General features: G+C 53.2%; 49 protein-coding genes, 1 tRNA gene, 1 other RNA gene and 1 pseudogene (2 of these 52 running past the window's edge). 17 read left to right on the forward strand and 35 right to left on the reverse strand.

The features are described from left to right. Together pgaB and pgaA are read right to left on the reverse strand one after the other, a co-directional pair. Positions 1-1,509 carry the 5' portion of a poly-beta-1,6-N-acetyl-D-glucosamine N-deacetylase PgaB gene (gene pgaB / locus OGY04_RS15930; protein WP_286585617.1) on the reverse strand. It extends 513 nt beyond the left edge of the window, so the window shows 1,509 of its 2,022 coding nt (coding positions 1-1,509); the start codon lies at positions 1,507-1,509; its stop codon lies beyond the left edge, outside the window. A 9-nt stretch (positions 1,510-1,518) separates the two neighbouring features. Beyond that, positions 1,519-3,981, reverse strand: a complete 2,463-nt coding sequence (gene pgaA, locus OGY04_RS15935; RefSeq protein WP_286585619.1) for a poly-beta-1,6 N-acetyl-D-glucosamine export porin PgaA — start codon at positions 3,979-3,981, stop codon at positions 1,519-1,521. 816 nt (positions 3,982-4,797) lie between these two features. On the opposite strand from pgaA, the gene OGY04_RS15940 reads away from it, so the two are divergent. Continuing rightward, positions 4,798-5,334 (forward strand): GNAT family N-acetyltransferase, encoded by a 537-nt coding sequence (locus OGY04_RS15940; protein ID WP_125363286.1) that lies wholly within the window; start codon positions 4,798-4,800, stop codon positions 5,332-5,334. Between the two features lie 33 nt (positions 5,335-5,367). Here OGY04_RS15940 and OGY04_RS15945 read toward each other — a convergent pair. Together OGY04_RS15945 and actS are read right to left on the reverse strand one after the other, a co-directional pair. After that, positions 5,368-5,441, reverse strand: a tRNA-Gly gene (locus tag OGY04_RS15945). 79 nt (positions 5,442-5,520) lie between these two features. After that, complete coding sequence (gene actS / locus OGY04_RS15950) at positions 5,521-6,279, reverse strand: amidase activator ActS (protein WP_020996306.1); 759 nt, start codon at positions 6,277-6,279, stop codon at positions 5,521-5,523. Between the two features lie 166 nt (positions 6,280-6,445). Between actS and idi the strand changes: the two genes are divergently transcribed. Next, positions 6,446-7,000 carry an isopentenyl-diphosphate Delta-isomerase gene (idi, locus tag OGY04_RS15955; RefSeq protein ID WP_267454128.1) on the forward strand — a complete coding sequence of 185 codons (555 nt, stop codon included), beginning with the start codon at positions 6,446-6,448 and terminating at the stop codon, positions 6,998-7,000. Positions 7,001-7,077: 77 nt separating this feature from the next. On the opposite strand, the gene lysS is transcribed toward idi, so the two are convergent. The 5 genes from lysS to xerD form a co-directional block, all read right to left on the reverse strand. Beyond that, positions 7,078-8,595 (reverse strand): lysine--tRNA ligase, encoded by a 1,518-nt coding sequence (lysS, locus tag OGY04_RS15960; protein ID WP_003026911.1) that lies wholly within the window; start codon positions 8,593-8,595, stop codon positions 7,078-7,080. Between the two features lie 9 nt (positions 8,596-8,604). Then, positions 8,605-9,703, reverse strand: a protein-coding gene (prfB, locus tag OGY04_RS15965) for a peptide chain release factor 2 (protein WP_100194817.1) whose coding sequence is annotated in 2 segments (ribosomal slippage) — positions 8,605-9,627 and positions 9,629-9,703 — 1,098 coding nt in all. Because the reading frame shifts where the segments join, the coding sequence is not laid out codon by codon here. A gap of 91 nt (positions 9,704-9,794) precedes the next feature. After that, on the reverse strand, positions 9,795-11,528 hold the full coding sequence (gene recJ, locus OGY04_RS15970; protein ID WP_286585620.1) for a single-stranded-DNA-specific exonuclease RecJ: 1,734 nt from the start codon (positions 11,526-11,528) through the stop codon (positions 9,795-9,797). 5 nt (positions 11,529-11,533) lie between these two features. Then, positions 11,534-12,247, reverse strand: coding sequence for a bifunctional protein-disulfide isomerase/oxidoreductase DsbC (gene dsbC, locus OGY04_RS15975; protein WP_003825520.1), 714 nt, complete (start codon positions 12,245-12,247; stop codon positions 11,534-11,536). A gap of 23 nt (positions 12,248-12,270) precedes the next feature. After that, positions 12,271-13,167 carry a site-specific tyrosine recombinase XerD gene (xerD, locus tag OGY04_RS15980; protein WP_003825519.1) on the reverse strand — a complete coding sequence of 299 codons (897 nt, stop codon included), beginning with the start codon at positions 13,165-13,167 and terminating at the stop codon, positions 12,271-12,273. 113 nt (positions 13,168-13,280) lie between these two features. On the opposite strand from xerD, the gene fldB reads away from it, so the two are divergent. Then, a complete protein-coding gene (gene fldB, locus OGY04_RS15985) occupies positions 13,281-13,802 on the forward strand; it encodes a flavodoxin FldB (protein WP_003026933.1) in 522 nt (173 codons plus the stop codon). A gap of 101 nt (positions 13,803-13,903) precedes the next feature. On the opposite strand, the gene OGY04_RS15990 is transcribed toward fldB, so the two are convergent. Beyond that, positions 13,904-14,311 (reverse strand): protein YgfX, encoded by a 408-nt coding sequence (locus OGY04_RS15990; protein ID WP_003825515.1) that lies wholly within the window; start codon positions 14,309-14,311, stop codon positions 13,904-13,906. Beyond that, entirely contained in the window at positions 14,292-14,558 is a 267-nt protein-coding gene (gene sdhE / locus OGY04_RS15995) for an FAD assembly factor SdhE (RefSeq protein ID WP_003825514.1), read from the reverse strand. Before sdhE ends, OGY04_RS15990 begins: the two co-directional genes overlap by 20 nt. A gap of 257 nt (positions 14,559-14,815) precedes the next feature. Between sdhE and ygfZ the strand changes: the two genes are divergently transcribed. Next, positions 14,816-15,799, forward strand: coding sequence for a tRNA-modifying protein YgfZ (gene ygfZ / locus OGY04_RS16000; RefSeq protein ID WP_008785741.1), 984 nt, complete (start codon positions 14,816-14,818; stop codon positions 15,797-15,799). Positions 15,800-15,930: 131 nt separating this feature from the next. On the opposite strand, the gene trhA is transcribed toward ygfZ, so the two are convergent. Together trhA and yqfB are read right to left on the reverse strand one after the other, a co-directional pair. Next, entirely contained in the window at positions 15,931-16,593 is a 663-nt protein-coding gene (gene trhA / locus OGY04_RS16005) for a PAQR family membrane homeostasis protein TrhA (RefSeq protein WP_048236722.1), read from the reverse strand. 163 nt (positions 16,594-16,756) lie between these two features. Then, complete coding sequence (yqfB, locus tag OGY04_RS16010; protein WP_048225466.1) at positions 16,757-17,068, reverse strand: N(4)-acetylcytidine aminohydrolase; 312 nt, start codon at positions 17,066-17,068, stop codon at positions 16,757-16,759. Between the two features lie 52 nt (positions 17,069-17,120). On the opposite strand from yqfB, the gene OGY04_RS16015 reads away from it, so the two are divergent. Both OGY04_RS16015 and bglA read left to right on the forward strand, forming a co-directional pair. Further along, positions 17,121-17,849, forward strand: coding sequence for a MurR/RpiR family transcriptional regulator (locus OGY04_RS16015; RefSeq protein WP_008785744.1), 729 nt, complete (start codon positions 17,121-17,123; stop codon positions 17,847-17,849). 120 nt (positions 17,850-17,969) lie between these two features. Beyond that, positions 17,970-19,403 (forward strand): 6-phospho-beta-glucosidase BglA, encoded by a 1,434-nt coding sequence (bglA, locus tag OGY04_RS16020; RefSeq protein ID WP_286585623.1) that lies wholly within the window; start codon positions 17,970-17,972, stop codon positions 19,401-19,403. 93 nt (positions 19,404-19,496) lie between these two features. On the opposite strand, the gene OGY04_RS16025 is transcribed toward bglA, so the two are convergent. The 8 genes from OGY04_RS16025 to OGY04_RS16060 form a co-directional block, all read right to left on the reverse strand. Next, a complete protein-coding gene (locus OGY04_RS16025; protein ID WP_149334914.1) occupies positions 19,497-20,240 on the reverse strand; it encodes an SDR family oxidoreductase in 744 nt (247 codons plus the stop codon). 77 nt (positions 20,241-20,317) lie between these two features. Further along, the gene (gcvP, locus tag OGY04_RS16030) at positions 20,318-23,191 is read right to left on the reverse strand and encodes an aminomethyl-transferring glycine dehydrogenase (RefSeq protein WP_003825499.1); all 2,874 of its coding nucleotides are present in this window, start codon (positions 23,189-23,191) and stop codon (positions 20,318-20,320) included. 127 nt (positions 23,192-23,318) lie between these two features. Continuing rightward, a complete protein-coding gene (gene gcvH / locus OGY04_RS16035; RefSeq protein WP_003026965.1) occupies positions 23,319-23,708 on the reverse strand; it encodes a glycine cleavage system protein GcvH in 390 nt (129 codons plus the stop codon). A 25-nt stretch (positions 23,709-23,733) separates the two neighbouring features. Beyond that, positions 23,734-24,828, reverse strand: a complete 1,095-nt coding sequence (gcvT, locus tag OGY04_RS16040; RefSeq protein ID WP_048215585.1) for a glycine cleavage system aminomethyltransferase GcvT — start codon at positions 24,826-24,828, stop codon at positions 23,734-23,736. Positions 24,829-25,280: 452 nt separating this feature from the next. Beyond that, the gene (ubiI, locus tag OGY04_RS16045) at positions 25,281-26,483 is read right to left on the reverse strand and encodes an FAD-dependent 2-octaprenylphenol hydroxylase (protein ID WP_071445581.1); all 1,203 of its coding nucleotides are present in this window, start codon (positions 26,481-26,483) and stop codon (positions 25,281-25,283) included. Between the two features lie 115 nt (positions 26,484-26,598). After that, a complete protein-coding gene (ubiH, locus tag OGY04_RS16050) occupies positions 26,599-27,777 on the reverse strand; it encodes a 2-octaprenyl-6-methoxyphenyl hydroxylase (protein ID WP_286585628.1) in 1,179 nt (392 codons plus the stop codon). Beyond that, positions 27,774-29,099 (reverse strand): Xaa-Pro aminopeptidase, encoded by a 1,326-nt coding sequence (gene pepP, locus OGY04_RS16055; RefSeq protein ID WP_060683272.1) that lies wholly within the window; start codon positions 29,097-29,099, stop codon positions 27,774-27,776. The genes ubiH and pepP overlap by 4 nt, the downstream gene beginning before the upstream one ends. A gap of 24 nt (positions 29,100-29,123) precedes the next feature. Then, positions 29,124-29,702: a YecA/YgfB family protein gene (locus OGY04_RS16060; protein WP_003026978.1), complete on the reverse strand. Its 579-nt coding sequence runs from the start codon at positions 29,700-29,702 to the stop codon at positions 29,124-29,126. 167 nt (positions 29,703-29,869) lie between these two features. On the opposite strand from OGY04_RS16060, the gene zapA reads away from it, so the two are divergent. The 3 genes from zapA to OGY04_RS16075 all read left to right on the forward strand — a co-directional run bounded on the left by zapA (position 29,870) and on the right by OGY04_RS16075 (position 31,040). After that, positions 29,870-30,199 carry a cell division protein ZapA gene (gene zapA / locus OGY04_RS16065; RefSeq protein WP_003026980.1) on the forward strand — a complete coding sequence of 110 codons (330 nt, stop codon included), beginning with the start codon at positions 29,870-29,872 and terminating at the stop codon, positions 30,197-30,199. A gap of 41 nt (positions 30,200-30,240) precedes the next feature. Continuing rightward, positions 30,241-30,424: non-coding RNA, 6S RNA (ssrS, locus tag OGY04_RS16070), on the forward strand. Positions 30,425-30,443: 19 nt separating this feature from the next. After that, complete coding sequence (locus tag OGY04_RS16075; protein WP_195995453.1) at positions 30,444-31,040, forward strand: 5-formyltetrahydrofolate cyclo-ligase; 597 nt, start codon at positions 30,444-30,446, stop codon at positions 31,038-31,040. A gap of 119 nt (positions 31,041-31,159) precedes the next feature. On the opposite strand, the gene serA is transcribed toward OGY04_RS16075, so the two are convergent. Both serA and rpiA read right to left on the reverse strand, forming a co-directional pair. Then, a complete protein-coding gene (gene serA / locus OGY04_RS16080) occupies positions 31,160-32,392 on the reverse strand; it encodes a phosphoglycerate dehydrogenase (RefSeq protein ID WP_003825480.1) in 1,233 nt (410 codons plus the stop codon). Positions 32,393-32,663: 271 nt separating this feature from the next. Further along, on the reverse strand, positions 32,664-33,323 hold the full coding sequence (gene rpiA / locus OGY04_RS16085; RefSeq protein WP_003825479.1) for a ribose-5-phosphate isomerase RpiA: 660 nt from the start codon (positions 33,321-33,323) through the stop codon (positions 32,664-32,666). 170 nt (positions 33,324-33,493) lie between these two features. Between rpiA and argP the strand changes: the two genes are divergently transcribed. The 5 genes from argP (at position 33,494) to scpC (ending at position 40,040) form a co-directional block, all read left to right on the forward strand. Then, on the forward strand, positions 33,494-34,387 hold the full coding sequence (argP, locus tag OGY04_RS16090; RefSeq protein WP_003825477.1) for a DNA-binding transcriptional regulator ArgP: 894 nt from the start codon (positions 33,494-33,496) through the stop codon (positions 34,385-34,387). A 233-nt stretch (positions 34,388-34,620) separates the two neighbouring features. Continuing rightward, complete coding sequence (scpA, locus tag OGY04_RS16095) at positions 34,621-36,765, forward strand: methylmalonyl-CoA mutase (RefSeq protein ID WP_267448543.1); 2,145 nt, start codon at positions 34,621-34,623, stop codon at positions 36,763-36,765. Continuing rightward, positions 36,758-37,753: a methylmalonyl Co-A mutase-associated GTPase MeaB gene (gene meaB, locus OGY04_RS16100; protein ID WP_125363294.1), complete on the forward strand. Its 996-nt coding sequence runs from the start codon at positions 36,758-36,760 to the stop codon at positions 37,751-37,753. Before scpA ends, meaB begins: the two co-directional genes overlap by 8 nt. 10 nt (positions 37,754-37,763) lie before the next feature. Beyond that, positions 37,764-38,549 carry a methylmalonyl-CoA decarboxylase gene (gene scpB / locus OGY04_RS16105; RefSeq protein WP_008785757.1) on the forward strand — a complete coding sequence of 262 codons (786 nt, stop codon included), beginning with the start codon at positions 37,764-37,766 and terminating at the stop codon, positions 38,547-38,549. 24 nt (positions 38,550-38,573) lie between these two features. Next, positions 38,574-40,040: a succinyl-CoA:acetate CoA-transferase ScpC gene (scpC, locus tag OGY04_RS16110; RefSeq protein WP_048225482.1), complete on the forward strand. Its 1,467-nt coding sequence runs from the start codon at positions 38,574-38,576 to the stop codon at positions 40,038-40,040. On the opposite strand, the gene srsR is transcribed toward scpC, so the two are convergent. The 8 genes from srsR to tkt form a co-directional block, all read right to left on the reverse strand. Continuing rightward, complete coding sequence (gene srsR, locus OGY04_RS16115; protein ID WP_003026999.1) at positions 40,037-40,933, reverse strand: LysR family transcriptional regulator SrsR; 897 nt, start codon at positions 40,931-40,933, stop codon at positions 40,037-40,039. The genes scpC and srsR overlap by 4 nt on opposite strands. Positions 40,934-41,056: 123 nt before the next feature. Beyond that, positions 41,057-41,803 (reverse strand): oxidative stress defense protein, encoded by a 747-nt coding sequence (locus OGY04_RS16120; RefSeq protein WP_003825465.1) that lies wholly within the window; start codon positions 41,801-41,803, stop codon positions 41,057-41,059. Between the two features lie 93 nt (positions 41,804-41,896). Continuing rightward, positions 41,897-42,532 carry an arginine exporter ArgO gene (argO, locus tag OGY04_RS16125; RefSeq protein WP_003027005.1) on the reverse strand — a complete coding sequence of 212 codons (636 nt, stop codon included), beginning with the start codon at positions 42,530-42,532 and terminating at the stop codon, positions 41,897-41,899. A gap of 192 nt (positions 42,533-42,724) precedes the next feature. Continuing rightward, the gene (locus OGY04_RS16130; RefSeq protein WP_003825461.1) at positions 42,725-43,585 is read right to left on the reverse strand and encodes a small-conductance mechanosensitive channel MscS; all 861 of its coding nucleotides are present in this window, start codon (positions 43,583-43,585) and stop codon (positions 42,725-42,727) included. Positions 43,586-43,776: 191 nt separating this feature from the next. Beyond that, positions 43,777-44,856 carry a class II fructose-bisphosphate aldolase gene (gene fbaA, locus OGY04_RS16135; protein WP_003027029.1) on the reverse strand — a complete coding sequence of 360 codons (1,080 nt, stop codon included), beginning with the start codon at positions 44,854-44,856 and terminating at the stop codon, positions 43,777-43,779. 88 nt (positions 44,857-44,944) lie between these two features. Continuing rightward, positions 44,945-46,108 (reverse strand): phosphoglycerate kinase, encoded by a 1,164-nt coding sequence (gene pgk, locus OGY04_RS16140; protein WP_003027032.1) that lies wholly within the window; start codon positions 46,106-46,108, stop codon positions 44,945-44,947. 39 nt (positions 46,109-46,147) lie between these two features. Beyond that, positions 46,148-47,176: an erythrose-4-phosphate dehydrogenase gene (epd, locus tag OGY04_RS16145; protein WP_241176416.1), complete on the reverse strand. Its 1,029-nt coding sequence runs from the start codon at positions 47,174-47,176 to the stop codon at positions 46,148-46,150. A 492-nt stretch (positions 47,177-47,668) separates the two neighbouring features. Next, positions 47,669-49,660 carry a transketolase gene (tkt, locus tag OGY04_RS16150; RefSeq protein WP_003825453.1) on the reverse strand — a complete coding sequence of 664 codons (1,992 nt, stop codon included), beginning with the start codon at positions 49,658-49,660 and terminating at the stop codon, positions 47,669-47,671. Positions 49,661-49,939: 279 nt separating this feature from the next. Between tkt and loiP the strand changes: the two genes are divergently transcribed. Continuing rightward, positions 49,940-50,698, forward strand: coding sequence for a metalloprotease LoiP (gene loiP / locus OGY04_RS16155; RefSeq protein ID WP_286585634.1), 759 nt, complete (start codon positions 49,940-49,942; stop codon positions 50,696-50,698). A gap of 99 nt (positions 50,699-50,797) precedes the next feature. Here loiP and speB read toward each other — a convergent pair whose 3' ends face one another. From speB to yqgG, 4 genes and pseudogenes are all read right to left on the reverse strand, one after another. Beyond that, entirely contained in the window at positions 50,798-51,718 is a 921-nt protein-coding gene (gene speB / locus OGY04_RS16160) for an agmatinase (protein ID WP_111464971.1), read from the reverse strand. A gap of 207 nt (positions 51,719-51,925) precedes the next feature. Continuing rightward, a complete protein-coding gene (gene speA / locus OGY04_RS16165) occupies positions 51,926-53,902 on the reverse strand; it encodes a biosynthetic arginine decarboxylase (protein ID WP_020996310.1) in 1,977 nt (658 codons plus the stop codon). Next, a complete protein-coding gene (yqgB, locus tag OGY04_RS16170) occupies positions 53,895-54,041 on the reverse strand; it encodes an acid stress response protein YqgB (protein WP_071692618.1) in 147 nt (48 codons plus the stop codon). The genes speA and yqgB overlap by 8 nt, the downstream gene beginning before the upstream one ends. A gap of 258 nt (positions 54,042-54,299) precedes the next feature. Next, positions 54,300-54,401 (reverse strand): annotated as a pseudogene (gene yqgG / locus OGY04_RS16175) (small protein YqgG); the annotation flags it as partial. A gap of 418 nt (positions 54,402-54,819) precedes the next feature. Here yqgG and metK point away from each other — a divergent pair. Together metK and galP are read left to right on the forward strand one after the other, a co-directional pair. Beyond that, positions 54,820-55,974, forward strand: a complete 1,155-nt coding sequence (gene metK, locus OGY04_RS16180; protein ID WP_020996311.1) for a methionine adenosyltransferase — start codon at positions 54,820-54,822, stop codon at positions 55,972-55,974. A gap of 398 nt (positions 55,975-56,372) precedes the next feature. Beyond that, positions 56,373-57,671: the 5' portion of a galactose/proton symporter gene (gene galP, locus OGY04_RS16185; RefSeq protein ID WP_008785766.1), read on the forward strand. Its footprint extends 96 nt past the window's final position; only the first 1,299 of its 1,395 coding nucleotides appear in the window; the start codon lies at positions 56,373-56,375; its stop codon lies off the right edge, out of view.

The following is a 57,671-nucleotide window of genomic DNA, read 5'->3' on the forward strand; positions in this document are numbered from 1 at the left end:
CTGAGGATTATTACGTATTTGCTCGATACTGTCCGGAAGCCCTGCGGCACGGTAGGCGGCTAACGCCTCCGGTGACGCATCTTCAAAATCCGTCAGGAAAGCATCGTCATGGAACAAAATACCTTTGAAGCTGGCGTGCTTCGCCAGGTCTTCATAGATTTCAGTGATGCGTTTGCGCGCTTCGCTGTCCCAGGGCGAGAGACGAACATAGTTCTCATGATTGATAGCAGTGCGTCCCGTTTTCGGATCCCATGCGGTTACGCGTGGAATGGACGCGTCGAGATCGAAAGCCAGAACCGGCATCCAGGCGTACACCGTCACCCCTGCCCGCGTTTGTAACTGCCAGGAGATATAGTTAAAGAGATCGGCACGCATCGGCAGCCAGCGGTTGGGGAAATAGAGTTCGCGAATATTCCCGTCGCCCTGCGGATCGGCGTACGCCTGCAGGAAGACATGAGAAATACGCATGTCATAAACGCGCTGGATCAGCTTATCGATATTTCGCTTCTGCTGAGCAGGGTCTTTGTCATACACGTAATCCAGATCGACATGCATCACGCGCATCGTCTGTGGTTCACGGACCTGAGCGACCTGACTGGCAAAGCGCTTAAGGGATGGGTTATCAGAGATCAGCACGCGCGGAATATCATCGAGAAACGCGGCATTCGCCAACCCTTCATTAAGCGTAAAGGCCATCTTATAGCCATGCTCTTTGGCCAGGTTTAACGTTGTACCGTTGGCTGCGCCGTAAGGCCATACCCACGCGCGCGGCGATTTGCCGGTCACCGCTTTGATCTTGTTAGTGATCAGAGAGATATCCGTGTTTATACGTCGCGTGTACTGTTCGTCCGTTTCGTAAGTGCCGGTTTTCTTATCATACAGGCGGTTCGCCACAGCGGGCTCTTTACTCCCCTGCGGGTTGGCCTCAGCGCCAAAGTGCGAGTTCCAGGTGTGCGCACCGACTTCTACCAACGGCGACTTGCCCATTTCTTCGACCATTTTCCAGGTGGCGAATTTGTCTCGCGCGGTCATTAAGCCGCCAAAATCGACTTTTTTGTTGGCTGGCGCATCAACCCAACTGCCTACTGGTGCCCAGAGCGCAGGCCAGTTGTAGGCTTTCAGCAATGGCCAGACGCGGGTATAAAAACTGCTATATCCATCGTCAAAGGTGAGTAATACCGCTTTTTCCGGCAGTACAATTTTACCGTCATGGGCGTCCAGAATTTGCTGCACGCTGATCGGCTGATAGCCATTATCACGCAGCCAGGCCATTTGGTCGCTCAACGCGCTGGTACGCACAGAGAGGTAGCGCTGGTCGGCTGCACCATCCTCCACATCATGGTAGCCGAGCACCAGAAAGCTATTTTTCGGCCACGGATGATCCGCCGTCAGCGGTGTTCTCTCTGCGGGAGGAACATAGCGAGGCGTTGTATTGTGCGCGCTGCTGCACGCGGTAATCATCAACCAGCCAGCGATTAATGCGCTAAGCCACAGGCATCTTTTCAGCATGAACAATCCTTAAAACCTGACATTTAAATCGAAAGCGAGGGAGATATTCCGCTCACGTTTACCGTCATAGGGGCGTTTATCCCAAATCAGCATCACCCCGCCATCTACGACGTTGTTCCATTTAAGCCGTTGGCCGTATCCCACCTGGACGATAGCACCTGCATCTTCGCCTTGCTGCCAGTAGCCACCTACGCCTGCCAGGCCTTGCTGCGTCCAGACGGTATCATAGTGGCGGTAAAGAACCTGCTCCGCGCTCAAGCCAGGGACAACGGAAAAATCACTCTTCGGGTTGTAATACGGCACATTCTCTTTGGTGTTGGTGCTCCCGCCGATACCCGGCGTAAAGTCCAGCGTGAAGCGCGGCGTGGTCCACATGCGCTCTTTTCCGCTGAGTCCATATTCGATGCGATCGTTACCGTCCGAGAAATGTGATGCGGCAAACGACAGTTGATATTCACGTCGTTCGTTTTGATACCAGCGAACAAACATATCGCCGCCGTTGGCATACACGCCACTACGCAGCGCGCGCAACGGGGTATTGCGAGAGAGGCGTTCGGCCGACCCACCAACGCGCCAGTTGTCATTAAAGTCATGCCAGCCGGATAGACGCCCGCCAATCTTCTGACCATCGCCATAATTTCGGCCTGACACTTCCATTTCCGCCCAGTAATCACGGGAAGTCCATTCTGCCCCCGCCGCCAGATCGCGGCTGATGCCCTTCCCTTCCTCAAATTCACCGGTTGCAAAGTTGAATCCGGTAAACAGTCGCCAGTTGTCATTAATCGGCGGACTGTAAATAGCCGTGTTGATGTTGAAGTCATTCTTACCGCTGACCGGGCTATCGGACGAGATCCCCTGCGTTCCGCTAATGCGCACTTCCGACATTTTGTGGACATCACGAATACGCGCGAGGCGTAGCGTCGCTTCATCATCCGGGCTACGGGCAATAACGTCATCCGTCAGTTCATCTGCCTGTTTCCACTCCTGAAGATCCAGTGCAACGTAAGCCTGCTGGCGCTCCAGCTCCAGGTTGCTTGGCTCAATGACTTCCGCCAGCTTAAGCTCTTTCTCCGCCGCATGCGGCAATCCACGCGCTTCAAGCACAGAGGCATAAGATATGCGCAATCCCTGGTTACCAGAGCCTGTTCGTGCCAGATGCTCTGCGAGCTTTTCTGCCTCTGGCAGTTCATTGGCAGCGATATGATATTGCGTCAGTAGCGACTGTCCGAGCAGCCAGTTATCGTTAGGCTGCGGCGTTGGCGAGCCATAGATACGCCGTAGATACGGACTCTCTTTGATCAAATCATCAACTTGTTTTTTGGCAGCATCGAAGTTTTCATTATCAATGTGCGCGTAGAACAGATCTTGTTGATCCTCAGGACTGAGTGGCGTCACCGGGATAGGTCCATTCGGGTAGTAAATGCTCGCCAGCATCGCTTCGGTTTTTTCCGGCTGACGTTCGCTTAACCATGCTGATGCCACCCAGCGTTTTGCATAGTTTGGTACTTCGCCGCTTGCAGAAAGGGACTCATACTCATCAATCACTTCGGCAGTACGCTTACGCACCAACAAGGCACCCATACGGTCAATTCTCGCCCGACGGACATCATTCTGCGCAGACGGCTCATCTTTCCAGGCCGCCAACAGTTGGTCATAACGGGCCAGCGCTTTATCGGCCACGATAAAACGTTCTTCTTCATTACGTGCGGACGTATAAGAGGAGCGTACCATTTCAGCCGCCGCATCAAGCTCAAGACGGCGCTTCACTGGATCAGCCGTGGGAACGACCTCCGCCATATTTAAAGCGGGTCCGGAAACACGGTTCGCCGACAGCGCAGATAGCAGCGTGGATTTTGCATTTTTGTTGCCTGGATCAACATCATCCGCCTGGCTGGCAACCAACAGTGCATCCCAGTTTTTCCCCTGAGAATGATACACATAGGCAAGCAGTGCGTCGGAGTCTGCTCCCGGATGCGCCTGCGCCCATTTATTCGCTTCAGTAAGGGCTTGCTGATTGTAGCGCGCATCCGCCAACGTCATTATCCAGCCGGTGCGTACATCCACGTTATCAGGCTCTTCCTGTAAAACGCTTTCCCACACCGCCAATGAATCATTCCAGTTTTTCTGGTTACGGTACGCACGTGCAGCGGCGACTTTGCCGCGCGCAGGCACATCCATCTGCCCACGATACCGCTGCCAGATTTGAATGGTTGTTTTATCGTTGTTATCGACCCAACCAGAAACTTGCAACCAGTCGGCAACCTGATTTGGCGTTAGCGCACTTTTCTTTCCCTGATCCTCAAGGTAGCGCAATAGCGGCGCACTATTCCCTCCCCGCGCTTCAATAACCAAAGCATCATAATCTGATACCGCAGCAGAGATTTGCATAGGGAAAAGAATGCTTGCCGTAAATAAACAGCTTACAGACTTAAAACGTTTAATGAAGTTGGCATGTCGACGCATACTGAACATATCTGCCCTTATATCTTACATCAGAGTAAAAATAAGCGTTTTCAATAAGTTACGGTCAATCCCTGACAGTTGCCGACCATGTAAGATGCACTGCCGCTTATTTCGTAATAGGGTTATGAAGCAATTAATTCTTTCGTCTTATTGACTACCCGCACCGCGTCCTCTAATCGTTGGACAGGAGGCATAAACTCGGGAATTTTATCACTCCATGTAGTTCGTGGCTACGCAATAAGAAAATTCTTAGGCAAAAAAGTATTTTAGACTAAATAATCCTAATACTCTTGGGATTGAATTCTGGATTTAAACAAAGTTTGCCCGGTGACATCATGTGACGATGCTTACTATTGCTGGTTAGCATAGCTACACCGCGCAACTGTTTGCATGGTAACTATTTTGAGAGGTGAATAGAGAAAAATCTGATAATAGGCTCTCTGCTAACAACAAAATATAACTTAATTTTTAGGGCTCAAACAGGGCCAATGAAATGAAAATAAGGGTACAGGCGCAAGAAGAATTAGATACAGTAACAATGCGTTGAAATCAAACAACTTTATTTATCATTTTTCGAAACCTACCATAATTGGTATTTGGAAACTCAATCAAATACGTGCGTGAATAATTGTGTATTACTCTACCTGTTAATATATTTACCAACCTTGCGTACTATTGACAATATCAACCACAATCAATTATTTCCCCTTACAATATGCAAGCCTATTTGCATTACAAGCAACTGATAGAAGCATAATTTTTTGCACTTACCTTCCCCTCAGTCTTTCAGGTAATCTGGGCAAAGACGCCAATGGGAGCCGGTCAATGAAAATCGTTAACGCAGAAGAAAAGCACATCCTCACCATACGCGATATCTATGCACATCATGTTCTTCACGGTACCGGCAGCTTTGAAACCGACCCGCCGGATGCACACGAGATGCTTGCTCGTCTGGAAAAAATCCGCAGCCTCGGGCTGCCGTGGGTCGTCGCTCTGCAGGAAGATAAGGTCATCGGGTATTGCTACCTCACCCGCTACCGCGAGCGCTATGCCTACCGCTATACCCTTGAGGATTCGATTTATATTGCTCCAACGGCTCAGCGTCAGGGTGTAGGAAAAGCCTTACTGCGTCATGTGATTGGCTGGGCTGAAGCACAGGGTTATCGGCAACTGATTGCCATCGTCGGCGACAGCAATAATCAGGGATCGTTAAAAGTCCATCAGCAGGCCGGATTTACGCAAATCGGCACACTGAAAAACATTGGCTTCAAACATGGGCTATGGCTCGACACGGTATTGCTACAACGTAATCTGGGTGAAGGTAACAACACGCTGCCACCGGATTCCGGTGTCGCTATCTAACGTTTTTAAGGATTAACTACAGGGAGAGAATTTTGGAGCGGGCGAAGGGAATCGAACCCTCGTATAGAGCTTGGGAAGCTCTCGTTCTACCATTGAACTACGCCCGCATCAAAGTGCGTAAGGGATTATAAACCTTACGCTCTTCTTGGCAAGGGACTTACCCACTGACTGGCGATTAATTCACCGTCAGCATTTTGGCTTACTGCCCTGCGGCGGTAAATAACGCAGCGGATCGATAGCCGTCGCCCGGTAGCGGATTTGGAAATGCAGCCGCACCGTAGTCGCATCCGAGCTGCCCATCGTCGCGATTTTCTGCCCGGCCTTCACGTTTTGACCGTTGTTCACCAGCATGGTGTCATTATGCGCATACGCAGTGATGTAGTCCTCACTGTGCTTAATCATGATGAGATTACCATAGCCCCGCAGCTGATTACCGACGTAAACCACCTTCCCGGCGCCGGCGGCATAAATCGGTGTACCGCGCGCAGCCGAGATATCAATGCCCTTGTTGCCGCCGTCCGCGGTTGAATAAGGCAGGATCACCTTACCGCTGGCAGGCCACAGCCAGCAACGTTGCCCTACCGGAGGCCAGGAAGACTGCGGTACGGACGAAGACGGTCTGACCGCTGCCGTTTTGGTTGAGGATTTCTTGGTTGTTTTGCCAGAGTTAGAACTGGTTTTCGCGCCACCGCTGACCTTCAGTTTTTGCCCTACTTCAATGGTATAGGGCGGTGAAATATTATTCAGGCGGGCGATCTCTTTCACGCTGGTCCCGGTAGCGCGCGAAATACGGTATAGCGTATCCCCCCGCTTCACGGTATACACGGAGCCGGAATAACTTCCTGTATCAGACGACTTGCTCCCGGAACACCCCGCTAACAGCAGACCGACGCACAGCAACATCACGATACCCAGGCCATTTTTCTTCAGGCGTCCTGCACTCAAAACAATACCTCGCAACATTTTCAGACGCTTTATCATAGCAGCCAGAAACCGGATGCCAAATCATATCGCGCAACGAACCGTCGGCCCTGGCATTTCACACCCTCTGTTAATCAATCTGACTTAATTAAGCATATAATATGGATGCTTAAGATTGATGGTGGACGCTATGCGACAGGAACATGTCATTTTATTGAATGAGCAGGACCAACCCTGCGGAACGCTGGAAAAATATGCGGCGCATACCGCCACAACCCCCCTGCATTCCGCTTTCTCGTGCTGGATATTTAACGAGCAGGGCCAACTGCTGGTCACCCGCCGCTCGCTGCACAAAAAAGCCTGGCCTGGCGTCTGGACCAACTCTGTCTGCGGTCACCCGCAGCTGGATGAAACCCACGAAGCCGCTATTGTTCGCCGGGCTCGCTTCGAACTGGGTGCAGACATCGACTTGCTCAGCCCCGTATACGCTGACTTTCGTTATCGCGCTACAGACCCGAGTGGAATAGTTGAAAACGAAGTATGCCCGGTTTATGCCGCACATATCGTGAGTCCGCTACAGCTAAACCCAGATGAAGTGATGGATTGCCACTGGAGCAGTCTTGCGGATGTCTTAAGCGGGATTGACGCGACGCCGTGGGCTTTTAGCCCGTGGATGGTAATGCAGGTTGCAGACAAAGAAGCGCGTACGCTGTTGCGGAATTACTGCCAACAAATTATTGCCTGATGGCGCTACGCTTATCTGGCCTACATAACGAATCGTAGGCCGGATAAGGCGTCAGCCGCCATCCGGCATTTCACATCTTACTTAACCGGGCGCATCGCCGGGAACAAGATCACGTCGCGGATAGTGTGGCTGTTGGTGAACAGCATAACCATACGGTCGATACCAATGCCCAGACCCGCAGTCGGCGGCAGACCGTGTTCCAGAGCGGTAACGTAGTCTTCGTCATAGAACATTGCTTCGTCATCACCCGCATCTTTAGCGTTAACCTGATCCTGGAAACGCTGCGCCTGATCTTCCGCATCGTTCAGCTCGCTGAAACCGTTACCGATTTCACGTCCGCCGATGAAGAATTCGAAACGGTCAGTGATTTCCGGATTTTCGTCATTACGACGCGCCAGCGGAGAAACTTCTGCTGGGTACTCGGTAATGAAGGTCGGTTGAATCAGGTGCGCTTCCGCAACTTCTTCAAAGATCTCGGTCACGATACGGCCCAGACCCCAGCTCTTCTCAACTTTGATGCCGATAGATTCAGCAATCGCTTTTGCAGAGTCGAAGTTATCCAGATCGGCCATGTTGGTTTCCGGACGGTATTTCTGAATCGCTTCACGCATGGTCAGTTTTTCGAACGGCTTACCGAAGTCGAAGACTTCTTCACCGTAAGGCACTTCAGTCGTTCCCAGAACGTTCTGCGCCAGCGTACGGAACAGCGATTCGGTCAGTTCGATCAGATCTTTGTAGTCCGCATAAGCCATGTAGAGTTCCATCATGGTGAACTCTGGGTTATGGCGAACAGAGATGCCTTCGTTACGGAAGTTACGGTTAATTTCGAATACGCGTTCGAAGCCGCCAACCACCAGACGCTTGAGGTACAGTTCCGGCGCGATACGCAGGTACATGTCCAGATCCAGCGCGTTATGATGAGTAATAAACGGACGCGCTGCCGCACCGCCAGGGATCACCTGCATCATCGGGGTTTCTACTTCCATAAAGCCACGAGCAACCATGAACTGACGGATGCCAGCCATAATTTGTGAACGCACTTTAAAGGTATTGCGGGATTCATCGTTAGAGATGAGATCCAGGTAACGTTGACGATAGCGCGCTTCCTGATCCTGCAGACCGTGGAATTTGTCCGGCAGCGGGCGCAGCGCTTTGGTCAGCAGACGCAGTTCGGTGCAGTGAATAGACAACTCACCGGTCTTGGTCTTGAACAACTTACCTTTCGCGCCGAGGATATCGCCCAGATCCCATTTTTTGAACTGCTCGTTGTAGACGCCTTCCGGCAGGTCATCGCGAGCAACGTACAGCTGAATACGGCCGCCAACGTCCTGCAGCGTAACGAATGATGCTTTACCCATAATACGACGGGTCATCATACGGCCAGCAACGGATACCTCAATGTTCAGCGCTTCCAGCTCTTCGTTTTCTTTCGCGTCGAAGTCAGCATGCAGTTGGTCTGAGGTATGATCGCGACGGAAATCGTTCGGGAACGGGATCCCCTGCTCACGCAGGCTCGCCAGCTTCTCACGGCGCGTTTTCAGTTCATTGTTAAGGTCGGCTACCGCGTCAGCGCCCTGTACGTGTTGTTCAGACATGTTGGTTCCTCATAACCCTGCTTTCAAACTTGCTTCGATAAATTGATCCAGGCTGCCATCCAGCACCGCCTGCGTGTTACGGGTTTCAACCCCGGTACGCAGATCTTTGATGCGAGAGTCATCAAGGACATAAGAACGAATCTGGCTACCCCAGCCGATATCTGACTTGTTGTCTTCCATCGCCTGTTTCTCGGCATTCTTCTTCTGCATTTCCAGTTCATAAAGCTTCGCTTTCATCTGCTTCATGGCCTGGTCTTTGTTCTTGTGCTGGGAACGGTCGTTCTGACACTGCGTCACAATCCCAGTCGGGATGTGGGTAATACGCACCGCAGATTCCGTACGGTTAACGTGCTGACCACCCGCACCGGAGGCACGGTAAACGTCAATACGCAGATCCGCCGGGTTGATATCGATATCAATATCATCATCAACTTCCGGATAAACAAACGCAGAACTGAACGACGTATGGCGACGTCCGCCGGAGTCGAACGGACTCTTACGAACCAGACGGTGTACGCCGGTTTCAGTACGCAGCCAACCGTACGCATATTCGCCAGCAATTCTGATGGTTACGGATTTAATACCCGCCACTTCACCTTCAGACTCTTCAATAATTTCAGTCTTAAAGCCGCGCGCTTCAGCCCAACGCAGATACATGCGCATCAGCATGCTTGCCCAGTCCTGCGCTTCCGTACCGCCAGAACCTGCCTGAATATCGAGATAGCAATCTGCGCTGTCATATTCACCGGAGAACATACGACGGAATTCCAGCTGGGCCAGCTTATCTTCCAGCGTGTCGAGTTCTGCTACGGCTTCGTTAAAGGTTTCTTCGTCGTCGGCTTCTACAGCCAGTTCCAGCAGGCCGGAGACATCTTCCAGGCCCTGGCTCATCTGATCGAGCGTATCAACGATGGCTTCAAGAGAAGAACGCTCTTTACCCAGCGCCTGCGCGCGTTCGGGTTCGTTCCATACGTCCGGCTGTTCCAGCTCGGCGTTTACTTCTTCCAGACGCTCTTTCTTGGCATCATAGTCAAAGATACCCCCTAAGAACGTCAGAGCGCTCCGTGAGGTCCTGAATGCGGTTATTTACCGGATTAATTTCAAACATTGTCTGATTTCTTTTATTGGACTAGTCAAAATGCGGTGATAAGAGCGGGATTGTAACTAATCCACGCCCTTTTTTATAGCGATTAGTGACGCTAAAGTGGCCAGATATTGTCGATTATAATCTGCAAACTACGGTTGCCGCGAAACTCATTAATATCCAGTTTGTAGGCAAGCTGAACTTCGCGCACGCCGTTGTCCGGCCAGCAGGTGGTATCGACGTTAAACGCAATGCCGTCCAGCAGCGGACCACCGCCTACGGGCTCGACCATTACCTTCAGATGACGCTCACCGACCAGACGCTGCTGGAGCAAACGGAAATGCCCGTCAAACAGCGGTTCCGGGAACATTTGTCCCCACGGTCCGGCATCGCGTAGCATTTGTGCGACCTCCATGGTCATCTCCGCTGCGCTCAGTGGGCCATCCGACACCACTTCACCTTGCAGTAAGGCGGGATCCAGCCACTCGGTAACCAGTTCGCCAAAACGCTGCTGGAAACGCTCAAACTGCGCCTCTTCAAGCGATAACCCCGCCGCCATGGCGTGACCGCCAAACTTGATGATCATGCCCGGATGAAGGGTGTCCAGGCGCTCCAGCGCATCACGCATGTGCAGCCCCTGAATCGAACGCCCGGAGCCTTTGAGAGTACCATCACCTGCCGGGGCAAACGCTATCACCGGACGATGGAATCGCTCTTTAATGCGCGATGCCAGAATCCCCACAACGCCCTGATGCCACTCGGGATGATACATTGCCAGGCCGCCCGGAAGCGTATCGCTACTGCGTTCCAGCTTTTCACACAGGGTAAGCGCTTCGGCCTGCATACCCTGCTCAATTTCTTTGCGCGTCTGGTTGAGTGCGTCCAGCTCATTGGCCAGCACGCGCGCTTCACCAATGTTGTCGCACAGCAACAGCGCTACGCCAACGGACATATCGTCCAGACGCCCCGCCGCATTCAGCCGTGGCCCGAGGGCAAAACCTAAATCACTGGCTGCCAGCTTTAGGGGGTCGCGATTGGAAATCTCCAGCAGCGCTTTGATACCAGGGCGGCATTTTCCGGCACGGATACGGCTTAAGCCTTGCCACGTCAGAATGCGGTTATTGGCATCCAGCGGTACCACGTCCGCCACCGTGCCAAGCGCAACCAGATCGAGCAAATCCGCCAGGTTCGGCGGTGCAATGCCTCGCTCATCAAACCAGCCTTTGTCACGCAGGAAAGTGCGCAGCGCCAGCATCAGATAGAAGGCTACACCAACGCCTGCCAGCGATTTCGACGGGAACTCACAGTCGTGCAGGTTAGGATTGATGATCGCCTCTGCGCCCGGCAGCGTATCCCCTGGCAGGTGGTGATCGGTCACAACGACCGGGATCCCCAACGTTCTGGCATGTTCGACACCCGCGTGAGACGAGATGCCGTTGTCTACGGTGACAATCAGCTGAGCACCACGGGCATGGGCCTGATCAACGACTTCCGGGCTTAAACCATAACCGTCCTCAAAACGATTTGGCACCAGGTAGTCAACGTTACTGCAGCCCAACGCGCGCATCGCCAGGATGCTTAGCGCCGTGCTGGTCGCGCCATCGGCATCGAAATCGCCAACAACGATGATGCGAGTTCCCGCACGAAAGGCGCTGTAGAGGATCTCAACCGCCTTTTCGACACCGTTTAAATGCTGCCACGGCAGCATTCCTTTGACGCTACGCTCAAGCTCCTGCGCGCTACGTACACCGCGACTGGCGTATAAACGGCGCAGCAGCGGCGGTAAGTCGGCAGGTAGCTCGACTGTCTCGTCGGCTTCACGCCGACGAAGTTGTATCTGTTGTTTCACGCGAATTATTTACCGCTGGTCTGTTTTGCATGTGCGTCGAGGAATTCTTTCATCTCTTTCGGGCCCTGATAACCAGGTACGACATAGCCATTGCTCAGCACAATCGCCGGTGTACCGCTGACGCCAAACTGTACGCCCAGCGCATAGTGGTTAGCGATATCCACATCACAGGTCGCCGCTTTCACGCCCTTGCCAGTCATCGCGTCGTCAAAGGCTTTGTTTTTGTCCTTAGCACACCAGATAGACTTCATGTCTTGCTCAGCCTGGCTGTCCAGCCCCTGACGTGGGAAGGCCAGATAACGTACGGTGATCCCCAACGCATTGTAATCTTTCATCTCTTCATGCAGCTTGTGGCAGTAACCACAAGTGATGTCGGTGAAAACGGTAATGACGTGTTTTTCCTGCGGCGCTTTGTAGATGATCATCTCTTTTTCCAGCGCGTTCAGATGCTTCATCAGCAGTTGGTTGGTGACATTCACCGGACTTGCGCCGCTCACGTCGTACATCGGTCCCTGGATAATATGTTTACCGTCTTCGGTAACGTACAGCACGCCGCTATTGGTCAGTACGGTTTTCATGCCCGCAACCGGAGCAGGTTGAATCTCGGTGCTCTGCACACCCAGCTTTGCTAATGACTGACGAATTGCCGCGTCGTCTGCATGTACCATGCCGGAAAACGCCGTCGCCAGCAGGGTGAACATCATAAAACGTTTTTTCATAGCCTATCCTATACTGTCAGCACTCACGCTCGCGGGTGATGCTGTTGATGTAGTTGCCGCAAGCGCTCCGTTGCGACATGAGTATAAATTTGCGTTGTCGAGAGATCGCTATGCCCCAGTAGCATCTGCACCACGCGCAGGTCTGCGCCATGGTTGAGCAGATGCGTGGCAAACGCGTGCCGCAGGACGTGCGGTGACAGCTTTTCGCTGTCGATTCCCGCCAACACAGCATAGTGTTTGATACGATGCCAGAAGGTCTGACGGGTCATCTGTTGCGCCCGCTGACTAGGAAACAGCACATCAATCGATACACCGTTGAGCAACCATGGACGCCCATGCTCCAGGTATGTTTCCAGCCAGTACACAGCCTCCTCACCCAACGGGACAAGGCGCTCTTTGTTACCTTTACCGATCACCCGTACCACACCCTGACGCAGGCTGACGTCACTCATCGTCAGTCCTACCAGTTCAGACACGCGCAGGCCTGTTGCATACAGCACTTCCAGCATGGCTTTGTCGCGTAGCTCCAGCGGTTGCTCAATAAGCGGCGCTTGTAGCAGCCGCTCAACCTGCGCTTCGCTGAGATCTTTAGGCAGGCGCTGCGGAAGTTTAGGTGATGCAAGCGAGGCGCTGGGGTCATCTTCGCGATATTTTTCGCGGTACAGATGCTGAAAAAAACGTCGCGTCGCACTGAGCAAACGTGCGGAACTGGTGGCTTTATACCCTCCATCCATCCGCTCAGCCAGCAAGGCTTGCAGATCATCACTTTGCGCGGTCGCAAGCGAAGCGCCGCGGTGATGTAACCATTCCACAAGCATGGTCAGATCGCGACGATACGCACTTAATGTGTTTTCCGCCAGATTTCGTTCCAGCCACAGGGCATCAAGAAACTGCTCGATGCGCGCCAGATCCTGTTCCACTCGCGCCCCTTATTCCACTCTCATTTTTGATGCATTATGCCTCATTGTGCCGTGAATGCGGCGATTCTGTTACACTACCCGCAACGCTACAGCAGAATTGAGATGTTTACGTCATGAACATGGGTCTTTTTTACGGTTCCAGCACCTGCTACACCGAAATGGCAGCAGAAAAAATCCGCGATATCCTGGGTCCCGAACTGGTGACACTGCACAACCTCAAAGACGATTCCCCGACCCTAATGGAGCAATATGACGTGCTCATTTTGGGCATCCCAACCTGGGATTTCGGTGAAATTCAGGAGGACTGGGAAGCGGTCTGGGAGCAACTGGACGACCTCAACCTGGAGGGCAAGATTGTCGCGCTTTACGGTATGGGCGATCAGTTGGGATACGGCGAATGGTTCCTGGATGCGTTGGGTATGCTGCACGATAAACTGATCACCAAAGGTGTAAAGTTTGTCGGCTACTGGCCCACAGAAGGCTACGAATTCACCAGCGATAAACCCGTCATTGCTGATGGACAGCTGTTTGTTGGCCTGGCGCTGGATGAGACGAACCAGTACGATCTCAGCGATGAACGCATTCAGGCCTGGTGCGAGCAAATTCTTGGGGAAATGGCCGAGCACTGGTCCTGATAACCGATTTGCCGGATGACGGCGTAAATGCCTTATCCGGCCTGCATGACGCACCTAACTGTTGGCCTTCAAGCTGCGCGCCATCAGGCATGTGTCATGCGTTACCCTTGCTTCGCCTTTTGCAGCATCAACCGCCGTAAATCCCGCCACTCTGCATCATCCATACTGTCTGCTGCCAGCCACAAATGTTGACGTTTTCCGGCATCAGATCGCAAGCGTAGCATCATACCTGTTTTAACCATCCAGGGGGCGCTAACGATAGACCACTCTTGCCCTTGCCAGCGCAGACGGCCATCCATCAATAGCCGAATCTCACCCTGACAGGCGTTGATTCGACGCTGACTGCGAACGCTATCGAACACCACCAGAGAGAGCAAAACCAGCCATAATGGGGTGTAGCTCAATGGCCAGGGCATCAATAAAATAAACACCGCGACCAGCCCATGAATTAGCAGTGAAAGCCACTGCGCGCGCCATGATACGCGTAAATCAGATTGCCACTGGACCACGTTCCCGATTCCGTGTCTGGATAAGTCGCACCATCTGTTCCAGCTGCTCATCCGCTGGTTTCCCATGATTCATCAACCAGTTAAATAAATCTGGATCATCACATTCTAGCAGACGGATGAAGATACGTTTTTCTTCGTCACTTAAGCTGTCATATTCATGTTCAAAAAACGGCATGATCGATATGTCCAGCTCGCGCATACCGCGGCGGCATGCCCAATGAATACGTGCTTTGTTGTTAATATCCATGTTCTTCTCCCTGTCTCGCGAAAACGAAGTATCCCGCTATTGTAACGTGTTTTTCCCGCTCTTTTTACGGGAATATCAGTAAACTGAAGCTCGCTCGCTAAATAAAACCTTATTAAGCCAAAGGATTCACCAATTTTGGATGTCTCCTCGCAAAGCACAATATATGGCACAAATAGCCTGTTTAAACCGCTTGCAATGGTCCATAGCTCTTTTACCATTAGTCATCATCACTGCGTTAAGCAAATCAGGACATTATTATGGCTTTTACATCTTTTCCTCCTCGCCAGCCTTTTGCGTCAACGCGTTTACCTCTGACGCTAATGACGCTCGATGACTGGGCGCTCGCCACCATCACCGGTGTCGACAGTGAGAAGTATATTCAGGGTCAGGTCACGGCGGATGTCAGCCAGATGACCGAGCATCAGCACCTGTTGGCTGCACATTGTGACGCCAAAGGTAAAATGTGGAGCAACCTGCGTCTGTTCCGCCAGGGTGACGGTTTTGCATGGCTTGAGCGCCGTAGCCTGCGTGATGCGCAGCTCACTGAGCTGAAAAAATACGCGGTCTTCTCGAAGGTGGCGATCGCCCCAGACGACGAGCGCGTCTTGCTGGGCGTAGCGGGATTCCAGGCACGTGCAGCGCTGGCCAATCTCTTCAGCGAATTACCGAACAGTGATAAGCAGGTCATTACCGAAGGTGCCTCCACGGTATTGTGGTTCGAACACCCTGCCGAACGTTTTCTGCTGATCGTTGATGCCACCACCGCAGAAACCTTGGTTGAAAAGCTGCGTGGCGAAGCTGAGTTAAATAACAGCCAGCAGTGGCTGGCGCTGGATATCGAAGCGGGTATCCCCGTGATTGATACAGCCAACAGTGCACAGTTTATTCCACAGGCTACCAATCTGCAGGCTCTGGGCGGGATCAGCTTTAAAAAAGGCTGCTACACCGGTCAGGAAATGGTGGCTCGTGCAAAATTCCGCGGAGCCAACAAACGCGCCATGTGGACTTTGGCGGGTGCCGCCGGTCGAGTACCGGAAGCTGGCGAAGACCTTGAATTAAAAATGGGCGAGAACTGGCGTCGTACTGGTACCGTACTTGCTGCAGTACAACTGGCCGATGGTCAGGTACTGGTACAGGTTGTGATGAATAACGACATGGAGGCCGACAGCGTGTTCCGCGTCCGTGACGACGCAAAAACGCTGCGTATCGTACCGCTGCCATATTCGTTAGACGAAGAGTAATTGGTAGGCCTGATAAGCGCAGCGCCATTAGGCAATTCGGCACAGGCCGCCGGATTGCGGCATTGCCTCGTCCGGCCAACAAAATACAGCCCGGGCGAGGCGTTTACGCCGCCCCCGGGGTTGCACTGAATCTATGCGTTTTGCCCCACGTACAGATAGATCGCCAGGAAGTGGCAAACGCTGCCGCCCAGCACAAAGCCGTGCCAGATCGCATGGTTATAAGGAATACGCTTACAGACGTAGAAAATTACGCCCAGCGAATACACTACACCGCCAACAGCCAGCAACGTCACGCCTCCCGTCGCCAACTTCACCGCCAGTTGATACACCACAATCAGCGAAAGCCAGCCCATTGTCAGGTAAGTCACCAGCGACAGAATTTTAAACCGGTGTGCGATGGTCAGTTTGAATAAAATACCGATCAGCGCCAGGCTCCAGATAACAATCATAAGTCCACGTGCCAGCGGCGAATCAAGCCCCACCAGCAGAAATGGCGTGTAGGTCCCGGCAATCAGCAGATAAATCGCACAGTGGTCGAACTTTTTCAGCCAGACTTTCGCTCTCTGATGGGGGATCGCGTGATACAAGGTTGAGGCGAGGAACAGCAGGATCATGCTGCCGCCGTACAGGCTATAGCTGGTAATCGCCATAGCGCTGGCATTGGTATCCACTGCCTGAACCAGCAACAACACCAGTCCGACAATCCCAAACACCAGCCCGATACCGTGACTGATGCTGTTGGCTATTTCCTCTGCCAGCGAATATCCCTGCGCGATTAATGGCTTCTGAACCATAACTTACTCCCGAGAAACGAACCCTATCGTGATTGCTCCTCTAGCGTAACTGAGAATGGTTCCAGTGAACACCTGTTAGCTAAAATAATTACCAGATAAATATTTACCATTAAAAATCATGGTGTTAGTTTTTAAATTTCAGCTAACATGCGTACCATTAAAATCAAAGGCATTTAAAATCAATCACATAAAATTGCGTCTGATCCGGGTAAATCTCGGCAATGACATGTTTAAGTTCTTCAAGCGTCATATTTTCCTGCTGGGCATGTTTATCCGTCAGCGTATCCAGCGTGACGGTTGAGGTGCCAACAACCTCAATCGTGCAGAAGTAACCGTCATCTTCGAAGCGCCCAACCCGTAAAATGTCCCCGGCTTTGAAGTGTGATTCAGACTCGTCACGGATAGTGATGGTCTTGCGTCCGGCCAGAATGTCATCCTGGAAACGCTGAAAAAAAGTGATGTCATTTGGCTGCATGTTATTATTCCCTGTAGATGAAGTCTGATGAGTGAGTTTTGCCATTGTGAGTATGTTCTCCCACGCTGCCATCGCCAGTCTCAACAATCTTGAGATGCTGGTCTACAACTATGTCATCAAAAACCGTGACAAAGTCATGTACATGACCATTCGCGAACTGGCCGATGCCGTGGGTGTTTCCACTACCACCGTACTGCGCTTTTGCCGCAAGCTTAAGTGTGAAGGTTACTCAGAATTTCGCGTGCGCTTCAAATTATATTTAGAGCAGAATGAACCGCAACAGGCTAATTTCGGTGCCAGCGAAATTATCAGCTTCTTTAAAGGCGTTAATAACGATGAGTTCGATAATCTGCTCGATCAGGCTGTTGATATTATATTATCTTCCGAGCGTATTATATTCGTTGGGGCGGGAACATCCGGAGCCTTAGCCAAATATGGCGCACGTTTTTTCTCAAACGTTGGAAAATTCAGTAATCACATTGATGACCCTTATTTCCCGGTAACGAATGACATGGCCAGAAACGCGCTGGCGATCGTGCTTTCTGTTTCCGGTGAAACAGAAGAGATCCTGCGCTTTGCCAGCCAGTTCAGCCTGCATAACTGTAAGGTTCTGTCTGTCACCAGTCATGAACATTCGCGGCTGGCCAAATTGGCTGACTTTAATCTCTCCTGGCACGTTCCACAGACGCGCATTGCCGGGGTATACGATATAACCACGCAGATCCCTGTTATTTATATTCTGGAATCGCTCGGCCGCAAGTTGGCGAAAAGAATAGCGTAAAAAAACAATCTGTTTTTTGGATGTAACAAATCACATTAGCGCTATTTTGTTATATCGTGACATTTATCTTTCCTTTGTTAGACTCAAAATCAGATGGTATTAATTTGAGACTGAGCGCAGATGAAAAAACTTACCTTACCAAAAGATTTTTTATGGGGCGGCGCGGTTGCGGCGCACCAGGTTGAAGGCGGCTGGAACAAAGGTGGCAAAGGCCCCAGTATTTGCGATGTACTGACCGGTGGTGCGCACGGCGTTCCGCGAGAAATCACTCAGGAAGTTGTGCCCGGTAAGTACTACCCCAACCACGAAGCCGTCGATTTTTACGGTCATTACAAAGAAGACATTAAGCTGTTTGCCGAGATGGGCTTCAAATGCTTCCGCACCTCAATCGCCTGGACCCGTATCTTCCCCAAAGGGGATGAAAGCCAGCCGAATGAAGAAGGGCTAAAGTTCTACGACGACATGTTCGATGAACTGCTGAAGTACAACATCGAACCGGTCATCACCCTTTCCCACTTTGAAATGCCGCTGCACCTTGTTCAACAGTACGGCAGCTGGACCAATCGTAAAGTCGTCGATTTCTTTGTCCGATTTGCTGAAGTCGTTTTTGAGCGCTACAAGCACAAGGTCAAATACTGGATGACCTTTAACGAGATCAACAACCAGCGCAACTGGCGCGCACCGCTGTTTGGTTATTGCTGCTCCGGCGTGGTGTATACCGAGCATGAAAACCCGGAAGATACCATGTACCAGGTGCTGCATCACCAGTTCGTGGCCAGCGCTCTGGCAGTGAAAGCCGCACGCCGCATCAACCCGGAAATGAAAGTCGGCTGCATGCTGGCGATGGTGCCGCTGTACCCGTTCTCCTGTAAGCCTGAAGATGTGATGTTCGCGCAGGAATCGATGCGTGAGCGCTACGTTTTCACCGACGTTCAACTGCGCGGCTACTATCCATCATATGTACTGAACGAGTGGGAACGCCGCGAATTCAACATCCGAATGGAAGCCGGAGATGAGCAAATCCTGCGTGAAGGCACCTGTGACTATCTCGGATTCAGTTACTACATGACCAACGCGGTAAAAGCGGAAGGCGGCAGCGGCGATGCCATTTCTGGTTTTGAGGGCAGCGTACCGAACCCGCACGTAAAAGCGTCCGACTGGGGCTGGCAGATTGATCCGGTCGGTCTGCGTTACGCCTTATGTGAACTGTATGAGCGCTATCAGAAACCGCTATTTATCGTAGAAAACGGATTTGGTGCCTACGACAAAGTGGAAGAAGACGGCAGCATCAACGACGACTATCGCATCGACTATTTGCGCGCCCACGTTGAAGAGATGATGAAAGCGGTAACCTATGATGGCGTAGACCTGATGGGCTACACGCCGTGGGGCTGCATCGACTGTGTCTCGTTCACCACCGGTCAGTACAGCAAACGTTACGGCTTTATCTACGTGAACAAACACGACGACGGCACCGGCGATATGTCGCGTTCACGCAAGAAAAGTTTTAACTGGTACAAAGAGGTGATTGCCAGCAACGGCGAGAAACTTTGATTTTTTGCCGGATGGCGGCGTATACGCCTTATCCAGCCTACAGATTAAATTCCCGTAGGCCGGATAAGCATAGCGCCATCCGGCGATTAAATCCTACTTCCCGCCAGCCAGTTCCAGAAAACTGCCCGTTACGTACGACGCCTTCTCGCTCAGCAGCCAGGTAATCGCCTGCGCGACCTCCTCCGGTTGTCCTCCGCGCTGCATAGGCAACATCGATTTCACGCGATCGACCCTTCCCGGCTCGCCGCCAGAAGCGTGCATTTCAGTGTAGATAAGACCAGGTCGCACGCAGTTTACGCGGATCCCTTGCGCCGCAACCTCCAGTGCAAGGCCGGTGGTGAGCGTGTCCACAGCGCCTTTTGAGGCCGCGTAATCAACATATTCGAATGGCGCACCAAGCCGCGATGCCGCCGAAGAGACATTCACAATCGCCCCGCCTGGCCCTCCGTGTTTGAACGACATGCGCTTTACCGCTTCCCGACAACACAAAAAATAGCCGGTAACATTGGTCGCCAGCACGCGGTTAATTCTTTCGGCGGTTAGGCTTTCCACCGTGCTCTGTTCAAACAAAATCCCGGCATTATTAACTAACGCAGTCAGTGGTTCACCTTCGCGGTCAATAGATTCAAACATTGCCACAACCTGGCTTTCATCGCTGATATCAGCCCGTAGAGCAAACGCCTTTCCCCCGGCAGCGACAATAGTATTCACCACCTCCGTTGCCGCACGGATATTGTGATGAAAGTTAACCGCAACCGTGTAACCCTCTTGCGCTAACTGCAGCGCGGTTGCCCGCCCGATGCCGCGACTGCCGCCAGTAACCAGTGCGATTCCCATGGATACCTCCAGATATGAAAAAGCCGGGAGGCGACTTCGCCTTACCCGGCCTACAAAAGCTTTACTGCGCGGAAAAGTTACTGATATTCGCTCATCGGCACGCAGGAGCAGAACAGGTTACGGTCACCGTAAACATCATCAAGGCGTTTCACGGTCGGCCAGTATTTGTTCGCCACACCAGCCGGGAAGACGGCGATTTCGCGGCTATAACCGTGATTCCACTCCGCGACCAGCTCGTTTTGCGTGTGCGGTGAGTTAACCAGCGGGTTATCTTCCAGTGACCATTCACCGGCTTTCACGCGATCGATTTCAGCGCGGATTGCCAGCATCGCATTGATAAAGCGATCAAGTTCCACTTTGCTTTCAGATTCAGTCGGTTCAACCATCAGGGTACCCGCGACCGGGAATGACATGGTCGGCGCATGGAAACCGTAATCGATCAGACGCTTGGCAATATCCAGTTCGCTGATGCCGGTCTCTTCTTTCAGTGGGCGAATGTCGAGAATACATTCATGCGCCACGCGACCGTCGCGACCGGTATACAGTACCGGATAAGCATCTTTCAGACGGCTGGCAATGTAGTTAGCGTTAAGGATAGCCACCTGGCTTGCCTGCTTCAGACCTTCTGCACCCATCATACGGATGTACATCCAGCTGATTGGCAGAATGGATGCGCTACCGAACGGCGCCGCTGAAACTGCGCCCTGACGGGTGAGCATTCCTTCAATCTGCACTACGCTGTGACCCGGTACAAACGGTGCCAGATGTGATTTGACGCCAATCGGTCCCATACCTGGGCCGCCGCCGCCGTGCGGAATGCAGAATGTTTTATGCAGGTTGAGGTGCGAGACATCTGCGCCGATAAAGCCCGGCGTGGTGATCCCAACCTGAGCGTTCATGTTCGCGCCATCGAGGTAAACCTGGCCGCCAAACTGGTGTACAACGTCGCACACTTCACGGATCGTTTCTTCATACACGCCGTGAGTAGACGGATAGGTCACCATGATGCAGGAGAGATTCGCAGCATGTTGTTCTGCTTTTGCTCGCAGATCGTCCAGGTCGATGTTGCCGTTCTTATCACACGCGACAACCACAACCTGCATCCCCGCCATCTGTGCAGATGCCGGATTGGTGCCGTGGGCAGAAGCCGGGATCAAACAGATATCGCGATGGCCTTCGTTACGGCTTTCGTGATAGTGACGAATCGCCAGCAGACCCGCATACTCGCCCTGCGCGCCGGAGTTCGGCTGCATGCAGACGGCGTCATAACCGGTCAGTTTTACCAGCCACTCGGAAAGCTGGCCGATCATCTGGTGATAACCTTCTGCCTGCTCTGGCGGGCAGAACGGGTGAAGTTCAGCGAATTCCGGCCAGGTGATAGGGATCATCTCGGCGGCAGCGTTCAGCTTCATGGTGCAAGAACCCAGCGGGATCATTGCCTGGTTCAGCGCCAGATCTTTGCGCTCCAGCGAGTGCATGTAGCGCATCATTTCGGTTTCGCTGTGATAGCGATTAAACACCGGATGGCTGAGGATCGCATCGTCACGCAGCATGCTGTCCTGAATGGAACGGCTGTCGAGCGCCACATCTTTATCCAGCGTATCGATATTCAAACCGTGGCTGTCGCCCAGCAGAACATTGAACAACTGCACCACGTTTTCACGGGTGGTGGTTTCATCGAGCGTAATACCTACCGCGTTATGGATATCGCTACGCAGGTTGATTTCTGCCGCTTCGGCACGCGCCAGAACAGCCGCTTTGTCGGCCACTTCAACACACAGAGTGTCGAAGTAGTGCGCATGGCGCAGCTTCAGCCCTTTCTGTTGCAGACCGGCCGCCAGAATATCAGTCAGGCGGTGGATGCGATTAGCGATACGTTTCAGGCCAACCGGACCATGATAAACGGCATACAGGCTGGCGATGTTGGCCAGCAGAACCTGCGAGGTACAAATGTTGGAGTTCGCTTTCTCACGGCGGATATGCTGCTCGCGAGTCTGCATCGCCATGCGCAGTGCGGTATTGCCCGCCGCATCTTTCGATACGCCGATAATACGGCCTGGCATGGAGCGTTTGAATTCGTCTTTAGCGGCGAAGAATGCCGCGTGTGGGCCGCCGTAACCCATCGGTACGCCGAAGCGTTGCGCAGAGCCGAAAACAATATCCGCGCCCTGTTTGCCCGGTGCAGTCAGCAGTACCAGCGCCATAAAGTCGGCAGCGACACTGACCACAACTTTACGGGATTTCAGCTCGGCAATCAGTTTGCTGTAGTCGTGCACTTCACCGGTAGTGCCAACCTGCTGCAACAGCACGCCAAACACATCCTGGTGATCCAGTGCTTTCGCCGCGTCATCAACAATGACGTCAAAGCCAAAGGTTTCTGCACGGGTGCGAACCACGTCCAGCGTTTGCGGGTGAACATCAGCCGCCACAAAGAAACGGTTGGCATTTTTCAGTTTGCTGACACGTTTGGCCATCGCCATGGCTTCAGCAGCCGCAGTGGCTTCATCCAGCAGAGAAGCAGAAGCCATATCCAGGCCCGTCAGGTCCAGTGTGACCTGCTGGAAGTTCAGCAGAGCTTCCAGTCGTCCCTGGGAGACTTCCGGCTGATACGGCGTATATGCGGTGTACCAGCCTGGGTTTTCCAGCATGTTACGCAGAATAACCGGTGGCAACTGCACGGCGGTGTAGCCCATGCCAATGTAGGACGTGAAGCGCTTGTTACGCCCGGCGATGGCTTTTAATTCAGCCAGCGCAGCGTATTCGGTCGCCGCCTCGCCAACCTGTGGCGGGGTTGCGAGCTGAATGTCTTTCGGCACAATCTGGCCGATCAGCGCGTTTAACGACTCGGCGCCAACCGCATTCAGCATCTCTTGCTGCTGCGCGGCGTCCGGTCCGATGTGGCGTTCAATGAAAGCGCCGCTGTTTTCAAGCTGGCTTAACGTCTGTGTCATGGGCGATGGTTCCTGAAACGTGCAGTGAATCGTGATTGTCTCTAACTCAATTGCCCGGTGGCGCTGACGCTTACCGGGCCTACATAAAACCGTAGGCCGGATAAACGCAGTGCCATCCGGCACAATCTTATTCGTCTTCCAGTAATGCCTCGTACGCAGTGGCATCCAACAGCGATTCAATTTCGCTTTCATCGCTGGCTTTGATTTTGAAAATCCAGCCGCCCGCATACGGTTCGCTGTTGACCAGTTCCGGGGAGTCGCTGAGCGCATCGTTAACCGCAACAATCTCACCGCCTACTGGCGCATAGATATCGGATGCCGCTTTTACGGACTCCGCAACGGCGCAATCATCGCCCGCGCTGACGGTGGCGCCAACTTCTGGCAGGTCAACGAAAACCATGTCACCTAACAGCTCCTGAGCGTGTTCGGTGATACCAACGGTGTAAGAGCCGTCAGCTTCTTTGCGCAGCCATTCGTGTTCTTTGCTGTATTTCAGTTCTGCAGGTACGTTGCTCATCAATCAATCTCCAAAAAAGGATGAATTACGCGACGGCTTTGCCGTTACGCACAAAAACAGGTTTAGTCACTTTTACCGGCATTTCACGGTTACGGATCTGTACGATCGCAGTCTCACCGATACCCGCAGGCACGCGCGCCAACGCGATGCTGTAACCCAGGGTTGGGGAGAATGTGCCACTGGTGATAATGCCTTCATGCTGGTTGCCAGAAGCATCGGTGAAACGCACCGGCAGTTCATTACGCAGCACGCCCTTCTCAGTCATCACCAGCCCGACCAGCTGTTCGTGGCCTTTTTCGCGCTGCATTTCCAGTGCTTCACGACCAATAAAGTCGCGGTCGGCAGGTTCCCACGCAATGGTCCAACCCATATTGGCTTCCAGCGGAGAAATCCCTTCGTCCATCTCCTGACCATACAGGTTCATACCCGCTTCCAGACGCAGGGTGTCACGCGCGCCGAGACCACAAGGTTTGACACCAGCCTGTACCAGCGCACGCCAGAAATCAGCCGCTTTTTCATTCGGCATGGCGATTTCATAGCCTGCTTCGCCGGTATAACCGGTGGTTGCGATAAACAAATCACCCGCCTGAACGCCAAAGAACGGCTTCATACCTTCTACCGCATGGCGCTGTTCGTCAGTAAACAACGTGGCTGCTTTTTCCTGCGCGTTTGGCCCCTGCACCGCAATCAGCGACAGGTCGTCACGAACGGTGATGTCGATGGCGTAAGGTTCAGCGTGTTGGGTAATCCAGGATAGGTCTTTTTCGCGGGTGGCGGAGTTTACAACGAGGCGGAAGAAATCTTCAGTGAAGTAGTAGACAATCAGGTCATCTATCACGCCGCCCGAAGCGTTGAGCATCCCGGAGTAGAGGGCTTTACCCGTCTTCGTTAGCTTCGCGACGTCGTTTGCCAGCAGATAACGCAAGAACTCCCGGGTGCGGCTACCGCGCAGGTCGACGATGGTCATATGCGACACATCAAACATTCCGGCGTCGGTGCGAACAGCATGGTGTTCATCGAGCTGAGAACCGTAATGCAGTGGCATCATCCAGCCATGGAAATCGACCATGCGCGCGCCACATAGCGTGTGTTGTTCGTACAAAGGAGTCTGTTGAGCCATCTTTTCCTCGTTGAATAAGCGGGGCTACCAACTCTTTCGCGGTGAAATTTTCGCCACGAAACCCAGCACCGCAGCCGCTCCAGGGGCTACGACGCAAACGTTCTCTTTGTCCTGAACTTACCACCGAAACAGACGCTAAACCATAAGTCAAAATTAACCATCACATTAGCTTATGGCGAAAAACAGCCAGATCACCAACAGAATAAAACTCCATACATATAGCAATTAATCAGAACAACAAACAAAGACAAACGCAAAATTACAGCACCAACCAACATTAAATGTGGAAAAAATGTCAAAAATGGCGTTATGAAAAAAACGTAATATTAGAAAAACTAATGCGAAAAAAGGCGTGGAATTAGATTATTTCAAATGAGAGAAGCACCCCGGCGCGAAGGCCGGGAGAGGAAAGTGTGACGGGTCTCAAACTCTTAAGATTGTCCTTACGGACACTAACGTAACCACTCGGGAAGATCGTTCAGTCCCATCGCCTGACGGATGAGTTGTGGTTTTACGCCCGGGAGGGTATCGGCCAGTTTCAGCCCAATATCGCGTAGCAGTTTTTTCGCCGGATTCTCGCCTGCAAACAGTTCACGGAAACCCTGCATCCCCGCCAGCATCAGCGCTGCGCTGTGCTTACGGCTGCGCTCGTAGCGGCGTAAATAGAGATACTGCCCAATATCTTTGCCCTGACGCTGTAGCCGCTTAAGTTCATCGATCAGCTCTGCCGCATCCATAAAGCCCAGGTTAACCCCCTGACCCGCCAGCGGGTGGATGGTATGCGCCGCATCCCCCACCAGCGCCAGACGATGGGCCGCGAACTGGCGAGCATAACGTCCCGTCAGCGGAAACGCCTGACGTTCGCTTTCAAGGCTGCACAGCCCCAGACGATTATCAAAAGCGATATTCAGCGCCTGATTAAACTCGTCAACGCTTGCCTGCTGCATACGTTCTGCTTCCTGCGGCGAGAGCGACCAGACGATAGAACACAGGTGTGGATCGCTGAGTGGCAGGAATGCCAGGATCCCCTCGCCATGAAACGCCTGACGCGCAACCGCACCGTGAGCTTCCTGCGTACGGATAGTCGCCACCAGCGCATGATGACGGTAGTCCCAGAAGGTGAGCGGAATGTCCGCTTTATTGCGCAGCCAGGAATTAGCACCATCGGCACCGACGACCAGACGCGCCGTCAGCATTGCGCCATCTTTGAGGCTCAGAAATGCCTCGTTCTCGCCCCAGGCCACCTGCTGTATTTCAGCTGGCGCCATCAGCGTAATATCCGCTGAACGCTGCGCCTTTTGCCACAACGCATAATGGATTTCTGAGTTTTCAACGATGTGGCCCAAATGGCTGTAACCCATGCTCTGGTCATCAAATTCAATGCGTCCAAAGCTGTCTTTGTCCCAGACTTCCATGCCGTGGTAGCAGCAAGCGCGACGGGCAACAATGTCGGACCAGACGCCAAGACGGGTAAGCAGTTTTTCGCTGGCTGCATTAATGGCCGAAACGCGAAGCTGAGGAGGTGCATCCGCCACCAACGGCTGCGGAACATGTTGTTCTAATACAGCAACGCGCAACCCACTGCCCTGCAGGCCGCAGGCAACCGCCAGCCCCACCATGCCGCCACCAACAATTGCTACATCAACACTTTGCACTGTTTGTACCTCGAAACCTGTAATCCGTAGGCCTGATAAGCGCAGCGCCATCAGGCATTTTTGCGGGGACCCTTGCCAGATGTCGGCGTTGCCTTATCCGGCCTACAGGTCATATTTATCGTGCAACCCAACCCAGGGTCCGCTCCGCCAGCGCATCGCGCGCAGGGGTGAATAATTCCATCGCCATCAACCCGACATTGCGCCCAACAACCAGCGGGGCCCAGTGATTGGCAAACAAATACACTAAATTATTGGTCACACCAATCGTCGTCTCGCGATCGCGCTCGCGGCGCTGCTGATAGCGTGCCAGCACCGCATAATCACCCACATCTTCCGCGCCGTTCTGCGCCTGCGTCAACGTCTCAGCAAGGCTCATGACATCGCGCAGGCCAAGGTTGAAACCTTGCCCGGCAATGGGATGCAGCGTCTGGGCGGCGTTCCCTACCAGCACGGTACGATGGGTAATCGCTTTCAGCGCCGTAGTTAACGAAAGCGGATAAGCGCTACGTTTACCAGCCTGGGTAATACGTCCCAGTCGCCAGCCAAAAGCGGTTTGCAGTTCACGGCAAAACTGTTCGTCGGACAAGGCCATGATCTCATCACGCAGCTCCAGCGGATGGCACCACACCAGCGAGCAGCGACCGTCAGACATTGGCAGCATTGCCAGCGGGCCATATTGCGTGAAGCGTTCAAACGCTCGCCCATCGTGCGGTACAGAGGTCGTGACGTTGGCAATCACCGCCAGTTGCTCATAAGGCTGTTGCAGCCAGTCAACACCGCAGGCAGTCGCCAGTGCGGAACGCGTGCCGTCAGCAGCCACCAGCAGGCGACCGGTAATCATCTCGCCATTCTCCAGCGTCACTTCAACGCGCTCCTGCGTGCGCGACACGCTGGCTACGCGGTCGGGGCAGTGCAATGTGACGCCCGGTGCTTTGCGCAGCAGCGCAAACAGACGCAGCCCGACGTCGTGCAGTTCTACCACCTGACCCAGAGCCGGAATACGGTATTCCTGCGCATCCAGCGTCACAAATCCGGCATGGCCGCGATCGCTGACGTGAACCGTTTTAATGGCCGTTGCGCAATCGGCAATCGCCTGCCATACACCAATTCGCGCCAGCTGTTGGCAGGTTCCTGCCGCCAGCGCGATCGCCCGGGCGTCAAACCCAGGATGACGGTCAGTTTCAGGTTCGCTCGCTTCTATCAGATGAACTGGCAGCGTCCCATGACTGAGCTGGGAAATGGCCAGCGCCAGCGTCGCACCGACCATACCACCACCAACGATAATCACGCTCATTGCAGTCGCGCCGCAGCCATTAAGGCTTCAATGTCATCAGCTTTCTTCACTACGCTGGCGGTCAGGTTTTCATTGCCGTCCTCGGTGATGAGGATGTCATCCTCAATACGAATGCCGATACCACGATAAGCCGGCGGTACATCTGCATCCGGCGCGATATATAGTCCCGGTTCGACGGTGAGTACCATTCCCGGCTCAAGAATACGTGAGCGGTCCTGACCATAAACGCCGACGTCGTGCACATCCAGACCCAGCCAGTGACTTAGGCCATGCATAAAGAATGGGCGGTGCGCATTTTCGGTAATCAACTGATCGACATCACCGTGCAGAATGCCAAGCTTCACCAGACCCGTAATCATGATGCGCACCACTTCGCCAGTGACTTCCTGAATGGACGTTCCGGGACGATACAGACGCAGGCTGGTCTCTAAGGATTCCAGTACGATATCGTAGATTTCACGCTGTGCTGGGGTAAATTTACCGTTTACCGGGAAGGTACGCGTAATGTCACCCGCATAGCCTTTGTATTCACAGCCAGCGTCAATCAGCACCAAATCGCCATCGCGCATTTCACTTTCATTTTCGGTGTAATGCAGGATACAGCCGTTTTCACCGCTGCCGACAATCGTGTTATAGGACGGATAACGCGCGCCATGACGGGTAAATTCATGGTGAATCTCCCCTTCTAACTGGTATTCAAACATTCCCGGACGGCATTTTTCCATCGCGCGGGTATGCGCCAGTGCGGTGATTTCTCCGGCACGACGCATGACCGCAATTTCTTCCGGTGATTTGAACAGGCGCATTTCATGTACCATCGGACGCCAGTCGATAATCGCGGCAGGCGCGTGCAGATTTTGTCTGGAGCCTTTGCGCAGTTTATCCAGCGCCGTGCACACAATCTCGTCGGCCCAGGCATACTCGCCCTGAGCGTGGTATACCGCGTCCAGACCATTGAGCAGCAAATACAGCTGTTGATTGATTTCACTGAAGGCCAGCGCCCGGTCAACGCCAAGTTTTGCCGGGGCAGCATCCTGGCCCAGACGGCGGCCAAACCAGATCTCCGCCGTCAGATCGCGAACCCGATTGAACAAAACGCTGTGGTTATGAGTGTCATCACTTTTAATCAGCACCAGCACGGCTTCAGGTTCGTTAAAACCGGTGAAGTACCAGAAATCACTGCTTTGGCGGTAAGGGTATTCACTGTCCGCACTACGCGTCGTTTCCGGTGCGGCAAAAATCAGCGCGGCGCTGCCGGGCTGCATTTGTGCCAGTAAAGCCTGGCGACGACGCTGGAATTCTTGCTGAGATATCTCGCTCATCACACTCTCCTTTGCGTTTCGTTCTTAGTGCAGAGTCGGTTTACGGACTTCCGGCGCGGTCGGCTGCTGACGCGTAAACGTGTCATGGCACAGCAAGGCGGCTACGCGCACGTATTCGATGATCTCTTCGAGCGACATTTCCAGCTCTTCCTGATCTTCGTCTTCGTCATATCCCAACTGAGCGATATTGCGCAGGTCGTCAATCGCTTCCCCGGTTTCGCCGGTCACTTTGTCGAGCTTCGGCTGCGTGACGCCAAGGCCCAGTAAAAAGTGGTTTACCCATCCCGCCAGCGCATCGGCGCGATCGAACACGCTGACGTCATCCCCTTCAGGCAGATAAAGCTGAAAAAGGAAGCCATCGTCTTCGAGGGCATCACTGGTGGCTGAGTGCATTTTCAGCAGCGCCTGAGCCAGCTCGTGACCAAAGGCCAGACCTTCGTTCGTCAGGTCGTGCAGCAGCGGCTGCCATGAGCTGTCGTTGTTTCCGCCACAAATCATTCCGCTTATCAAGCCGTGCATTTCGGCCGGGGTTAATCCAGCCCCTTGTTGGTTCAAAAACTGGCTAACTTCGTTGTAACCAGGCATTTCGTTCTGTATAGACATAAGCATTCGTCATCAAAGGGAGGAATATTCATGATATGCTACCACTTTGGACCCTGGTGGACCAGAAAAGGGCTTGTATCTTGATACCAGGGTAGCTATAGTGTCGCCCCTTCGCGGACCCACGGTCTGGAGACGAAGGCAGCGCAGTCAATCAGCAGGAAGGTGGCATGTCTGCACAACCCGTCGATATCCAAATATTTGGCCGTTCACTGCGAGTGAATTGCCCGCCTGAACAAAGGGATGCGTTGAATCAGGCTGCGGACGATCTCAATCAGCGATTGCAAGATCTGAAAGTTCGCACTAGAGTCACAAATACTGAGCAGTTGGTTTTCATCGCCGCGTTGAACATCAGCTATGAATTAACTCAGGAAAAAGCGAAGACGCGTGAGTACGCGGCGAGCATGGAACAACGTATTCGGATGCTACAACAGACCATCGAACAGGCGTTGCTTGATCAGGGTCGCATAACCGAAAAAACGGGCCAAAACTTTGAATAACACTTTTCGGTTTACTGTGGTAGAGTGACCGTGAAGACAAAATTTCTCTGAGATGTTTGCAAGCGGGCCAGTCCCCTGAGCCGATATTTCATACCACAAGAATGTGGCGCTCCACGGTTGGTGAGCATGCTCGGCCCGTCCGAGAAGCCTTAAAACTGTGACGACGCATTCACCTTGAACCAAGGGTTCAAGGGTTACAGCCTGCGGCGGCATCTCGGAGATTCCCTTCTACCTGGCAACAGCCATGACATTACTTTCTGAACTCCCTTTATCCCGGCACGAAATCCGCCAACTGATTCGGCAGCGTCGTCGCGCGCTTACTTCCGAACAGCAACGACAATACGGTCAGCAAGCCGCGACCCGAATGCTCAGTTATCCCCCTGTTGTACTCGCTCATACCGTGGCGGTATTCCTCTCGTTCGATGGCGAACTCGATACCCAGCCGCTAATAGATCAGCTGTGGCGAGCAGGCAAGCGCGTATATCTTCCAGTTCTTCACCCCTTCAGCCCTGGCAACCTGCTGTTCCTGCACTATCATCCGCACAGCGACCTGGTAACCAATCGCTTAAAGATCCAGGAACCACGGCTTGATGTACGTGACGTATTGCCGCTCTCACAGCTGGATGTACTGATTACGCCGTTAGTGGCGTTTGATGAGGTCGGGCAACGCCTGGGTATGGGCGGTGGATTTTACGATCGAACGCTTCAAAACTGGCAGCAACATAAGATCCAGCCCGTAGGCTACGCGCACGATTGTCAGCGAGTGGAAAAGCTGCCTGTCGAAGAATGGGATATCCCGCTGCCTGCGGTGGTGACGCCGTCCAAAATCTGGGAGTGGTAGCTTTTTTGCCAATTGCGGCAAGGCTCGAAAACAGAATGTATGCGTGACAGGAAGAGATTTTGAGGCCGGAAAATCAGAGGAAAGATGGGCAGGTCAACCGCCTGCCCATGTAGAGGAAATCAGTACAGCAGACGAGCGCGAATGGTTCCCGGAAGGGCTTTCATCGCCAGCAGCGCTTTCTCTGCCACATCTTCATCCGCTTCAATATCAATAACCACGTAACCTACCTGTGCGGAAGTCTGCAGATACTGCGCGGCAATGTTGACGCCCTGCTCGGCAAAAATCTGGTTCAGCGCAGTCAGTACGCCCGGACGGTTTTCGTGAATGTGCATCAGACGACGACCGCCGTGCAGCGGCAGCGAAACTTCCGGGAAGTTAACTGCAGACAGCGTAGAGCCGTTGTCGGAATACTTGGTCAGTTTCCCAGCCACTTCCAGACCGATGTTTTCCTGTGCTTCCAGCGTTGAACCACCAATGTGCGGCGTCAGGATCACGTTGTCGAAATCACACAGCGGCGAAGTGAAAGGATCGCTGTTGGTTGCCGGCTCGGTTGGGAATACGTCGATTGCTGCCCCTGCCAGGTGCTTGGTCGCTAACGCGTCGCACAGCGCAGGAATATCAACAACTGTGCCGCGTGCGGCGTTAATCAGCAGCGCGCCTGGTTTCATCAACGCAATCTCACGCGCACCCATCAGATTTTTGGTGGAGGCATTTTCCGGTACGTGCAAACTGACCACGTCGCTCATATTGAGCAGGTCGGAAAGATGCTGCACCTGCGTGGCGTTGCCGAGCGGGAGTTTATTTTCAATATCATAGAAATAGACGTGCATCCCCAGCGATTCCGCCAGAATGCCTAGCTGAGTACCAATGTGGCCATAGCCGATGATCCCCAGTTTTTTGCCACGCGCTTCAAACGAGCCGGTAGCCAGTTTATTCCACACGCCGCGGTGTGCTTTGGCGTTTGCTTCGGGTACGCCGCGTAGCAGGAGCAACAGTTCGCCAATCACCAGTTCCGCAACGGAACGCGTGTTAGAGAATGGCGCGTTAAACACGGGGATACCGCGCTTTGCCGCAGCGCTGAGATCAACCTGGTTGGTGCCGATACAGAAGCAGCCAATCGCGACCAGTTTCTCTGCGGCGTCAATCACATCTTCAGTCAGATGGGTACGGGATCGCAGGCCAATGAAGTGGGCATCACGGATGGACTCTTTCAGTTGTTCAGTGTCCAGAGCGCCTTTATGAAACTCGATGTTGGTATAACCTGCTGCACGAAGGCTTTCGAGCGCTTTTTGATGCACGCCTTCAACCAGCAGAAATTTAATCTTATCTTTCTCCAGTGATACCTTTGCCATTTCCCCGACCCTGTCTTTTTTTGTTCAAACTGATGTGTTGTGTGTGGGATTTTCATCCGTCTCTTCAACATATCAAAAAATAATATTGCGGCAATATGAACGTTTGCGTCGCCGTGCTGAAGAAATGTCATTCAGAGAGAAATGTCAGAGGAAAATACTGGCGATAACTTTTTCTTTGGAGAGATCGGCAGGACAATATTATAAACGTGACACAAGTCACCAAATTTGCCCTGCCAAAATTTTTTTAACGGGAGAAGACACTCCCGTCAGATCATTTTACGATAGTTTTCACGCCGTCTGGCGTACCGATCAGCGCAACATCCGCACCACGGTTGGCAAACAGACCGACGGTTACCACGCCCGGAATCGCATTGATGGCGTTTTCCATCGCAATGGCATCGAGGATCTCCAGACCGTGTACATCAAGGATCACGTTACCATTGTCCGTCACTACGCCCTGACGGTATTCAGGACGACCGCCCAGCTTCACCAACTGGCGAGCCACAGCGCTGCGCGCCATTGGGATCACTTCAACCGGCAGCGGGAAGTTACCGAGGATATCGACTTCTTTGGACGCGTCGGCAATGCAGATAAATTTCTTCGCCACGGAAGCAATAATTTTTTCACGGGTCAACGCTGCGCCGCCGCCCTTGATCATCTGCATGTGGCCGTTGATTTCATCCGCGCCGTCAACGTATACGCCGAGGCTGTCCACTTCGTTAAGATCGAACACGTGGATACCGAGGCTTTTGAGTTTTTCGGTTGAAGCGTCCGAACTGGATACCGCACCTTCAATCTGACCTTTCATTGTGCCCAGCGCATCAATAAAGTGTGCGGCTGTTGAACCTGTACCTACGCCCACAATGGTACCGGGCTGTACATACTGAAGTGCCGCCCATCCTACTGCTTTTTTCAGTTCATCCTGCGTCATGATCGTTTCGCCTGTGGTGTGAATATGGTGGGAAAATTCACGCGCATTATAGAACATTGTGCAGAAAAATGTCCCCACACCCGCTCGCAAGCGGCGGATTTCGTCTTTACCCAACCTAAATTTGTGTCATAGTGCAGAACAAGCAAAATTTTCAGGAGTGCGTCAAAGCAATGAAACGTCCGGACTACAGAACACTACAAGCACTGGATGCGGTTATTCGTGAACGAGGATTTGAGCGCGCGGCGCAAAAGCTGTGCATCACGCAATCCGCGGTTTCACAACGCATAAAACAGCTTGAGAATATGTTCGGACAACCGCTGCTGGTGCGTACCGTACCACCACGCCCAACCGAACAGGGGCAGAAACTACTGGCGCTTTTGCGTCAGGTTGAACTGCTGGAAGACGAGTGGCTGGGTGATGAACAAACCGGCTCGACGCCGCTGCTGCTCTCACTGGCGGTGAACGCCGACAGTCTGGCGACCTGGTTGCTTCCGGCGCTGGCTCCGGTACTGGCAAATTCGCCGATTCGGCTGAACCTGCAGGTTGAGGATGAAACCCGAACTCAGGAACGTCTGCGTCGTGGTGAAGTGGTCGGTGCGGTGAGTATTCAACATCAGGCGCTGCCAAGCTGTCTGGTGGATAAACTCGGCGCGCTGGACTACCTGTTTGTCGGTTCTAAACCTTTCGCCGAGCGTTATTTCCCTAACGGCGTCACCCGCTCTGCCCTGCTGAAAGCCCCAGCGGTAGCGTTTGACCATCTTGATGATATGCACCAGGCGTTCCTGCAACAAAACTTCGACCTGCCGCCGGGCAGCGTGCCGTGTCATATCGTTAACTCGTCTGAAGCCTTTGTTCAATTGGCGCGTCAGGGAACGACCTGCTGCATGATCCCCCACTTGCAGATTGAGAAAGAACTGGAAAGCGGTGAGCTTATCGACTTAACGCCAGGTCTGTTCCAGCGCCGGATGCTGTACTGGCACCGTTTTGCACCGGAAAGCCGCATGATGCGCAACGTCACCGATGCACTGCTGGCCTATGGTCACAACGTACTGCGTCAGGATTAAACCGCTCATAACCTCTGAGTGCCGGATGGTGGCGTAACGCCCTATCCGGCCGACAAGCCTTTTACCCTCTTTTCATGCTATTCCCGCCACGTCTTTGAAATAAATCACAAAATCAAACACGCCACGCGGCAAAAAACGACGCCCTGTTGGCTATTTTTTGCTGGCGACAAGCCAAATGAAAAAGCTCACCGTATTCGCAAAGATTCAACTTATTGCGTAATACGGAGCAAAAAATGGCAAACGTGCAGGAGTGGCAAACACTCGCCAATAAAGAACTCAGTCGACGGGAAAAAACCGTCGAGTCGCTGGAAAGACAGACGGCGGAAGGGATTGCCATCAAGCCGCTGTACACCGAAGAAGACCTCGATAATCTGGAAGTCACGGGCACCCTTCCCGGCCTGCCGCCTTACGTGCGTGGCCCGCGCGCCACCATGTATACCGCGCAGCCGTGGACCATTCGTCAATACGCTGGTTTCTCTACCGCCAAAGAGTCCAACGCCTTTTACCGCCGCAACCTCGCCGCCGGGCAAAAAGGGCTTTCCGTCGCCTTTGACCTTGCCACCCATCGTGGCTATGACTCTGACAACCCGCGCGTGGCAGGTGACGTCGGTAAAGCAGGCGTGGCGATCGATACCGTCGAAGATATGAAGATACTGTTCGACCAGATCCCGCTGGATAAGATGTCGGTATCGATGACCATGAACGGCGCGGTTCTGCCGGTGCTGGCGTTTTATATCGTCGCTGCAGAAGAACAAGGCGTAACGCCGGAACAACTCACCGGGACCATTCAGAACGATATTCTGAAAGAGTACCTGTGCCGCAACACCTACATTTATCCACCAAAACCGTCCATGCGCATTATCGCCGACATCATCGCCTGGTGCTCCGGCAACATGCCGCGCTTTAACACCATCAGCATCAGCGGCTATCACATGGGTGAAGCCGGAGCAAACTGCGTGCAGCAGGTAGCGTTTACGCTGGCAGACGGTATTGAATACATCAAAGCCGCACTCTCCGCCGGACTGAAAATTGATGACTTCGCCCCGCGCCTGTCGTTCTTCTTCGGTATCGGCATGGATCTGTTTATGAACGTCGCCATGCTGCGCGCGGCGCGCTATTTGTGGAGTGAAGCGGTCAGCAGCTTTGGCGCGACCAACCCGAAATCTCTCGCTCTGCGTACCCACTGCCAGACGTCCGGCTGGAGCCTGACCGAGCAGGACCCGTACAACAACGTGGTACGAACCACTATTGAAGCACTCGGCGCTACGCTTGGCGGCACCCAGTCGCTGCATACCAATGCTTTTGATGAAGCGCTCGGTCTGCCCACCGATTTCTCCGCCCGTATTGCGCGTAATACGCAGATCATCATTCAGGAAGAATCAGAGATCTGCCGCACCGTTGATCCGCTGGCCGGATCGTATTACGTCGAGTCACTCACCGATCAAATCGTGAAGCAGGCGCGCACGATCATCAAACAGATTGATGAGGCAGGCGGCATGGCGAAAGCAATCGAAGCCGGACTCCCTAAACGGATGATCGAAGAAGCTTCCGCGCGTGAACAATCGCTGATCGACCAGGGTAAGCGCGTTATCGTCGGCGTCAATAAGTACAAACTGGATAAAGAAGACGAGACGTCGGTACTGGAGATCGACAACGTGAAGGTGCGCAACGAGCAGATTGCCTCGCTGCAGCATATCCGCACCACCCGCGACAACGATGCCGTCAAGACCGCGCTATCCGCGCTGACCCACGCCGCGCAGCATAATGAAAACCTGCTGGCCGCCGCCGTCAGCGCCGCCCGCGTTCGCGCCACGCTCGGTGAAATCTCCGACGCGCTGGAGGTCGCCTTTGACCGGTATCTGGTTCCCAGCCAGTGCGTCACCGGGGTGATTGCGCAAAGCTATCACCAGTCAGACAAATCCGCCGACGAGTTCGATGCCATCGTTGCGCAAACCGAACAGTTCCTCGCGGAAAATGGACGCCGCCCGCGTATTCTGATCGCCAAGATGGGTCAGGACGGCCACGATCGCGGCGCGAAGGTGATCGCCAGCGCCTATTCCGATCTCGGTTTCGATGTCGATCTCAGCCCGATGTTCTCCACTCCGGAAGAGATCGCCCGTCTGGCGGTAGAAAACGATGTGCATGTAATAGGCGCATCGTCACTGGCGGCGGGCCATAAAACGCTGATTCCTGAGTTGGTTACCGCACTCAAAAAATGGGGGCGTGAAGATATCTGCGTGGTAGCAGGAGGCGTTATTCCGCCACAGGATTACGCCTTCCTGCACGAACATGGCGTGGCAGCCATTTATGGTCCCGGCACGCCAATGCTCGACAGCGTCCGCGATGTGTTAACCCGTATCAGTCAGCATCATGATTAACGCCGCCACGCTTGAAGATACCGTCCGCCGTTTGCGACTCGGTGAACGGGCTACGCTCGCCCAGGCGATGACGCTGGTCGAAAGCAACCACCCGCGCCACCAGCCGCTGAGTACGCAATTGCTGGACGCGATTATGCCGTTCACCGGTAACGCCCTGCGTTTGGGGATCACCGGTACGCCGGGCGCGGGCAAAAGCACTTTTCTGGAAGCATTCGGCATGCTGCTTATCCACCACGGATTACGGGTAGCGGTGATCGCCGTCGATCCCAGCAGCCCGGTCAGTGGCGGCAGCATTCTTGGCGATAAAACCCGCATGACGGAGCTGGCCCGCGCCGAATCTGCGTTTATTCGCCCGGTCCCTTCCTGCGGTCATTTAGGCGGTGCCAGCCAGCGTGCCCGCGAATTAATGCTGCTGTGCGAAGCGGCTGGCTTTGACGTGGTGATTGTAGAAACCGTCGGCGTTGGGCAGTCAGAAACCGAAGTCGCAGGCATGGTGGATTGCTTTATCTCACTGCAAATCGCTGGCGGTGGCGACGATTTACAGGGCATCAAAAAAGGGCTGATGGAAATGGCGGATCTGGTCGTCATCAATAAGGACGACGGTGATAACCATACCAGCGTTGCCATTGCCCGCCATATGTACGAGTCCGCCCTGCATATTCTGCGCCGCAAATATGACGAGTGGCAGCCGCGGGTTCTGACCTGTAGCGCCCTGGAAAAACGCGGTATCGAGGAGGTTTGGCAGGCGATAACCGACTTTAAAACGTGCCTGACCGCCAGCGGTCGACTGGAAAAAGTTCGCCAGCAGCAGGCAGTGGACTGGTTACACCAACAGGCTGAAGAAGAAGCCCTGCATCTGTTGTTTGCCCGCACTGATTTCGACCGCTATTTCCAGCAGACGCTTCAGGCCGTCAAAAACAATGATCTTTCGCCGCGCACCGGTCTGCGGCACATCAGCGAATTTATTCAGCATCATTACTTTCAATAAAGAGAACATTATGTCTTATCAATACGTCAACGTGGTCATCATCCAGAAAGTCGCGGTTATTGAGTTCAATTACGCCCGCAAGCTCAATGCCCTGAGTAAAGTGTTTATTGACGATCTGATGCAGGCGCTGAGCGATCTCAATCGTGCAGACATTCGCTGCATCATTCTGCGCGCTCCAAGCGGGGCCAAAGTGTTTTCTGCCGGGCATGATATTCATGAACTCCCGACCGGACGTCGCGATCCGCTCTCTTATGACGATCCGCTGCGTCAGATAACCCGTATGATCCAAAAATACCCGAAGCCGGTGATCTCCATGGTCGAAGGCAGCGTCTGGGGCGGCGCGTTTGAGATGATCATGAGTTCCGATCTGATCATTGCAGCCAGTACCTCCACTTTCTCGATGACCCCGGTCAACCTCGGTGTGCCGTATAATCTGGTGGGCATCCACAACCTGACCCGCGACGCTGGTTTTCACATCGTGAAAGAGCTGATTTTTACCGCTTCGCCCATCACCGCTCAACGCGCCATGGCGGTCGGGATCCTTAACCATGTCGTGCCCGTCGAGGAACTGGAAGATTTCACTCTGCAAATGGCGCACCACATCTCGGAAAAAGCGCCGCTGGCCATCGCCGTCATCAAAGAAGAACTGCGCGTGCTGGGTGAAGCGCACACCATGAATTCCGATGAGTTCGAGCGTATTCAGGGCATGCGCCGCGCGGTGTACGACAGCGAGGATTATCAGGAAGGGATGAACGCGTTTATGGAAAAACGTAAACCAAATTTTGTTGGCCATTAATCACGTCCGAGGAAGGAGACGGCCATGAAACGGATGAGCGCCGAACAGGCGGCAGAAATTATCCAGCACGATGATATGGTGGCGTTTAGCGGCTTTACCCCTGCGGGTTCACCCAAAGCGTTACCCAGCGCAATTGCCCAACGCGCCTGCGAACGGCATCAGAACGGGCAGCCTTTTCAGATCCGCCTGCTGACCGGAGCATCAATTGGCGCCGCCGCTGATGATGTTCTATCCGCGGCGGATGCCGTTTCCTGGCGTGCGCCTTATCAAACGTCATCGGGCCTGCGCGAGAAAATTAATCAGGGCCAGGTGAGGTTTGTCGATCTCCATTTGAGTGAAGTGGCGCAAATGGTTAATTACGGCTTTTTTGGCGAGATCGATGTTGCAGTCATTGAAGCCTCCGCTATCGCGCCAGATGGCCGGATTTGGCTTTCCAGCGGTATTGGCAATGCACCCACCTGGCTGCTGCGGGCGAAAAAGGTGATAATCGAGCTGAATCATTACCATAATCCGCGCGTGGCGGAGTTTGCCGACATCGTAATACCCGGCGCACCGCCGCGGCGTAACAGCGTACCCATTTTTCATACCATGGATCGCGTGGGTAGCCAGTGCGTGCAGATAGACCCCAAAAAGGTGGTTGCGGTGGTGGATACCGAGCTGCCCGATGCTGGAAATGCGGCGGATAAAACCAATCCGGTCAGCCAGCAAATTGCCGATAACGTAGTCACTTTTTTGCTGGCAGAAATGGCGCACAAACGTATTCCAGCTGAGTTTCTGCCCTTACAAAGCGGCGTGGGCAATATCAACAACGCGGTAATGGCGCGACTGGGCGAGAACCCGGATATCCCGCCCTTTATGATGTATTCGGAGGTGTTGCAAGAGTCGGTGGTGCATCTGCTGGAAACGGGCAAGATAACAGGTGCCAGCGCCTCCAGCCTGACCATTTCAGCCCCGTCGCTACAGAAGATTTACGACAACATGGACTTCTTCGCCAGCCGGATTGTGCTGCGCCCGCAGGAGATCTCCAATAACCCGGAGATCATCCGTCGGCTGGGGGTTATTGCGCTCAACGTCGGTCTGGAGTTTGATATCTACGGCCATGCCAATTCCACGCACGTTGCGGGGGTGAACCTGATGAATGGCATCGGCGGCAGCGGGGATTTCGAGCGCAATGCCTACCTGTCTATCTTTATGGCGCCGTCGATTGCCAAAGGCGGGAAAATCTCCACCATCGTACCGATGTGCAGCCATGTCGACCACAGCGAACATAGCGTTAAAGTGATCGTGACCGAACAAGGGATTGCCGATCTGCGTGGGCTATCTCCGATGCAGCGGGCGCACACGATTATCGATAACTGTGCGCACCCTCTTTACCGGGATTATCTGCACCGCTATCTGGAGAAAGCACCCGGCGGACATATCCATCACGATCTCAGCCATGCATTCGATCTGCATCGTAATCTTCTCGAAACAGGATCGATGCTCGGTTAACTTGCGCTACCGTCACGATCTTCAGCAATATGCTGAAGCATCGTGGCGGTATAGCGATGATTTTTCAGCGAATAGAGAAACTCCTGCATATACATGGGGCTGCCGGGCGCATCGAAATACTTTAGCGTCGACGGGTTCACCAGCCGCCAGGCGAAGTGAGGGATCACCGTCAAAAACTGCCCGCGCTCTACCGCGCTGATCTTGGCCATAAAGCTGTACGGACGGTAGATAATCGTCGGGTTGATCCCGCAGGGCCGCATGTATGCATCCAGCATCGCCTCAAAGTTGGCGCGATTCTGGAAGCGCATTTGCAGCCAGGGCAGCTCGCGCAGCAGATCCTGCGGCTGTTTTTCTTCGTAGCGCCGGGAAACGAGAAACCCCAGACGCAGCGGAGGCAACTCGCTAATCGCCAGATTCTCCAGTTCCTGGACGCGGGGGGAAACGTGCTGCGGCGAGATAATAAAATCCAGTTTGCGATCGAACAGGTTATCAATCACCCCATTCTCGCTGAATTCAACGGCCTGAGCCGTCACGCCGTCATACTTGTCACCAAGGCTAATCAACTGGTCAAAAATAATCGTTGGGTAGGTATTGTCGATACCGATGACGATTTCCCGCGAGCGGCGAGAGGCGTTATGGATTTCGTTATCAATGGCAGAAAGGCGCTGATAAACGGGAAACAGCTTCTGATACAGCTCCTGTCCGGCTTTATTCAGGCTGATGTTGTTATCTTTGCGGGTAAACAGCGTATAGCCGATTTGATCTTCCAGTGCGGCAATGCTTTTACCGAAAGGCGATGCGGTCATATGTATTTTTTCTGCCGCTCTGGCGATGTTATTGGTTTGCGCCAGCAGAATGAAATTACGCATCTTTTTCGAGATAAAAATATCCATAGCGTCCCCTTAAAAATCGCTATGGCCTATCCTCATTACGGCGAAAAAAAAGACTGGATGTAGGGTCTCATTTTTACAGTTGCTCACAGAAAAAACCCGGCTGGAAAGCCGGGTCTGCAATGATTACTGGGTTTTGGCTGGCGTTGCTGCTGGTTGCCCCGCCGTCGGCTCAATCTGGAAGACCACATCAACCTGATCGTCAAACTGAATAACCGGCTGTTCGTAGGTTTCCTGAGCGGATGTCGCAGGTGCTGCATCTGCTTTCATCATCCGTACCATCGGGCTCGGTTGATAATTGGACACGTGGTAACGCACGCTGTAAACGGGCCCCAGTTTGCTGTTAAAGCCCGCAGCTAACTGCTCAGCCTGATGAATAGCATCATCAATTGCTGCTTTACGCGCTTTATCTTTGTAAGTATCCGGCTGGGCAACGCCAAGCGATACCGAACGGATCTCATTCAGACCGGCCTTCAGTGCACCATCGAGCAGCGCGTTGAGTTTGTCCAACTGACGCAGCGTGACCTCAACGGTACGTACCGCACGATAGCCTTTAAGTACGCTTTTACCATTCTGGTAATCGTAGTCCGGCTGGGTGCGCAGGTTTGCCGCGCTAATATCTTTCTTCGCTATCTGGTTCTGTTCAAGGAAGGACAGATATTGCGCCACGCGCTCATCAGCCTGCTTCTTCGCTGAAGCCGCATCCTTTGCAGCTACGTTCACTTCAATCGCCAGAGTAGCGATGTCTGGTGTCGCATCCACGCTTGCCGTTCCGGAAGTCACGATGTGCGGTCCATTTGGCAACTCATTTGCCTGTACCGATAGTGCGCTGAATCCGACTAATGCCGCCAGGGCCATTATTTTGAACTTCACGGTCGTTCCTCCATGTTTCATTAATTACCCCGAAACTCAGGGCACATGCAGGCAAGCTTAGCCGATCTCGCTGCGTTGTCCATCAGACAACACTTAGTTGAACAACGCATGAACGTGCGCAACACCTTCTTTTGCCAACTGAAAAGCGATAAACCACATCACCAATCCTACCAGGGTATTGATGATCCGCTGTGCTTTAGCAGTGCGCAAACGCGGAGCGAGCCAGGCCGCCAGCAATGCCAGGCCGAAGAACCACAGGAACGAAGCGCTGACAGTACCCAGCGCAAACCAGCGCTTAGGCTCAACGTCCAGTTGGCCTCCCAGACTCCCAAGCACCACAAAGGTATCCAGGTAAACATGGGGATTGAGCCATGTCACCGCCAGCATAGTAGCGATAATTTTCCAGCGGCCCTGCTTCATCACCTCGGCGCTGGCCAGTTCCAGGTTACTGCTCATCGCCGTTTTTAACGCCCCGAAACCGTACCAGAGTAAAAATGCCACCCCACCCCAGGTGACAAGCGCCATCAGCCATGGTGACTGCATCAGCAAGGCGCTACCGCCAAAGATCCCCGCGCAAATCAGCACTAAGTCGCTGATAGCGCAGAGTAAAGCAATCATGATGTGATACTGGCGACGGATCCCCTGATTCATCACGAAGGCGTTTTGCGGACCGAGCGGAAGTATCATAGCCGCACCAAGTGCAAGCCCTTGAAAATAATACGATAACACGTTAATCATCCCGAACTGTTTCTCTTAGGAGCAGACTATAGCGCGGGGAAAACATTAGCGGAAATGGATAATTTTAATCAGGGATAAGAAGAATTAATACCAAGGGTGGGGAAATGCCGGATGACGGCTGACGTCTTATCCGGCCTACAAAACCTGTGGGCCCGGTAAGCGATAGCGCCGCCGGGCACGCGATTACTCTGCCGCGCTCTCTTTCACACGCTTGAAGTTCACATCCATCTGCGGGTACGGGAAGCTGATACCGTTGGCGTCAAACTCGCGTTTAATACGCTCCAGTACGTCCCAGTAGACGCTTTGCAGATCGCTACTGTTGCTCCAGACGCGTACCACAAAATTAATCGAGGAAGCGCCCAGCTCATTCAGGCGCACCGTCATTTCACGATCTTTAAGGATACGCTCGTCAGACTGAATGATATCGGTGAGGATTTTTTTCACCTGATCGATATCGGAGTCGTAAGCCACGCCGATGATAAATTCGTTACGACGAACCGGCTCACGAGAGAAGTTAATGATGTTCCCGGCAATGATTTTACCGTTTGGGATCACAACAATCTTACCGTCTACGGTACGCATAGTCGTGGAGAAAATCTGCACGTTGAGTACGGTTCCCGCTACGCCGCCGAGGTCTACATACTCACCTGCGCGGAACGGACGGAACATCACCAGCAACACGCCAGCGGCGAGGTTGGACAGCGAACCTTGCAGCGCCAGACCAACGGCTAAACCTGCGGCACCGAGAACGGCAATCACAGAAGCGGTTTGTACCCCAACGCGACCCAAAGCGGCAATCAGCGTGAACGCGATAATACCGTAGCGCACCAGTGCGGAGAGGAAGTCAGCAACGGTTGCATCAATTTTACGTGCCACCATCAGGCGGTTAACGGTGTTTGATACGATTCGCGCCACAATCATACCGATAATGACAATGGCGATGGCCGCAACGATGTTGACGGCATAGCTTAACAGCAGCTCCTGATTGCGGACCAGCCAGGTGCCCGCACCATTTATGCTGTCGACAACATTCAAATCTTCCATTCAATATTCCTTTTTTGCTTACCCAAATGGGAAAAATAAAGCCGTCCCAACGGGACTGGCAATCTGACAAGGGTAAACAATAAACCTGGATTTTGCCAAACAGATCACAGAATTCTCTGCCAGCAGCATATTGAAATGGCAATAAAAAAGGCCCGCATTTGCGGGCCTCATGTCACGTAGAACGGCGTAAATTACAGAACGTCAACCGCGTTCAGTTCTTTGAAAGCCTGTTCCAGACGGGTGATCATGGTTGCCTGACCAGCACGCAGCCATACGCGCGGATCGTAGTATTTCTTGTTCGGCTGATCTTCGCCTTTCGGGTTGCCCAGCTGGCCCTGCAGGTAAGCTTCGTTCGCTTTGTAGTAGTTCAGAACACCTTCCCAGGTAGCCCATTGGGTATCGGTGTCGATGTTCATTTTCACTACGCCATAGCTTACGGAGTCTTTGATTTCCTGAGCAGTAGAACCGGAACCGCCGTGGAAGACGAAGTTCAGGCTGTTGTGCGGCAGGTTATGTTTCTTAGAAACATAGTCCTGAGAGTCGCGCAGGATGGTCGGGGTCAGAACAACGTTACCCGGCTTGTAAACGCCGTGTACGTTACCGAAGGAAGCTGCGATGGTGAAACGCGGGCTGATTTTGCTCAGCTCGGTGTATGCGTAATCAACGTCTTCCGGCTGGGTGTACAGTGCAGAAGCGTCCATGTGGCTGTTGTCCACGCCGTCTTCTTCGCCACCGGTGCAACCCAGTTCGATTTCCAGGGTCATGCCCATTTTGGACATGCGCGCCAGGTATTTGGAGCAGATTTCGATGTTCTCTTCCAGAGACTCTTCAGACAGGTCGATCATGTGAGAAGAGAACAGCGGTTTGCCGGTTGCTGCGAAGTGTTTTTCACCCGCGTCCAGCAGACCGTCGATCCACGGCAGCAGTTTCTTCGCGCAGTGGTCAGTGTGCAGGATAACCGGAACACCGTAGTGTTCAGCCATCTGGTGAACGTGATGCGCGCCAGAGATAGCACCCAGGATTGCAGCGCCCTGAGGAACGTCAGACTTCACGCCTTTACCCGCGATGAAAGAAGCACCACCGTTGGAGAACTGTACGATTACCGGCGCTTTAACTTTTGCAGCGGTTTCCAGAACGGCGTTGATGGAGTCGGTACCAACGCAGTTAACAGCTGGCAGGGCAAAGTTGTTTTCTTTTGCTACCTGGAAAACTTTCTGTACGTCATCACCAGTGATTACGCCTGGTTTTACGAAATCAAAAATTTTAGACATATTACGAATCCTGTATCTTCGGCCTTGGAAAGGGCGCGCGCTCTAAAGCGCGCTAATAATTGGGCAGGTTTCCCTGCCCATTAAATGCTTACTTTTTAGCGCGCTCTTCGAGCATCGCTACTGCTGGCAATACTTTACCTTCCACGAATTCGAGGAAAGCGCCGCCGCCAGTGGAGATGTAGGAGATTTTGTCAGCAATGCCGAACAGGTCGATTGCTGCCAGGGTGTCACCGCCGCCTGCGATAGAGAACGCTTCGCTGTCTGCGATAGCGTTAGCAACGATTTCAGTACCTTTGCGGAAGTTCGGGAATTCGAACACGCCAACCGGGCCATTCCACAGAATGGTTTTCGCATTTTTCAGGATGTCAGCCAGCTGCTGTGCAGAAGCGTCGCCGATGTCCAGGATCTGCTCGTCTTCTTTCACATCGCTTACGGACTTCAGAGTAGCCGGTGCAGTTTCAGAGAATTCAGTCGCTACGCGAACGTCAGTCGGGACCGGGATGTCGCAAGTGGTCAGCAGACGCTTAGCTTCGTCAACCAGGTCAGCTTCGTACAGGGATTTACCCACGTTGTGGCCTTGAGCGGCAACGAATGTGTTCGCGATACCACCGCCAACGATCAGCTGGTCAGCGATTTTTGACAGAGAATCCAGAACGGTCAGTTTGGTGGAAACTTTAGAACCGCCAACGATAGCGACCATCGGACGAGCAGGTTCTTTCAGTGCTTTACCCAGCGCATCCAGCTCAGCAGCCAGCAGCGGGCCTGCGCAAGCTACATCAGCGAATTTACCGATACCGTGAGTAGAAGCCTGTGCACGGTGAGCTGTACCGAAAGCGTCCATTACGAATACGTCGCACAGCGCAGCATATTTTTTGGACAGTGCTTCGTCGTCTTTCTTCTCGCCTTTGTTGAAGCGAACGTTTTCCAGAACCACCAGTTCACCGGCAGCGACTTCAACGCCGTCCAGGTAATCTTTTACCAGGCGAACCGGAGCAGACAGTTTGTCTTTCAGGTAGTTAACAACCGGCAGCAGAGAGAATTCTTCGTTGTACTCGCCTTCGGTAGGACGACCCAGGTGGGAAGTTACCATCACTTTCGCACCCTGTTTCAGGGCCAGTTCGATGGTCGGCAGAGAAGCACGGATACGCGCATCGCTGGTTACTTTCCCTTCTTTAACTGGTACGTTCAGGTCCGCACGGATAAAAACGCGTTTACCAGCCAGATCCAGATCGGTCATCTTAATTACAGACATGGTGAATCCTCTCGTTGATTCATAAAGTTTTGTCGACGCTCAAGCGTCGAGCCTGAAACCAATAGCAGCCATCGCTAACGTAGTGTCGAGCATACGGTTAGCAAAGCCCCATTCATTATCACACCAGACCAGCGTTTTGATCAGGTGAGCGCCACTCACACGCGTTTGCGTACCATCAACGATGGCGCTGTGCGGGTCGTGGTTAAAATCTACAGAGACCAACGGTAATTCCGTATAGTCAACTATACCATGAAATGCACCTTGTGCTGCTTTTTGCAGCAACTGGTTGACTTCACTGGCTTTTACTGGTTTTTTCACCGTCACGCTTAAGTCGATCGCCGTCACATTTATGGTCGGTACACGCACCGCTATCGCTTCAAAACGATCGTTAAACTGCGGGAAAATTCGCGTGATGCCCGCCGCCAGTTTGGTATCAACCGGAATAATCGACTGGCTGGCCGCTCGCGTGCGACGTAGGTCAGGATGATAAGCATCAATAACCTGCTGATCGTGCATCGCGGAGTGGATCGTGGTGACGGTACCAGACTCAATGCCGTAAGCATCATCCAGCAATTTAATGACGGGTATTATGCAATTCGTGGTGCAGGAAGCGTTGGAAACGATCCGGTGCTCAGCGCGCAGCTGATCCTGATTAACGCCATACACAACGGTTGCGTCGATGTCGTGACTACCAGGATGTGAAAAGAGCACTTTTTTTGCACCAGCGGCAATATGCGCCTCGCCGTGTTCGCGATTGCCGAAGACCCCCGTACAATCCAGCACGATGTCGACACCCAGTTCGCGCCATGGAAGTGCATCGAGTGTTCGCTCATGCAGAATGCGGATAGCGTCATCGCCAACGATGAGCTGGTCACGTTCCTGACGAACATCCCAGGCAAAACGTCCATGGCTGGTGTCATATTTCAACAAATGCGCCATGCCTGTAGCATCCGCAAGTTCGTTGATTGCCACCACGGTGATTTCCGCCCGACGCCCGGATTCATACAAAGCACGAACCACGTTGCGTCCGATGCGACCGAAACCATTAATCGCTACGCGTACGGTCATAGGTCTCCTGCAAGGATTTCTCAGAAACGATGTGGCAGACAGAGTAATGCAGCAAATCGCTCAGGGAAACCTTACCTGTCGCAAACTGCGACTAATTGGTTAATTGTCGAACATTTAATCGACTGAAACGCTTCAGCTAGAATAAGCGAAACGAGGAATAAAAGGAATGATTGTCCAGCAACAGAACACAGTTATCTGACTTGCGTCACATTTTAACGCCCTTCAACGCTAAATTTATTCCATATTCCAGAATGACGAATAACCGTAGCAAAATTATTTCGTTGTCGTGTTGCACACCCTGATTTAAATCAGAAAGCCCCCTAACCTGCATCTAATCACCAGCGCGAGGTCCGAGTCCCGGAGCCCTTCAACGATGCCGCAGACGGTCTGGATAGCAGACTGCGCCGTGCGATTGCGCAACGCGCGGCGCGTTCCGGAAAAGCAAAAAAAAAACGGGCCGCCTGAGCGACCCGTTTTCACCTGTAATCGAAATTACAGCAGTTCTTTAGCTTTCGCGACAACGTTGTCTACGGTGAAGCCGAACTCTTCAAACAGCAGCTCTGCCGGAGCAGACTCACCAAAGGTGGTCATACCGACGATTGCGCCGTTCAGGCCCACGTATTTGAACCAGTAGTCCGCGATACCTGCTTCCACTGCAACGCGAGCGGAAACCGCTTTCGGCAGCACAGACTCACGGTAAGCGGCATCCTGTTTGTCGAACGCGTCGGTAGACGGCATGGAAACCACGCGAGCCTTCACGCCTTCGGCAGTCAGTTTGTCCCACGCAGCCACAGCCAGCTCAACTTCAGAACCGGTAGCGATGAAGATCAGTTCCGGCTGACCGTCGCAGTCTTTCAGCACGTAACCACCGCGAGCGATGTTTGCCAGTTGCTCTTCGGTACGCTCCTGCTGTGCCAGGTTCTGGCGGGAGAGGATCAGCGCGGTCGGGCCGTCCTGACGCTCAACACCATATTTCCACGCAACGGCGGATTCAACCTGGTCACACGGACGCCATGTGCTCATGTTCGGGGTCACACGCAGAGAAGCAACCTGCTCTACCGGCTGGTGAGTCGGGCCGTCTTCGCCCAGACCGATGGAGTCGTGGGTGTAGACCATGACCTGACGCTGTTTCATCAGCGCAGCCATACGCACCGCGTTACGGGCATATTCCACAAACATCAGGAAGGTGGAGGTGTACGGCAGGAAACCACCGTGCAGGGAGATACCGTTCGCGATAGCGGTCATACCGAATTCACGCACACCGTAATGGATGTAGTTACCGGCAGTATCTTCGTTAATCGCTTTCGAACCAGACCACAGCGTCAGGTTAGACGGTGCCAGGTCAGCGGAGCCGCCAAGGAATTCAGGCAGCAGAGGACCGAAGGCTTCAATCGCGTTCTGAGAAGCTTTACGGCTGGCGATTTTCGCCGGATTAGCCTGCAGCTTAGCAATGAACTCGTTCGCTTTGGCGTCGAAGTCAGACGGCATTTCACCTTTCATACGACGGGTGAATTCAGCCGCTTCCTGCGGGTAGGCTTTCGCATAAGCAGCGAACTTCTCGTTCCATGCAGCTTCTTTTGCCTGACCGGCTTCTTTCGCATCCCACTGCGCGTAGATTTCAGACGGGATTTCGAACGGCGCGTATTTCCAGCCCAGCTGTTCACGGGTCAGTGCGATTTCTGCATCGCCCAGCGGTGCACCGTGAGAGTCGTGAGTACCCGCTTTGTTCGGAGAACCGAAACCGATGATGGTTTTGCACATCAGCAGGGACGGTTTGTCGGTTACTGCGCGTGCTTCTTCAACTGCGCGCTTAATCGCATCAGCATCGTGGCCATCAACACCACGAACCACATGCCAGCCGTAAGCTTCAAAACGCTTCGCGGTGTCATCGGTGAACCAACCTTCAACGTGGCCATCGATAGAGATGCCGTTGTCATCGTAGAACGCAACCAGTTTGCCCAGCTTCAGCGTACCAGCCAGGGAACATACCTCGTGAGAGATACCTTCCATCATGCAGCCGTCACCCATGAAAGCATAGGTGAAGTGGTCAACGATGTCGTGACCTGGACGGTTAAACTGCGCCGCCAGCGTTTTTTCAGCGATAGCCATACCCACTGCATTCGCAATGCCCTGACCCAGAGGACCTGTAGTGGTTTCAACACCCGCGGTGTAACCCACTTCCGGGTGACCCGGAGTTTTGGAGTGCAGCTGACGGAAGTTCTGCAGCTCGGACATCGGCAGATCGTAGCCGGTGAGGTGCAGCAGGCTATAAATCAGCATGGAGCCGTGGCCGTTGGACAGCACAAAGCGGTCACGGTCAGCCCAGGACGGGTTAGTCGGGTTGTGGTTCAGGAAATCACGCCACAGGACTTCGGCAATGTCAGCCATACCCATCGGGGCACCCGGGTGACCGGATTTGGCTTTCTGTACTGCGTCCATGCTCAGCGCACGAATAGCATTGGCAAGCTCTTTACGTGAGGACATTTTGACTCCAGATCGGATAATGAAGGCTGAGCCCTTAACGACTTGACGACAGCGCGTTTTGGGCTACGCCGGAAAAAAGTGCCAACAATGTAACCCAAGCCGCGTGTCATGTACATGGAGCATCCTTTTGCCGCTTCAGAAATCTCTGGATCATGCGCGCAAGTTGCGCAATCTTCTCGCCCGCGTATTGTTCTTTTCTTTATACTTAGGCCGAGCGTCGGTTCACCTGCAAACGACGTAATTTTTAGAATAATCCTGACTTTGTGCGGAAGAGAAAAAATGAAAATTCGCGCTTTACTGCTTGCTACGAGCATGGCTGCGGCATTGACCGGCTGCCAGAACATGGACTCCAACGGACTGCTTTCTTCTGGCGCGGAGGCTTTTCAGGCCTACAGTCTGAGCGATGCTCAGGTAAAAGCGCTGAGCGATCAGGCCTGTAAAGATATGGACAGCAAGGCTACTATCGCCCCGGCCAGCAGCGAGTACGCAACGCGTCTTGGCAAAATATCCGCCGCGCTTGGCGATCACATTAACGGCCAGCCGGTGAACTACAAAGTCTATATGGCGAAAGATGTGAATGCCTTTGCCATGGCAAACGGCTGTATCCGCGTATACAGCGGCCTGATGGATATGATGACCGACAACGAAGTCGAAGCGGTGATCGGCCATGAAATGGGCCACGTCGCGCTGGGTCACGTGAAAAAAGGTATGCAGGTTGCGCTGGGTACCAACGCCGTACGTGCAGCGGCGGCATCCGCTGGCGGCATTGTCGGCAGCCTGTCGCAGTCGCAACTGGGCGATCTTGGCGAGAAACTGGTGAACTCGCAGTTCTCCCAGCGTCAGGAATCCGAGGCGGATGATTACTCGTATGATTTGTTGCGCAAACGCGGGATCAATCCGGCAGGTTTAGCCACCAGCTTTGAGAAACTGGCCAAACTGGAAGCTGGACGTCAAAGCTCAATGTTTGACGATCACCCGGCATCCGCAGAACGTGCGCAACATATTCGCGATCGCATGAGCGCAGACGGGATCAAATAACCGTTAATCGTGCCGGATGCGGCGTGAACGCCTTATCCGGCCTACAAACATCAACCAGCTGTAGGCCGGATAAGCGTTAGCGCCATCCGGCAAAACAACTTACTCGCCTTTTTTCGCTGCCTGGATGTACAGCATTTCCAGAGCCAGCGTAGCCGCCGCCAGCGCGGTGATCTCTGACTGATCGTAGGCCGGAGCCACTTCAACGACGTCCATCCCGACGATGTTCAGATCTTTCATACCACGTACCAGCTTGATCGCGCGATCGGAAGTCAGACCGCCAATCACTGGCGTACCGGTACCCGGCGCAAACGCAGGATCCAGGCAGTCGATATCAAAGGTCAGATACACCGGCATATCACCGACAATCTGCTTAACCTGGGCGATGATGTCATCCACGCTGCGATCGTTCACCTGGCAGGCATCCAGCACGGTAAAGCCGTTGTCTTTGTCGAATTCGGTACGAATACCAATCTGCACAGAGTGATTCGGATCGATCAGACCTTCGTTCGGCGCAGTGTAGAACATGGTGCCGTGGTCGAATTCGCAGCCGTTCGCGTAGGTATCGGTGTGGGCATCAAAATGCACCAGCGCCATTTTACCAAAATGCTTAGCGTGTGCGCGCAACAGCGGCAGCGTGACGAAGTGGTCGCCGCCGAAAGAGAGCATGCGCTTACCGGCAGAAAGCAGCTTCTCAGCATGAGCCTGCAGTTTTTCACTCATTTCACGCGCATCACCGAAGGCATAAACCAGATCGCCGCAGTCCACCACGTTCAGGCGCTCGCGCATATCGAAGTTCCACGGGAAGCGGTTATGCTCCCACGCCAGGTTAGTGGAAACCTGACGGATCGCCGCCGGACCATGACGCCCGCCCGCACGACCAGACGTTGCCATATCAAACGGTACGCCGGTGATCACCCAATCGGCGTCGCTGTCGTATGGCATGAAGTTCATCGGCAGACGTAAAAAACCAAAGGCGTTAGAAACCAGGGAGTTGTCGTATTGATGACCTAAGGTGCTCATGTACTGACCTCTTTAAAAATCGATGAAAAAAAATCCCCTCCGCGTCGTTAAGCCCGACGAGGAAGGGATTGATTTGGTAACTGCATATTTACGGCAAATTATCGCCGTTATTTTGTACGGATTCAAGTAAGTGCCACAAATGCGGCTTCGCTTTATCCGGCCTACTTTCGTAGGCCCGGTAAGCGTAGCGCCAGCAGGCATTTATCGTTACTCATCTTCCAGATAAGTATAACCGTACAGACCGGCCTCAAACTCTTCGAGGAACTGTTGCTGCAGCTCGGTATCCAGATCGGTGTTTTTCACCTGGTCACGGAACTGCGTCAGCAGGGTGTTCGGATCCAACTGCACGTACTGCAACATATCCGCCACGGTATCCCCTTCGTCGGACAGCTCAACTTCTACGCTGCCGTCAGGGAAGACGAACACGTCAACCGCTTCGGTATCACCAAACAGGTTGTGCATGTTGCCGAGGATCTCCTGGTACGCCCCCACCATAAAGAAGCCCAGCATCGGCGGGTTCTCCGGGTCATATTCCGGCATCGGCATCGTGGTCGCGATGCCATCACCGTCAACGTAGTGGTCGATAGCGCCATCAGAGTCACAGGTGATATCCAACAGCACCGCGCGGCGCTCAGGTACCTGATTCAGTCCTTCCAGCGGCATTACCGGGAACAGCTGATCGATTCCCCACGCATCCGGCATCGACTGGAACAGCGAGAAGTTGACGTAAATCTTATCCGCCATACGCTCCTGCAGCTCGTCGATAATCGGGCGATGCGCGCGGTTGCTCGGGTCGAGTTGTTTCTGCACTTCATGGCACATGTTCAGATAAAGCTGCTCAGCCCACGCGCGTTCTTGCAGGCTAAAAGTACCTGAAGAGTAACCAACGTGAATATCGTGCAGATCCATCTGGCTGTCGTGCAGCCATTCACGCAGCGAACGGCGCGTGCCCGGCTCGTGCATCTCTTGCCAGGTTTCCCACATGCTTTGCAGGGAGCGCGGCGCGTTGTCTGCCGGAGGCGTCGCTTCGGTAATTTCGCTACGCTCAACGCCGATAATGTTAGATACCAGCACGGTATGGTGCGCGGTAACCGCGCGGCCAGACTCGGTGATTACCGTCGGATGCGGCAGACCGTGTTCTTCACAGGCGTCGCCAATAGCCCAGATGATGTTGTTGGCGTATTCGTTCAGGCCGTAGTTTACGGAACAGTCAGACTGCGAACGGGTACCTTCGTAATCCACGCCCAGACCACCGCCCACGTCGAAGCACTGGATATTGACGCCAAGCTTGTGCAGCTCAACGTAGAAACGCGCCGATTCACGTACGCCGGTGGCGATATCACGAATGTTCGCCATCTGCGAGCCAAGGTGGAAGTGCAGCAACTGAATGCTGTCCAGACGACCGCGCTCGCGCAGAATTTCGACCAGCTGCAGCACCTGGTTTGCCGCCAGGCCGAATTTTGATTTTTCCCCGCCGGAGGACTGCCACTTGCCAGAGCCCTGCGACGCCAGACGCGCACGCACGCCCAGACGCGGAACGACATTCAGGCGTTCAGCTTCATCCAGCACGATTGCAATTTCAGACATCTTCTCGATGACCAGATAGACCTTATGGCCCATCTTCTCGCCAATCAGCGCCAGACGGATATATTCGCGGTCTTTATAACCGTTACACACGATCACGCTACGGGTCATTCCGGCATGAGCCAGAACGGCCATCAGTTCAGCTTTGGAACCCGCTTCCAGTCCCAGCGGTTCGCCGGAGTGGATCAGCGATTCAATCACGCGGCGGTGCTGGTTGACCTTGATCGGGTAAACGAGGAAATAGTCACCGTTGTAACCGTAAGATTCACGGGCACGTTTAAACGCGGCGTTAATCGAACGCAGACGGTGTTGCAGGATCTGCGGGAAGCAGAACAATGCAGGCAAACGCTGGCCCTGCGCTTCACGGGCTTTCACCAACTCAGCAAGGTCAACGCGCGCTTCGGGTACGTCCGGATCCGGGCACACGCTGATGTGACCCAGTTCATTGACGTCGTAGTAGTTATTACCCCACCAGGCAATATTGTAAGTACGCAGCATCTTGCTGGCTTCCTGGGAACTCATTGCAACCTCCTGCATGGAGCGTAGTACACCGTGTTCGCCTGCTGACGAAGGCGAACCCAAAGAAATGTCGTCAGACATAGCGAACCTCAATTTTATTAACAAGTGTAAAACAGTTGACTACTATCGCAATCCGAAGACGCGATAACAACCCAAATACAGGCAGAATTTGCAGCAGATAGTGCTGACGCTCCGACTGTGCGACCGGTTTCTTTTTCATATCAATGTAAACACGTAACCGAACTTAATGCTGACGGTTCGGCGAAACCACGAGAAAACTCTTGTTTACCAAGAGCGCCCTTGTTCAGTTCTTAGTGACCGTTACCGGCTCTTGAGTCCTGAGATACGCCGAGATGGGTATACACTTCATCCTTCATGCAGCCTCTTTGTTGGCTACGCTCATTCGCCCCAGTCACGTACTACTCGTACGTTCAGGGGACTCATTCACTTGCCGCCTCGACGCAGCATAAATGATTTTGTGTATATAACATCGACAGGTATGCAAAGCAGAGATGCAGATTGCGGGGGACATATGTACACCAGAACGGTGCGACAGATTCTGCAGAATACAACGGTTCATTATCTCGTATCACCTCCACGGTTGCTCCTTACGGAACGAACCCACAAGCCAAAGCTAAAGTTTTAACCCGGCTGGAAGTGGCAACACGATGAAAACGTCGTGTGCTTTTGTATGAGCCGCGCGCCGCGTTTTATACCGATAAGAAAGTCAAAAAGCAAAAGATAAATATGCACATTGCCAGCACCGTCAGGAAAAATTTCCAGTTACATTTTCAGTACAATGCGACCTCAATCAAAAAAAGCTGGAAATCAGGCGAAGAACTGTCCTAAAATAGCCGTCCAGATGTTAATCCATCTATACCGATTAACACTCAGACTGCCAGTGTCCGTCATCTGCAGACTCATGGTAGAATCTTCTACACATGGCTATTCCACTCGACAGTTTGAGCTAACCAAATTCTCCTTAGGTGAAATTAAATATGGCAAAACACCTTTTTACGTCCGAGTCCGTATCAGAAGGGCATCCTGACAAAATCGCTGACCAAATCTCTGATGCTGTGCTGGATGCAATCCTGGAACAGGATCCAAAAGCACGCGTTGCCTGCGAAACCTACGTCAAAACCGGTATGGTTTTAGTTGGCGGTGAGATCACCACCAGCGCATGGGTTGATATCGAAGAGATCACCCGTAACACGGTTCGCGAAATTGGCTATGTGCATTCCGACATGGGCTTTGACGCCAACTCTTGCGCGGTACTGAGCGCGATTGGTAAACAGTCTCCGGACATCAACCAGGGTGTTGACCGTGCTGATCCGCTGGAACAGGGCGCAGGCGACCAGGGCCTGATGTTTGGTTATGCAACCAACGAAACCGACGTGCTGATGCCAGCACCTATTACCTATGCTCACCGTCTGGTGCAGCGTCAGGCTGAAGTGCGTAAAAACGGCACCTTATCCTGGCTGCGTCCGGATGCCAAAAGCCAGGTAACTTTCCAGTATGACGACGGCAAAATCGTCGGTATTGATGCGGTTGTTCTGTCTACTCAGCACTCTGAAGATATCGACCAGAAATCGCTGCAAGAAGCCGTTATGGAAGAGATCATCAAGCCGGTACTGCCGACTGAATGGCTGACCGCTTCGACCAAATTCTTCATCAACCCAACTGGTCGTTTCGTTATCGGCGGCCCGATGGGCGACTGCGGTCTGACCGGTCGTAAAATCATCGTTGATACCTACGGCGGCATGGCGCGTCACGGCGGCGGTGCATTCTCTGGTAAAGATCCGTCTAAAGTTGACCGTTCCGCAGCCTATGCAGCCCGTTACGTAGCGAAAAACATCGTTGCCGCAGGCCTGGCTGACCGTTGTGAGATTCAGGTTTCCTACGCAATCGGCGTGGCAGAACCGACATCTATCATGGTGGAAACGTTCGGTACTGAAAAAGTGCCTTCAGAGCAGTTGACCCTGCTGGTACGTGAGTTCTTCGACCTGCGCCCGTATGGCCTGATTCAGATGCTGGATCTGCTGCACCCGATTTACAAAGAAACCGCTGCTTACGGTCACTTTGGTCGCGAACATTTCCCATGGGAAAAAACCGACAAAGCACAGTTGCTGCGCGACGCTGCCGGTCTGAAGTAATTTAAACCAGACTTAACGCTTATGAAGACCAGCCTCGCGCTGGTCTTTTTTTATACCTATTTCCTCTCCCACATCCATCACCAAACCGCGATGATTACTATTGCTTTAAATGAAAATGAAAGCGATTACATCACACCATATTTCCCTCTACCTTGAATTAACATCTCTTAGCCAGCACACTTGCATCACTGTTACATTATCTTTCATCATTGTCTTAAATTCAGACGACCAACATTATTTAATCCCAATAAATAATACTAATTTTCAATTAGTTAACTAATAAGCCGCATGAATGACAGTGTAAGCGATTACACTAATGTGATGTGATTCGCATTTTTTTACCCCGTACTCACCTACCCTTAACATCAACAAAACTAGCTACCCAACCGGAGGGCATCATGCCTGACAATAAAAAAACGGGGCGTTCCAACAAAGCCATGACATTTTTTGTCTGCTTTCTGGCAGCCCTGGCTGGATTACTTTTTGGCCTGGATATCGGTGTTATTGCCGGTGCTTTACCGTTCATCACCGACGAGTTTCAAATTACCCCGCACACTCAGGAATGGGTGGTGAGTTCCATGATGTTTGGTGCGGCGGTAGGTGCTGTCGGCAGCGGTTGGCTCTCCTTCAAACTGGGACGCAAAAAAAGCCTGATGATCGGTGCGATCTTGTTTGTTGCGGGTTCACTGTTCTCCGCCGCTGCACCAAACGTTGAAGTCCTGCTGGTTTCCCGCGTGCTGCTCGGCCTGGCTGTAGGCGTTGCGTCTTATACCGCGCCATTGTACCTGTCTGAAATTGCCCCGGAAAAGATTCGTGGCAGCATGATCTCCATGTATCAGTTGATGATCACCATCGGTATTTTGGGCGCGTATCTTTCCGATACAGCGTTTAGCTACAGCGGCGCATGGCGCTGGATGCTGGGTGTAATCATCATCCCTGCCCTGCTGCTGCTGGTTGGCGTTATCTTCCTGCCGGACAGCCCACGTTGGTTTGCAGCTAAACGTCGTTTTGTTGATGCTGAACGCGTCCTGTTGCGTCTGCGTGACACCAGCGCAGAAGCCAAACGCGAGCTGGATGAAATCCGTGAAAGTCTGCAGGTGAAGCAGAGCGGCTGGGCGCTGTTTAAAGAAAACAGCAACTTCCGTCGCGCGGTATTCCTTGGCGTTCTGTTACAGGTGATGCAGCAGTTCACCGGGATGAACGTCATCATGTATTACGCACCGAAAATCTTTGAGCTGGCGGGCTACACCAACACCACCGAGCAGATGTGGGGGACTGTTATCGTCGGTCTGACCAACGTGCTGGCAACCTTTATCGCCATTGGCCTGGTTGACCGTTGGGGCCGCAAGCCTACGCTGATCCTTGGCTTTATCGTGATGGCTGTTGGTATGGGCGTGCTGGGTACAATGATGCACGTGGGTATTCACTCGGCATCCGCACAATACTTCGCAGTACTGATGCTGCTGATGTTTATCGTTGGCTTTGCCATGAGCGCCGGTCCGCTGATTTGGGTACTGTGTTCTGAAATCCAGCCGCTGAAAGGCCGCGATTTCGGCATCACCTGCTCTACTGCAACCAACTGGATTGCCAACATGATCGTCGGCGCAACCTTCCTGACGATGCTGAACTCGCTGGGCAGCGCCAACACCTTCTGGGTCTACGGCGGCCTGAACGTACTGTTCATCTTCCTGACTCTG

This window comes from Citrobacter sp. Cpo091, assembly GCF_030332645.1.
In the GTDB taxonomy this organism is placed as follows: Bacteria; Pseudomonadota; Gammaproteobacteria; order Enterobacterales; family Enterobacteriaceae; genus Citrobacter; species Citrobacter portucalensis.

Excerpts from the sequence above, each read along its gene's own strand:
- pgaA (WP_286585619.1), bottom strand. The coding sequence starts at position 3,981 with ATGTTCAGTATGCGTCGACATGCCAACTTCATTAAACGTTTTAAGTCT.
- OGY04_RS15940 (WP_125363286.1), top strand. The coding sequence starts at position 4,798 with ATGAAAATCGTTAACGCAGAAGAAAAGCACATCCTCACCATACGCGAT.
- idi (WP_267454128.1), top strand. The coding sequence starts at position 6,446 with ATGCGACAGGAACATGTCATTTTATTGAATGAGCAGGACCAACCCTGC.
- lysS (WP_003026911.1), bottom strand. The coding sequence starts at position 8,595 with ATGTCTGAACAACACGTACAGGGCGCTGACGCGGTAGCCGACCTTAAC.
- dsbC (WP_003825520.1), bottom strand. The coding sequence starts at position 12,247 with ATGAAAAAACGTTTTATGATGTTCACCCTGCTGGCGACGGCGTTTTCC.
- fldB (WP_003026933.1), top strand. The coding sequence starts at position 13,281 with ATGAACATGGGTCTTTTTTACGGTTCCAGCACCTGCTACACCGAAATG.
- sdhE (WP_003825514.1), bottom strand. The coding sequence starts at position 14,558 with ATGGATATTAACAACAAAGCACGTATTCATTGGGCATGCCGCCGCGGT.
- ygfZ (WP_008785741.1), top strand. The coding sequence starts at position 14,816 with ATGGCTTTTACATCTTTTCCTCCTCGCCAGCCTTTTGCGTCAACGCGT.
- trhA (WP_048236722.1), bottom strand. The coding sequence starts at position 16,593 with ATGGTTCAGAAGCCATTAATCGCGCAGGGATATTCGCTGGCAGAGGAA.
- yqfB (WP_048225466.1), bottom strand. The coding sequence starts at position 17,068 with ATGCAGCCAAATGACATCACTTTTTTTCAGCGTTTCCAGGATGACATT.
- OGY04_RS16015 (WP_008785744.1), top strand. The coding sequence starts at position 17,121 with ATGTTCTCCCACGCTGCCATCGCCAGTCTCAACAATCTTGAGATGCTG.
- bglA (WP_286585623.1), top strand. The coding sequence starts at position 17,970 with ATGAAAAAACTTACCTTACCAAAAGATTTTTTATGGGGCGGCGCGGTT.
- OGY04_RS16025 (WP_149334914.1), bottom strand. The coding sequence starts at position 20,240 with ATGGGAATCGCACTGGTTACTGGCGGCAGTCGCGGCATCGGGCGGGCA.
- gcvP (WP_003825499.1), bottom strand. The coding sequence starts at position 23,191 with ATGACACAGACGTTAAGCCAGCTTGAAAACAGCGGCGCTTTCATTGAA.
- gcvH (WP_003026965.1), bottom strand. The coding sequence starts at position 23,708 with ATGAGCAACGTACCTGCAGAACTGAAATACAGCAAAGAACACGAATGG.
- gcvT (WP_048215585.1), bottom strand. The coding sequence starts at position 24,828 with ATGGCTCAACAGACTCCTTTGTACGAACAACACACGCTATGTGGCGCG.
- ubiH (WP_286585628.1), bottom strand. The coding sequence starts at position 27,777 with ATGAGCGTGATTATCGTTGGTGGTGGTATGGTCGGTGCGACGCTGGCG.
- pepP (WP_060683272.1), bottom strand. The coding sequence starts at position 29,099 with ATGAGCGAGATATCTCAGCAAGAATTCCAGCGTCGTCGCCAGGCTTTA.
- OGY04_RS16060 (WP_003026978.1), bottom strand. The coding sequence starts at position 29,702 with ATGTCTATACAGAACGAAATGCCTGGTTACAACGAAGTTAGCCAGTTT.
- zapA (WP_003026980.1), top strand. The coding sequence starts at position 29,870 with ATGTCTGCACAACCCGTCGATATCCAAATATTTGGCCGTTCACTGCGA.
- OGY04_RS16075 (WP_195995453.1), top strand. The coding sequence starts at position 30,444 with ATGACATTACTTTCTGAACTCCCTTTATCCCGGCACGAAATCCGCCAA.
- serA (WP_003825480.1), bottom strand. The coding sequence starts at position 32,392 with ATGGCAAAGGTATCACTGGAGAAAGATAAGATTAAATTTCTGCTGGTT.
- rpiA (WP_003825479.1), bottom strand. The coding sequence starts at position 33,323 with ATGACGCAGGATGAACTGAAAAAAGCAGTAGGATGGGCGGCACTTCAG.
- argP (WP_003825477.1), top strand. The coding sequence starts at position 33,494 with ATGAAACGTCCGGACTACAGAACACTACAAGCACTGGATGCGGTTATT.
- scpA (WP_267448543.1), top strand. The coding sequence starts at position 34,621 with ATGGCAAACGTGCAGGAGTGGCAAACACTCGCCAATAAAGAACTCAGT.
- meaB (WP_125363294.1), top strand. The coding sequence starts at position 36,758 with ATGATTAACGCCGCCACGCTTGAAGATACCGTCCGCCGTTTGCGACTC.
- scpB (WP_008785757.1), top strand. The coding sequence starts at position 37,764 with ATGTCTTATCAATACGTCAACGTGGTCATCATCCAGAAAGTCGCGGTT.
- scpC (WP_048225482.1), top strand. The coding sequence starts at position 38,574 with ATGAAACGGATGAGCGCCGAACAGGCGGCAGAAATTATCCAGCACGAT.
- srsR (WP_003026999.1), bottom strand. The coding sequence starts at position 40,933 with ATGGATATTTTTATCTCGAAAAAGATGCGTAATTTCATTCTGCTGGCG.
- OGY04_RS16130 (WP_003825461.1), bottom strand. The coding sequence starts at position 43,585 with ATGGAAGATTTGAATGTTGTCGACAGCATAAATGGTGCGGGCACCTGG.
- fbaA (WP_003027029.1), bottom strand. The coding sequence starts at position 44,856 with ATGTCTAAAATTTTTGATTTCGTAAAACCAGGCGTAATCACTGGTGAT.
- pgk (WP_003027032.1), bottom strand. The coding sequence starts at position 46,108 with ATGTCTGTAATTAAGATGACCGATCTGGATCTGGCTGGTAAACGCGTT.
- epd (WP_241176416.1), bottom strand. The coding sequence starts at position 47,176 with ATGACCGTACGCGTAGCGATTAATGGTTTCGGTCGCATCGGACGCAAC.
- tkt (WP_003825453.1), bottom strand. The coding sequence starts at position 49,660 with ATGTCCTCACGTAAAGAGCTTGCCAATGCTATTCGTGCGCTGAGCATG.
- loiP (WP_286585634.1), top strand. The coding sequence starts at position 49,940 with ATGAAAATTCGCGCTTTACTGCTTGCTACGAGCATGGCTGCGGCATTG.
- speB (WP_111464971.1), bottom strand. The coding sequence starts at position 51,718 with ATGAGCACCTTAGGTCATCAATACGACAACTCCCTGGTTTCTAACGCC.
- speA (WP_020996310.1), bottom strand. The coding sequence starts at position 53,902 with ATGTCTGACGACATTTCTTTGGGTTCGCCTTCGTCAGCAGGCGAACAC.
- yqgB (WP_071692618.1), bottom strand. The coding sequence starts at position 54,041 with ATGAAAAAGAAACCGGTCGCACAGTCGGAGCGTCAGCACTATCTGCTG.
- metK (WP_020996311.1), top strand. The coding sequence starts at position 54,820 with ATGGCAAAACACCTTTTTACGTCCGAGTCCGTATCAGAAGGGCATCCT.